At 73.3% G+C, this 55853-nt stretch carries 50 protein-coding genes (2 of these 50 running past the window's edge); 25 read left to right on the forward strand and 25 right to left on the reverse strand.

What is annotated here, in order from left to right; translation table 11 throughout:
• Positions 1–435: the final stretch of a DMT family transporter gene (locus ACZ51I_RS08175; protein ID WP_468872562.1), read on the forward strand. The gene continues 555 nt to the left of window position 1, outside the view; the window shows 435 of its 990 coding nt (coding positions 556–990); the start codon falls outside the window, past its left edge; its stop codon occupies positions 433–435.
• Here ACZ51I_RS08175 and ACZ51I_RS08180 read toward each other — a convergent pair.
• Together ACZ51I_RS08180 and panD are read right to left on the reverse strand one after the other, a co-directional pair.
• Complete coding sequence (locus ACZ51I_RS08180) at positions 316–1695, reverse strand: transglycosylase family protein (RefSeq protein WP_468872565.1); 1380 nt, start codon at positions 1693–1695, stop codon at positions 316–318. The two genes, ACZ51I_RS08175 and ACZ51I_RS08180, sit on opposite strands and share 120 nt — an antisense overlap.
• A gap of 404 nt (positions 1696–2099) precedes the next feature.
• On the reverse strand, positions 2100–2525 hold the full coding sequence (gene panD, locus ACZ51I_RS08185; protein ID WP_468872568.1) for an aspartate 1-decarboxylase: 426 nt from the start codon (positions 2523–2525) through the stop codon (positions 2100–2102).
• A gap of 552 nt (positions 2526–3077) precedes the next feature.
• On the opposite strand from panD, the gene ACZ51I_RS08190 reads away from it, so the two are divergent.
• Positions 3078–4451 carry a hypothetical protein gene (locus ACZ51I_RS08190; RefSeq protein ID WP_468872571.1) on the forward strand — a complete coding sequence of 458 codons (1374 nt, stop codon included), beginning with the start codon at positions 3078–3080 and terminating at the stop codon, positions 4449–4451.
• 70 nt (positions 4452–4521) lie between these two features.
• On the opposite strand, the gene ACZ51I_RS08195 is transcribed toward ACZ51I_RS08190, so the two are convergent.
• Together ACZ51I_RS08195 and ACZ51I_RS08200 are read right to left on the reverse strand one after the other, a co-directional pair.
• The gene (locus ACZ51I_RS08195) at positions 4522–4959 is read right to left on the reverse strand and encodes an NUDIX hydrolase (protein WP_468872573.1); all 438 of its coding nucleotides are present in this window, start codon (positions 4957–4959) and stop codon (positions 4522–4524) included.
• Positions 4956–5258, reverse strand: coding sequence for an SDR family oxidoreductase (locus ACZ51I_RS08200; RefSeq protein WP_468872576.1), 303 nt, complete (start codon positions 5256–5258; stop codon positions 4956–4958). Before ACZ51I_RS08200 ends, ACZ51I_RS08195 begins: the two co-directional genes overlap by 4 nt.
• A gap of 443 nt (positions 5259–5701) precedes the next feature.
• On the opposite strand from ACZ51I_RS08200, the gene ACZ51I_RS08205 reads away from it, so the two are divergent.
• Entirely contained in the window at positions 5702–6247 is a 546-nt protein-coding gene (locus tag ACZ51I_RS08205; RefSeq protein ID WP_468872578.1) for a hypothetical protein, read from the forward strand.
• 520 nt (positions 6248–6767) lie between these two features.
• Here ACZ51I_RS08205 and ACZ51I_RS08210 read toward each other — a convergent pair.
• Positions 6768–7010 (reverse strand): DUF5302 domain-containing protein, encoded by a 243-nt coding sequence (locus ACZ51I_RS08210; protein WP_468872580.1) that lies wholly within the window; start codon positions 7008–7010, stop codon positions 6768–6770.
• Between the two features lie 424 nt (positions 7011–7434).
• Between ACZ51I_RS08210 and bdeA the strand changes: the two genes are divergently transcribed.
• The 3 genes from bdeA to ACZ51I_RS08225 all read left to right on the forward strand — a co-directional run bounded on the left by bdeA (position 7435) and on the right by ACZ51I_RS08225 (position 12243).
• Positions 7435–8310 carry a bis(hydroxyethyl) terephthalate hydrolase gene (gene bdeA / locus ACZ51I_RS08215; protein ID WP_468872583.1) on the forward strand — a complete coding sequence of 292 codons (876 nt, stop codon included), beginning with the start codon at positions 7435–7437 and terminating at the stop codon, positions 8308–8310.
• Positions 8311–8409: 99 nt separating this feature from the next.
• Complete coding sequence (locus ACZ51I_RS08220) at positions 8410–11100, forward strand: LuxR C-terminal-related transcriptional regulator (protein WP_468872585.1); 2691 nt, start codon at positions 8410–8412, stop codon at positions 11098–11100.
• A gap of 165 nt (positions 11101–11265) precedes the next feature.
• A complete protein-coding gene (locus tag ACZ51I_RS08225; RefSeq protein WP_468872588.1) occupies positions 11266–12243 on the forward strand; it encodes an acetylxylan esterase in 978 nt (325 codons plus the stop codon).
• 123 nt (positions 12244–12366) lie between these two features.
• Here the strand turns inward: ACZ51I_RS08225 and ACZ51I_RS08230 are convergent, their stop codons facing one another.
• Positions 12367–13557 carry a cytochrome P450 gene (locus tag ACZ51I_RS08230; protein ID WP_468872591.1) on the reverse strand — a complete coding sequence of 397 codons (1191 nt, stop codon included), beginning with the start codon at positions 13555–13557 and terminating at the stop codon, positions 12367–12369.
• 378 nt (positions 13558–13935) lie between these two features.
• On the opposite strand from ACZ51I_RS08230, the gene ACZ51I_RS08235 reads away from it, so the two are divergent.
• Both ACZ51I_RS08235 and ACZ51I_RS08240 read left to right on the forward strand, forming a co-directional pair.
• Positions 13936–15021, forward strand: a complete 1086-nt coding sequence (locus tag ACZ51I_RS08235; protein WP_468872593.1) for a cytochrome P450 family protein — start codon at positions 13936–13938, stop codon at positions 15019–15021.
• The gene (locus ACZ51I_RS08240) at positions 15018–15788 is read left to right on the forward strand and encodes a class I SAM-dependent methyltransferase (protein ID WP_468872596.1); all 771 of its coding nucleotides are present in this window, start codon (positions 15018–15020) and stop codon (positions 15786–15788) included. The genes ACZ51I_RS08235 and ACZ51I_RS08240 overlap by 4 nt, the downstream gene beginning before the upstream one ends.
• A 70-nt stretch (positions 15789–15858) precedes the next feature.
• On the opposite strand, the gene opcA is transcribed toward ACZ51I_RS08240, so the two are convergent.
• Positions 15859–16770: a glucose-6-phosphate dehydrogenase assembly protein OpcA gene (gene opcA / locus ACZ51I_RS08245; protein ID WP_468872599.1), complete on the reverse strand. Its 912-nt coding sequence runs from the start codon at positions 16768–16770 to the stop codon at positions 15859–15861.
• Between the two features lie 79 nt (positions 16771–16849).
• A complete protein-coding gene (locus tag ACZ51I_RS08250) occupies positions 16850–17395 on the reverse strand; it encodes a DoxX family protein (RefSeq protein WP_468872602.1) in 546 nt (181 codons plus the stop codon).
• 194 nt (positions 17396–17589) lie between these two features.
• On the opposite strand from ACZ51I_RS08250, the gene ACZ51I_RS08255 reads away from it, so the two are divergent.
• Together ACZ51I_RS08255 and ACZ51I_RS08260 are read left to right on the forward strand one after the other, a co-directional pair.
• Positions 17590–18204 (forward strand): HdeD family acid-resistance protein, encoded by a 615-nt coding sequence (locus tag ACZ51I_RS08255; RefSeq protein WP_468872604.1) that lies wholly within the window; start codon positions 17590–17592, stop codon positions 18202–18204.
• Positions 18205–18284: 80 nt separating this feature from the next.
• Positions 18285–18707: a DUF350 domain-containing protein gene (locus ACZ51I_RS08260; RefSeq protein ID WP_468872606.1), complete on the forward strand. Its 423-nt coding sequence runs from the start codon at positions 18285–18287 to the stop codon at positions 18705–18707.
• A gap of 10 nt (positions 18708–18717) precedes the next feature.
• Here ACZ51I_RS08260 and ACZ51I_RS08265 read toward each other — a convergent pair whose 3' ends face one another.
• From ACZ51I_RS08265 to ACZ51I_RS08275, 3 genes are all read right to left on the reverse strand, one after another.
• A complete protein-coding gene (locus ACZ51I_RS08265) occupies positions 18718–19170 on the reverse strand; it encodes a hypothetical protein (protein WP_468872607.1) in 453 nt (150 codons plus the stop codon).
• A 26-nt stretch (positions 19171–19196) separates the two neighbouring features.
• Positions 19197–20633 carry a WGR domain-containing protein gene (locus ACZ51I_RS08270; protein WP_468872610.1) on the reverse strand — a complete coding sequence of 479 codons (1437 nt, stop codon included), beginning with the start codon at positions 20631–20633 and terminating at the stop codon, positions 19197–19199.
• 224 nt (positions 20634–20857) lie between these two features.
• A complete protein-coding gene (locus tag ACZ51I_RS08275) occupies positions 20858–23533 on the reverse strand; it encodes an FAD/NAD(P)-binding protein (protein ID WP_468873807.1) in 2676 nt (891 codons plus the stop codon).
• 224 nt (positions 23534–23757) lie between these two features.
• On the opposite strand from ACZ51I_RS08275, the gene ACZ51I_RS08280 reads away from it, so the two are divergent.
• Positions 23758–24219 carry an RrF2 family transcriptional regulator gene (locus tag ACZ51I_RS08280; protein WP_468872612.1) on the forward strand — a complete coding sequence of 154 codons (462 nt, stop codon included), beginning with the start codon at positions 23758–23760 and terminating at the stop codon, positions 24217–24219.
• Positions 24220–24279: 60 nt separating this feature from the next.
• Here ACZ51I_RS08280 and ACZ51I_RS08285 read toward each other — a convergent pair whose 3' ends face one another.
• Positions 24280–25491, reverse strand: coding sequence for an ROK family protein (locus ACZ51I_RS08285; protein WP_468872614.1), 1212 nt, complete (start codon positions 25489–25491; stop codon positions 24280–24282).
• Between the two features lie 80 nt (positions 25492–25571).
• Between ACZ51I_RS08285 and ACZ51I_RS08290 the strand changes: the two genes are divergently transcribed.
• The 3 genes from ACZ51I_RS08290 (at position 25572) to ACZ51I_RS08300 (ending at position 27669) form a co-directional block, all read left to right on the forward strand.
• Complete coding sequence (locus ACZ51I_RS08290; protein WP_468872615.1) at positions 25572–26138, forward strand: winged helix-turn-helix transcriptional regulator; 567 nt, start codon at positions 25572–25574, stop codon at positions 26136–26138.
• Positions 26138–27070, forward strand: coding sequence for a ketopantoate reductase family protein (locus tag ACZ51I_RS08295; protein ID WP_468872616.1), 933 nt, complete (start codon positions 26138–26140; stop codon positions 27068–27070). The genes ACZ51I_RS08290 and ACZ51I_RS08295 overlap by 1 nt, the downstream gene beginning before the upstream one ends.
• Before the next feature lie 89 nt (positions 27071–27159).
• A complete protein-coding gene (locus ACZ51I_RS08300) occupies positions 27160–27669 on the forward strand; it encodes a hypothetical protein (RefSeq protein WP_468872618.1) in 510 nt (169 codons plus the stop codon).
• 46 nt (positions 27670–27715) lie between these two features.
• Here ACZ51I_RS08300 and ACZ51I_RS08305 read toward each other — a convergent pair whose 3' ends face one another.
• Positions 27716–27943, reverse strand: coding sequence for a hypothetical protein (locus tag ACZ51I_RS08305; protein WP_468872621.1), 228 nt, complete (start codon positions 27941–27943; stop codon positions 27716–27718).
• A gap of 80 nt (positions 27944–28023) precedes the next feature.
• Positions 28024–29508, reverse strand: coding sequence for a xylulokinase (gene xylB, locus ACZ51I_RS08310; RefSeq protein ID WP_468872623.1), 1485 nt, complete (start codon positions 29506–29508; stop codon positions 28024–28026).
• Positions 29509–29629: 121 nt separating this feature from the next.
• On the opposite strand from xylB, the gene xylA reads away from it, so the two are divergent.
• Positions 29630–30796 carry a xylose isomerase gene (xylA, locus tag ACZ51I_RS08315; protein WP_468872626.1) on the forward strand — a complete coding sequence of 389 codons (1167 nt, stop codon included), beginning with the start codon at positions 29630–29632 and terminating at the stop codon, positions 30794–30796.
• A gap of 9 nt (positions 30797–30805) precedes the next feature.
• Here xylA and ACZ51I_RS08320 read toward each other — a convergent pair whose 3' ends face one another.
• Entirely contained in the window at positions 30806–31882 is a 1077-nt protein-coding gene (locus ACZ51I_RS08320) for a LacI family DNA-binding transcriptional regulator (protein WP_468872628.1), read from the reverse strand.
• Between the two features lie 95 nt (positions 31883–31977).
• On the reverse strand, positions 31978–32313 hold the full coding sequence (locus tag ACZ51I_RS08325; RefSeq protein WP_468872630.1) for an L-rhamnose mutarotase: 336 nt from the start codon (positions 32311–32313) through the stop codon (positions 31978–31980).
• Between the two features lie 147 nt (positions 32314–32460).
• Here ACZ51I_RS08325 and rhaI point away from each other — a divergent pair, with 147 nt between their 5' ends.
• The 6 genes from rhaI (at position 32461) to ACZ51I_RS08355 (ending at position 40045) form a co-directional block, all read left to right on the forward strand.
• Positions 32461–33627: an L-rhamnose isomerase gene (rhaI, locus tag ACZ51I_RS08330; RefSeq protein ID WP_468872633.1), complete on the forward strand. Its 1167-nt coding sequence runs from the start codon at positions 32461–32463 to the stop codon at positions 33625–33627.
• Positions 33628–33670: 43 nt separating this feature from the next.
• Positions 33671–35710, forward strand: coding sequence for a bifunctional aldolase/short-chain dehydrogenase (locus ACZ51I_RS08335; protein ID WP_468872635.1), 2040 nt, complete (start codon positions 33671–33673; stop codon positions 35708–35710).
• Complete coding sequence (locus ACZ51I_RS08340; RefSeq protein ID WP_468872637.1) at positions 35707–37188, forward strand: rhamnulokinase; 1482 nt, start codon at positions 35707–35709, stop codon at positions 37186–37188. The genes ACZ51I_RS08335 and ACZ51I_RS08340 overlap by 4 nt, the downstream gene beginning before the upstream one ends.
• Positions 37188–37904 (forward strand): (Fe-S)-binding protein, encoded by a 717-nt coding sequence (locus ACZ51I_RS08345; protein ID WP_468872639.1) that lies wholly within the window; start codon positions 37188–37190, stop codon positions 37902–37904. Before ACZ51I_RS08340 ends, ACZ51I_RS08345 begins: the two co-directional genes overlap by 1 nt.
• Positions 37901–39325 carry a LutB/LldF family L-lactate oxidation iron-sulfur protein gene (locus ACZ51I_RS08350; RefSeq protein WP_468872642.1) on the forward strand — a complete coding sequence of 475 codons (1425 nt, stop codon included), beginning with the start codon at positions 37901–37903 and terminating at the stop codon, positions 39323–39325. Before ACZ51I_RS08345 ends, ACZ51I_RS08350 begins: the two co-directional genes overlap by 4 nt.
• A gap of 84 nt (positions 39326–39409) precedes the next feature.
• Positions 39410–40045: a LutC/YkgG family protein gene (locus ACZ51I_RS08355; protein ID WP_468872645.1), complete on the forward strand. Its 636-nt coding sequence runs from the start codon at positions 39410–39412 to the stop codon at positions 40043–40045.
• A 30-nt stretch (positions 40046–40075) separates the two neighbouring features.
• Here the strand turns inward: ACZ51I_RS08355 and ACZ51I_RS08360 are convergent, their stop codons facing one another.
• The 4 genes from ACZ51I_RS08360 to ACZ51I_RS08375 are packed head-to-tail and all read right to left on the reverse strand — an operon-like array spanning position 40076 to position 44287.
• Positions 40076–41101, reverse strand: a complete 1026-nt coding sequence (locus ACZ51I_RS08360; protein ID WP_468872647.1) for a LacI family DNA-binding transcriptional regulator — start codon at positions 41099–41101, stop codon at positions 40076–40078.
• A gap of 29 nt (positions 41102–41130) precedes the next feature.
• Positions 41131–42045, reverse strand: a complete 915-nt coding sequence (locus ACZ51I_RS08365; protein ID WP_468872650.1) for a carbohydrate ABC transporter permease — start codon at positions 42043–42045, stop codon at positions 41131–41133.
• Positions 42042–42974, reverse strand: a complete 933-nt coding sequence (locus ACZ51I_RS08370; RefSeq protein ID WP_468872652.1) for a carbohydrate ABC transporter permease — start codon at positions 42972–42974, stop codon at positions 42042–42044. The genes ACZ51I_RS08365 and ACZ51I_RS08370 overlap by 4 nt, the downstream gene beginning before the upstream one ends.
• A complete protein-coding gene (locus ACZ51I_RS08375; protein WP_468872654.1) occupies positions 42971–44287 on the reverse strand; it encodes an ABC transporter substrate-binding protein in 1317 nt (438 codons plus the stop codon). The genes ACZ51I_RS08370 and ACZ51I_RS08375 overlap by 4 nt, the downstream gene beginning before the upstream one ends.
• Before the next feature lie 209 nt (positions 44288–44496).
• Between ACZ51I_RS08375 and ACZ51I_RS08380 the strand changes: the two genes are divergently transcribed.
• Positions 44497–46530, forward strand: a complete 2034-nt coding sequence (locus ACZ51I_RS08380; protein ID WP_468872656.1) for a beta-galactosidase — start codon at positions 44497–44499, stop codon at positions 46528–46530.
• A 146-nt stretch (positions 46531–46676) separates the two neighbouring features.
• On the forward strand, positions 46677–48257 hold the full coding sequence (locus tag ACZ51I_RS08385) for a glycoside hydrolase family 53 protein (RefSeq protein ID WP_468872658.1): 1581 nt from the start codon (positions 46677–46679) through the stop codon (positions 48255–48257).
• Between the two features lie 215 nt (positions 48258–48472).
• Here ACZ51I_RS08385 and ACZ51I_RS08390 read toward each other — a convergent pair whose 3' ends face one another.
• Positions 48473–49435, reverse strand: a complete 963-nt coding sequence (locus tag ACZ51I_RS08390) for an SMP-30/gluconolactonase/LRE family protein (RefSeq protein WP_468872660.1) — start codon at positions 49433–49435, stop codon at positions 48473–48475.
• Between the two features lie 45 nt (positions 49436–49480).
• Here ACZ51I_RS08390 and ACZ51I_RS08395 point away from each other — a divergent pair, with 45 nt between their 5' ends.
• Positions 49481–49666 carry a hypothetical protein gene (locus ACZ51I_RS08395; RefSeq protein ID WP_468872663.1) on the forward strand — a complete coding sequence of 62 codons (186 nt, stop codon included), beginning with the start codon at positions 49481–49483 and terminating at the stop codon, positions 49664–49666.
• Between the two features lie 83 nt (positions 49667–49749).
• Here the strand turns inward: ACZ51I_RS08395 and ACZ51I_RS08400 are convergent, their stop codons facing one another.
• Positions 49750–50520, reverse strand: coding sequence for an IclR family transcriptional regulator (locus ACZ51I_RS08400; protein WP_468872666.1), 771 nt, complete (start codon positions 50518–50520; stop codon positions 49750–49752).
• 155 nt (positions 50521–50675) lie between these two features.
• Entirely contained in the window at positions 50676–50978 is a 303-nt protein-coding gene (locus tag ACZ51I_RS08405; protein ID WP_468872668.1) for a putative quinol monooxygenase, read from the reverse strand.
• Between the two features lie 271 nt (positions 50979–51249).
• Here ACZ51I_RS08405 and ACZ51I_RS08410 point away from each other — a divergent pair, with 271 nt between their 5' ends.
• Positions 51250–52278: a LacI family DNA-binding transcriptional regulator gene (locus ACZ51I_RS08410; protein ID WP_468872670.1), complete on the forward strand. Its 1029-nt coding sequence runs from the start codon at positions 51250–51252 to the stop codon at positions 52276–52278.
• On the opposite strand, the gene ACZ51I_RS08415 is transcribed toward ACZ51I_RS08410, so the two are convergent.
• Together ACZ51I_RS08415 and ACZ51I_RS08420 are read right to left on the reverse strand one after the other, a co-directional pair.
• On the reverse strand, positions 52268–54514 hold the full coding sequence (locus tag ACZ51I_RS08415; RefSeq protein WP_468873809.1) for a glycosyl hydrolase family 95 catalytic domain-containing protein: 2247 nt from the start codon (positions 54512–54514) through the stop codon (positions 52268–52270). The genes ACZ51I_RS08410 and ACZ51I_RS08415 overlap by 11 nt on opposite strands.
• A gap of 11 nt (positions 54515–54525) precedes the next feature.
• A protein-coding gene (locus tag ACZ51I_RS08420) for a beta-galactosidase (protein WP_468872673.1) crosses the window boundary here: on the reverse strand, positions 54526–55853 show its 3' portion. 664 nt of this gene lie beyond the right edge of the window; 1328 of the gene's 1992 nt are visible here — the last part of the coding sequence; its start codon lies beyond the right edge, outside the window; its stop codon occupies positions 54526–54528.

Here is a 55853-nt window from a genome sequence, read left to right on the forward strand (position 1 = left end):
GCCCCGCTCGCCGAGTGGACGGGGCTGCTCGTGCTCTCGGCCTTCGCGGTGACCGGCCTCCTGCTCTCGCAGGCCTCGTACCGGGGTGCGGGGCTGGCCGCCCCGCTGGCCACCGTCACCGTCGTGAACCCGGTGGTCGCCGCGGCGGTGGGCCTGACGCTGTTCGGCGAGAGCTTCCGCTACGGCACGGCGGGCACCGTCGCCGCGCTGATCTGCGGCGCGGTCGCCGCGGGCGGCCTGGTGCAGCTCACGCTCGACCGGATGACGTCCGCGCCGGAGTCGCCGTCGGCGTCATCGGCGGCGGACCCGCCCGCCTCAGACGGAGACTCCCCGCGCCCTGAGGTAGGCCAGGGGGTCGATGTCGGAGCCGTACCCGGGACCCGTCCGAACCTCGAAATGGAGGTGCGGTCCCGAACTGTTGCCGGTCGACCCTGAACGCGCGATGCGCTGCCCCGCGTGCACCCGCTGGCCCTCGCGGACGGTGAGGGCGGAGAGGTGGGCGTACTGGCTGTAGCGGCCGTCGTCGTGGCGCAGGACGATCTGGTAGCCGTACGCACCACCCCACCCGGCGGAGACGACCCGGCCACCGGCCACGGCCTTGACGGAGGTGCCGGTGGGGACGGGGAAGTCGACGCCGGTGTGGTAGCCACTGGACCAGGAGGAACCGCGGGTGCCGTAACGGGTGCCGATGCCGGCGGAGACGGGCGCGGAGTAACCGGCCTCGGCGGGCTTGGGGTGGGGTCTGGGGTGGGGCTTGGGCTTGTGCGGCTTGGGCGCGGGCTTGGGGTGGGGCTTGGACGTGTGCGGCTTGGGCGCGGGCTTGGGGTGCGGCTTGGGCGTGGACGTATGGCTCGGCTTGGGCTTGGACGTATGGCTCGGTTTGGCGGCCGCGGGGCTCGTGGGAGGCGCGGTCTTGACCGGCGGGACGGCCTTCGGGCGCGGGGCGGCCGTACGCGCGGTCTCGGTCTTCTCGGCCTTCCCGGCGGTCTCGGCCTTGCGGGGCGCGGTGATGCGCAGGGTGAGGCGCTGACCGGGGAGGATGAGGTCGGGGTCGTCGCCGACGACCGGCCGGTTGGTCTCGTACAGCCGCTGCCAGCCGCCCCTGACGTGCTCGTCGCGGGCGATCTTCGACAAGGAGTCGCCGGGTGTCACCGTGTACATCTCGCGGACGGTGGGCACGGTGGTCGGGCTCGCGCTCCGCGTCGGCTGCTCCGGTAAGAGGCGCTGCCCCGGCAGGGACGCGGTGCGGACGGCGTTCCCACCGCCGGTCGGCTCGGCCGCCGGGGCATGCCGGGGACTGACGTCCGGCGTCTCTCCGCCACGGGCGAGCCCGCCGACGGGGCCGCAGGACGGCCACGCTCCGGGGCCCTGGCCCTTCAGGACGCGTTCGGCGACGGCGATCTGCTGGTCCTTGGACGCGAGGTCCGCGCGCGGGGCGAAGTGGGTGCCGCCGTACCGCTCCCAGGTGGACTGGCTGAACTGAAGGCCGCCGAAGTAGCCGTTGCCCGTGTTGATGTGCCAGCTGGAGGAGGACTCGCAGGACGCGACCTTCTCCCAGACGTCGAGCGAGGCGGCGTGGGCGGCGCCCGCGCCGATCAGCGGCAGCGCCATGCCGGCGCCTCCCGCCGTGACGGTGAGCGAGGCACGGTTGATCCGGCTCGGCTGGTGGCGGCGGTGACGTCCGCGTACGGCCATGGGCCCCCCTTGAACACAGCAGCAGCCGCCCAAGTTAGGGGTGGCGCACGCTCCGTGACAAGGGCTGTGCGGAAAGCTCAATCCCCTTCTGTCACCTCCGCGTTGGCTCCGGCCACCCGCCGGCGGGTCCGGGCTCGGGCTGAGGCTCGGGTTCCGGTACGGGCCCGCCGGGCTGGGGCGCCGGGGGCGGACCGGGGTCCGGAGGGGCCGGCACCGGGTTGGGCGGGGGCACCGGAGGAGGCGAGGGCACGGGCGGCGGGATGGGCGACGGGGGCAGCGGGTCGGGGTACGGGTGGGTCATCACGGACCTCTCGTCGAGGGGCTCTCCCCTCCCAGGGTGACCCCGCCGCCCCGCCGACGCCCGCCGGACCCCGTCCTTCGGGTCACCTGGGGGGCGGACGCCCTCAGGCCTGTGCGGGCACGGCGTGCGGGGCGCGCACCGTGTCGCTGCCGGGAACGGGCGCCGAGGCGTCGCTGCCCAGCTCGACGATGCGGTTGTCGCCGTCGACGTGCACGACACTCGGCACGTACGTCCGCGCCTCCGCGTCCTCCATCTGCGCGTAGCTGATGAGGATCACGAGATCACCGGGGTGCACGAGGTGCGCGGCGGCACCGTTGATCCCGATGACACCGGAGCCACGCTCGCCCTCGATGACGTAGGTCTCCAGCCGAGCACCGTTGTCGATGTCGACGATGTGAACCAGCTCACCGGGCAGCAGGTCAGCCGCCTCCATCAACTCCGCGTCGACGGTGACGGAACCCACGTAGTGCAGGTCCGCCTGGGTCACGGTGGCGCGATGGATCTTGGACTTGAACAGAGTACGCAGCATGTTGGACTCCTGTATGACGGCTCCCTGCCTGCTTTGTGCAGGTCAAGGGCGGCCTCGACCTTACACCGACACCTCCGTCCGATGTTTGTGAGGAACATCGCTCCAGTCCGGCGAGACGGCTTCCCACCTGGGCTTTCGCACCGCCACCGGCGCCTGTTCAGGCAATCCTCCGGCAACGACAGGCGACTCACGCTGACCGAATGCCGACTCCCCTGATGGGCCGTCAACCGTACGGGAGACCCCTCAGCACACGGATGACGTGCGCCCACGCACCACCGACCTGTCGAGCACCGACATCGGTCTGGTTCATGGAACACGGCCCCTTCGGTCATCAGGCGGTCGACCACCCCGGAAGTCGGCTCGCTGCCTGCCGCCGGCCCGAGGCCCCTCGGCAGCGTGGAACTCGTGAGCAAGGCGGGGTCAAAGCGTCGACGCCGACCCGACCGAGCCGAGGGCCAGGTCACGCGCCCCTGCGCACTTGCGTGCGCCATTCCTCCCTTCCGACGGTCAGCGCGATGGTGAACCGCTCGCGCACACCGTGAAGGAGAGCTGTTGAAGCCGACCGAGGAAGTGCTCAAGGACCTGACCCAGCCGTCGAACATATCCGTCCGCTCCGACGACGCGCTCGTCGGCAAGACGAAGGCCGCCATCGCCGCGGACGACGAGAAGCGGAAGGAGAAGGAGGAGGAGCCGCTCCGCCGCAAGCCCTCCCTGGTCCCGGTCCGGCGCACGGAGCTGCCCAGGCAGTTCGGGGTGACCGTCTGGGACGTGCTCCACACGCTCGCCCGGGCCACGTCTCTGTCGTGGCGTGGTGCCGGCCGGGGGCTGGCGGAGCATTGGGGCGCGCTGAAGTACACCCAGGCCCTGGCCGGCGGCGGAGACTCCTTGCTCGGCCTCACCGACGAAGGTCACCGCATCGCGGACCACTACAAGTCGCTCCAGTCCGGTGAGCTCGGCGTCGGCTTCGCGCTCACCCTCGCCGAGCACATGCTGCGCCGCCGCTTCCCCGGCCACTCGGTGACGATCGTCCCCGCCGACGCGGCGTTACGCGCGGGCTGGGCCCTCACCAGCCGGGACAAGGGCGAGAAGGTGAAGTACCGCTATCGTCCCCAGTACTTCGCCGAGGTCTGGCGGCCGGGCGAGCCGTCCCTCGTCATCCCCCTCGCCTGCAAGGGCAACCACGGCAACGCCGCCACCTCCGCCGATCAGCTGGGTTCCGCCTCCGTCCACGCCGAAGCGGTCCACATCGGCGCGTGGAACGAGACCCCGGCCCTGCTGTTCAGCACGGAGATCCCGACGGACGGGGGCACGATGGCCGTCCACGCGCTTGAGGCACCGGGCAGCGGCGGTTGGCTGTCCCCGGCGGAGGGCCGGGAGCCGAACCTGAACGCAGCTCCGACGCAGGCGAACGTGATGCCGGACATCCACCCGCCGGCCAAGGGCCTGGTGGCTCTCGATCCGGTACGGGGCTGCCACGTACAGCCGAAGGACTACGCCTGGTTCCAGGAGTCCCTGGCCCACACCACCGCGGCGGGCCTCATGGCCTTCACGGGCTCCGGTCACGCCGCCGCCCGCCACCTGACCGAACGGCAGGGCCACAAACGCTTCACCGGCCTCGAGCACGCGGCCAGCACGAGCGTCCAGGACGCCGCCCCCACGCTCCTGGACACCGAGTACGTCGGCACCGACCACGTCTTCCGCCTGAACGGCCCCCGCGTCGAGGCGTTCTCCGGCGTGGACCAGGCACTCTTCCGCCTCCTCGCCCGGGGCGACGTCGAGGAGTACCGCGCCGTCGTCCACGCCGGCCGCGACACCCGCCCCCGTCTCACCTTCGACAAGAGCTGGGGAGGCCCCGTCTCCGTACACGCCGACGGCTCCGTCTTCGCCCTGCGGTTGCTGCCGGGGCAGGACGAGGAGCCCCGGTAGGACCGGGGATCACCGTCGGGGCCGGCTCGCCTCGGAGCCGGCCCCGCGGGATGTCGATCCGCTCGCAGGATCAGAGCGGTACCCCGGCTCCAAGGCTCCCGGCGTCGATGGCTCCCCTCAGCACGTGGGCGATCTCCTCGGGCTTGAGGTCGATGCCGTCGAGCCCCTCCAAGCTCAGCGGGACCTCCTCCAGCGCGTACTCGCCGCGGCCTTCGCCACTGAACTCGGGGCCGGTGCGGTCGTCGAAGGACCAGGTCGCGATGTGGGCGAGGTAGAAGAGCTGGCGCTCGTCGTCGGTCTCCATCGTGTGGAGGAGGCGGATGATGTCGGCCTTTCCCGCGATCTCCTCGTGGATCTCCCGGTGGAGGGCGGCCTCCCGGGACTCGTCGCCGGGTTCGACACCGCCGCCGGGCAGGACCCAGTACTCGGGGATGCCGGGCCGGGTGCGGCGGATGACCAGCATCGTGTCGTCGGCGGTGATGAGGACGGCGCGGACTCGTTCGTTCATTTCGGTTCGTCTCCTTGCTTGTTGACGGTCCCAGTGGAGCAGTCGGCCGCTGTCGACGTGCACCGACTGCCCGTGATGAACGAGGCGGAGGGGCCCACGAGGAACGCCACCAGGGTGGCGACGTCCTCGGGCCGGCCGCGGCGCGGGATGCACGGGCGCTTGATCTGGTCCTCCGGCCACGCACGGTGCCGGGCGGGGAGGGCGTTCTCGGCCTCAACCTGGATGACTCCGGGCAGGACCGTGTTGACGCAGATCCCGTACGGGCCCAGTTCCCGGGCAAGGGAGCGGGTCAGGGCCATTAGCCGGCCTTCGCAGTGCTGTACGCGGTCCGGACGAAGCCGTAACTTCACGCGGCGGCACGGCTGAGGGCAGGCCCACGCTGACCTTGCTGCGCACTCGGCGAAGTTGGGGCTACAGGGGCACTGGAGCACCGAGCGTCGGGTCATGTAGCGCTTTCCAGCGGGTCGGTGTTCGTCCTTGCAGGTTCGGCCGGCGTGATCGTGGCGGCCTTGCCGCGGGTGAGCTGCGGCCGGAGCGCCGGGTGTACCGGGGCGACGGGGTGCGGGAGGTGTACGAACCCTGGGATCGAGAACGCGCGCGGGGGCTCGGTGGCTCCTGGACGTCGGTGGTACGACAGCGGGCGCGGGGCCGGGGACGAACTCGGGAACCGTTCCCCTGGATCCTGCGTGAGGTCTTGATGGTGCAGTCGGCTGGTGGAGGGGATCTGATGAGAACGCGCACGATGGTGAACGCGGCGGTATCGGCCTGCGTCGTGCTGGCGGCGTGCGCGTGCGGGCCGGAGAAAGCGAAGGAGGAGGCGAAGCCTTCGCGGCCGTCCGCGTCCACCTCGGCGAACAAGCCGTCGCCCGCGCCCTCCACGTCCGCTCGCACCGAGAAGCCGTCGGCCGCTCCTACCGGCAGCCGGCCCGCGCCCATGACGAAGGAGCGCGCGATCCAACGGTACGAGTCGTACCTTCACGGCCTTGGGCGGGAGGACATCGACACGGTCTGCGAAGTGGCCGGGCCGGGCGCGAAGAAGGCAGAGGACCAGGGATTCGGTCCGTGCACGTCGACGTACGTCATGGTTTTCCAGATGATCTCACCCGAGCAGAAGAAGGCCCTCCGAACCGCCACGGTCGATCCCCGGCGCGTCGTCGTGCACACGCTCGACAAGATCGAGATGCCGCTCGAAGCGGTCCGGTCCTCCGCCACCTTCACCGAGAGCGACCTCGGCAGCTACACCCTGCAGTACCTCAAGAACGACTACTACATCGTCGACGGACAGTGACCTGCATACGGGAAGCCACCTGGCGGTCGTGTCAGCACGGTCACGGCGGTCGGTGTCGTGAGGAACTCCTGGACGGGCGCACGGTCCCCCTTGCTCCGCCACGCCCGCCTCGTCACCGTGAACCCCCTGCGCGCCCCGTGGGGATGGGAACAGCGGTGTCCGTACCACCGACGAGGCGTTCAGACCGTACGCACGCCAGAACGGCACGTCGTAGCAGGCGTGGGAGTTGATCACCGATGCCGCGGGCATCCGACGAGTCGGGCCGCCGGATGTCCTTCTCTGCCGGATGATCGACAGCATCGTCGGAACGCCCTAACCGGGTGACTCAGCCTCCGCACCCCTCGCCCTGCCGCACTGCCCGGCCTGACAGCCGGCAGGCGGGCAGGGCCCTCGGGGCGAGACCACAGGCCGCACGTCGCCCGTGACGAGCACACGGAGCCGCGCCCGTCGGGGGCCACGACAAGGGGTGCCCGCGGACGGCGTGCAGAGTGCCGCTCAAGCGGCCCCGGGCCTGATCGACTCAGCCGCCACTCTTACGCCTGAACGACCGCTGGCTCGCGGCCGGTCCGTGCGCCGCGCGGACCTTCGACGCGTCAGGGTTGGCGGCGACATCGGCCGCGTCCGCCTGCGCACCGCGCTTGCGCGCCAGCGCTTCACGGAACTTGCGCTTGAGGTCGTAGTTCCCGTCGCTGTCCGGCGCGAGAGAGGACGTCTCGGAGGCAGCCGGCTCCGAACCTTCCGTGGACGCGGGCTCTGCGGTCATGGGACCTCCTGGGTTCGGGGGTGGGCCGGCCCAGCTTGTCATGCCGGGCGCGGTACGGGGTACCGGCACCTCCTCCTGCCTTGGCACGGCCGAGGAGATCCGCATCGGAGCGGAGGGGCGGGGCCCCACCCACCGGCGAGCCGTCGAGCCCCGCACCGCGGGCGCTGCCGCGGGTGCGGGTCAGCGAGCCCCGCGTCCAGACGCCGTGCCGCTCGCGCCCTGGACGCGCGGGCGCGCGGTCCGGCGGGGGCCGGAGGGCCGAGGGCCGCCCGTGGCGGGCGTGAAGCCCTCGGCGAAGGCCGGTGATTCTGCCGATGCCCGTGTGTCGTGCCGCCCGGACAGTGGCCGGGCAAGTTCACGGCGTGGCCGCCGGCCGGATCCTTCGACCGGTGGCCGCTCCACGACACGAGAGGACGACTCCGTCGTGACACGAATCATCGGTGCGACCATGGCCGCCGCCTGCCTCACCCTGCTGCTCGCCCCCGGCGTCCAGGCCGCCGGGACCGCCACCGCGAGCAATCCCTACGAGCGCGGACCGGCGCCGACCGTGGCGAGCATCGAGGCGCCGCGCGGCTCGTACGCCGTCGCCGAGACCAGCGTCTCCTCGCTCGCCGTCAGCGGTTTCGGCGGCGGGACGATCTACTACCCGACGTCCACGAGCGACGGGACCTTCGGCGCGGTGGTGATCTCGCCTGGGTTCACCGCCTATCAGTCCTCCATCGCGTGGCTCGGACCGCGGCTCGCCTCGCAGGGCTTCGTCGTGTTCACCATCGACACCCTCACCACGGTCGACCAGCCCGACAGTCGCGGGCGGCAACTTCTGGCCGCGCTCGACTACCTGACCCAGCGGAGCGCGGTGCGCGGTCGCGTCGACGCCTCCCGGCTCGGGGTGATGGGGCACTCCATGGGCGGCGGCGGAACCCTCGAGGCGGCCAAGACCCGTCCGTCGCTCAAGGCCGCCGTCCCCCTGACGGCGTGGAACACGGACAAGACCTGGCCCGAGATCACCACGCCCACCCTCGTCATCGGCGCGGACGGTGACACGATCGCCCCCGTCGCCACCCACTCCGAGCCCTTCTACGAGACCCTGCCCGCCTCGCTCGACAAGGCGTACCTGGAGCTCAACGGTGCCACGCACTTCACCCCGAACTCGTCGAACACGACGATCGCGAAGTACAGCATCTCCTGGCTGAAGCGCTTCATCGACGACGACACCCGCTACGAGCAGTTCCTCTGCCCGCTGCCGCGGCCGAGTCTGACGATCGACGAGTACCGGGGCACCTGCCCGCTCGGTTCCTGACGCTCTGTGCACTGTCACAGAGCCCGGTTCCCGGTTCTGGGCGGCCGCCCAGAACCGGGAACCTTTCGCCACCCCTTACGGATCGGTAACCTGTCCGCCGTGAGCGGAGCCACGCAAGTCGCCGCCTCCGTCCCGCGGCTGTACGATCGCGCGGCCGAACTGGCCGCCGTGGCGCGTCTGTCGGCTCGTGCCGAGGCCGGTTCCGGCGGCGTCCTGTTCGTCACCGGAAGCCCCGGTGAGGGGCGTACCAGCCTCCTGGCCCGGGCCGCACACGACTTCCCCGGCATGGTGTACCAGGTCGCCGCGCCCGGACACCGGGGGCCGTGGAGCGCGGCCCGGGCGCTGTGCGAGGCTCTGGCGCCCGCCCCGGCCGCCGGACGCCGGGCGCTGCGGCTCGCGCGGGGCGAGGGCGGCCTCGGCCGGGCCGTGGCCGCCCTCGTCACGGCGGCCGAAGCCGCGGACCCGGCCAGGTCCAGGCACGTGCCCGGAAGCGGCGCCGACTCCGGCATCGGCCGGCGACGTTCCGTGCTGATCTGTGTGGACGACCTCCATCTGTGGGACGCGCATTCGCGGGCCGCGCTCGCGACGGCCTGGCAGGGGTCCGGCGGTCGGGAGCACGGCGCCACGGAACGCGTGGGCTGGCTCGTGTCGGCCGCGCGTCACCACCGGTTCCCCGACGTACCGGGAGCGGAGACGGTACGGCTCGGCCGGCTGACCACGGCCGGTGCGCGGGCGCTGCTGGGTGACCTGTGCCCGGCGGCCACCCCACCGCCACGGGTCGGGGAGGCGTTGCTCGACGAGGCGGACGGCCACCCCGGCGTCCTGGCCGCGATGGTACGGCGGCTGACCACGGCCCAACTGGCCGGGGACGCGCCCCTGCCGCGGCCGGTGGCCGACGACGCCGTCCTCGCCGAGGTGTACGGCGGGCTGCTCGACGGTCTGCCGGCGGACTCCCGCCGTCTGCTCGCCACGGTCGCCGTGGCGACTCTGGCGGGCCGCGTCGCCGGCGCGACCCCGGTGGTGCACGGGGCCGTCACCGCCGGGGTGCGAAGGACCCGTGCCGCCGCGGAACCGCTGGACGGCCTGGTGGCGGACGGCCTGCTCTGTCGCAGGGGTGGCGTGCTCCGCTTCGAGGACCCGTTCCTCGGGCGCGCCGCGCTCGCCTCGGCCCGGCCGTCCTGGCGCGAGGCGGCGACCGGAACGACCGGGCGGGCCGCCGCCGACAAACCGCCTATGGCCGGCCAGCCGGCGGCGGGTCACGCCGGTCGCGCGGCAGCGGCGCCACCGGCGGCGGGTCGCACCCTCGCGCGGGACGAGGGGCATCGCGCCGACCGGCTGGGGCCGCCCGCCGCCGTCCGCGCCCTCTCCCCCGTCGTGCGCGGCCGCTCCCAACTGGTCCATGGTCTGGCGGCCCTGGCGGGCGGACCCGTCATGGACGCGCACGAGGCGCTCCTCCAGGCGGCTGAACTGCTGCGCGGCCGAGCGCCGTTGGAGGCGTCCGACGCCCGGTTCCTGGCGATGGAAGCCGCCTGGGCGGGCGGTGACGCCGCCGCGTGCGTGGCCGCCCTCGGGGGCGGCGAGGACGCGCGGGGCACGGAGCGCGACTTCGCCGTCGGACTGAGGGCCGCCCTGACCGTACGGCTTGACGAGGCCCGCACGAGCCTGGAGCGGGTGGTCGCGCGAGACGGCGCCGCCGACGATCCGCGGTTGCTGCTCCGGGCCGGTTCGGCCGCGCTCGTCCTCGGCGACACCGCCGCGGCGGCCCGCGCGCATGCCCGTGCGCTGGCCCGGGCCCGCGCGGAGCACCGTACGGCCCTGCTGCCCCGTGCCCTCGAACAGCTCGCGTACTCCCAGCTCCGGGCCGGCCGGTACAGCCGGGCCGCGTGCACCGCCCGGGAGGGACTGCGGACGGCCGAGGCGACGGGTCAGCACAACGTCGCCGCCCACCAGCACGCCGTCCTGGCCCTGGTGGCGTCGGTGGCGGGCGACGGGCCCTCCGTGACGGAGCACGCCGGTCGAGCGCTCGCGACGGCGGGCCCGCACGGGCTGGTGCAGGCCGCGACCCTCGCCGAGTGGGCGCTCGCCCGTGCCGAACTGGGCCGGGGCCTGGCCGCCCAGGCGGCGGCACGTCTGCTTCCGATCGTCCGGCCCGGTCCCCGGGGCGGGCATTTCGCGCTGCGGATGCTGGCGGTCCCCTGTTTCGTGGAGGCAGCCGTCGCGGCCGGGCGGTACGACGAGGCCCAGGACGCCTCCGAGGAGTACGCGGCGTGGGCGGAGCTCGGCGTCGACGGTCCGGCCCACGCCCAACTGGCCCGCTGCCGGGCTCTGCTCGCGGAGGGCGAGGGGCCGGCGTATTGGTTCGGCGAGGCCGTGCGCCGCCACGACAGCTGCGGCAACGACTTCGAGCGCGCCCGCACCCTCCTCGCCTACGGCACGTGGCTGAGGCGCCGCCGACGACCGGGCGAGGCGCGCGGACCGCTGCGCGACGCCCTGGTGACGTTCGAGCGGGCGGCGGCCGGAGGCTGGGCCGAGCACGCCCGCTCCGAACTCCGCGCGACGGGCGGCGCGTCGGGCGGCCCCCCGCATCCGGCGGCGCTGCGGGAGCTGACCCCGCAGCAGCAGCGCATCGCCCGGCTCGTCGCACGCGGTGCCACCAACCAGGAGGTCGCCGACCACCTTTCCCTGAGCCCCCGAACCGTCGACCACCACCTGCGCAGCGTCTTCGCCCGGCTGGGCATCCGCTCCCGCGTCGAACTCCCGGGCGTGGTGGGCGGGTGGGACGGAGGGTAGGCGGGATGCCGAGGGCGGGCGGGTTTTCGCCGTGCCGGAGGTCCGATCGGGCAGCGGTCAGGGGATTCACGTATATGAATCGACGGGGGCTCGACCTAGGGTGGTGAGGGCCGGGTCCGACCGGTCGAGATATCGAACGAGACCCACACTCACCAGGCGGTTCGCATGACCCAGTTCGACCTGCCCGTCGACCAGCTCCGCACCTACCGGAGCGCGTCCGTGGAGCCCGAGGACTTCGACGCGTTCTGGACGAAGACCCTCGAAGAGGCGCGTGCGCACGGGCTGGACGCACGCTTCGAGCCCGTGGTGACCGGGCTCGCCACGGTGGAGGTCTTCGACGTGACCTTCGCCGGGTTCGGCGGCCAGCCCGTCAAGGGGTGGTTCGTCCTGCCGGCCGGCACGGTCGAACCGCTGCCGGGCGTGGTGGAGTTCCTCGGGTACGGCGGCGGGCGCGGCCTTCCGCATACGCATCTGCTCTGGGCCTCGGCCGGGTTCGCGCACTTCGTGATGGACACGCGGGGGCAGGGCAGCGGCTGGGCCACCGGTGACACTCCGGACCCGGCGGGCAGCGCGCCCTCGGTCCCGGGCTTCATGACGCGCGGCGTCGAGGATCCGTACACCTACTACTACCGGCGGCTCTTCACCGACGCGGTGCGCGCCGTGGAGGCGGCCCGCTCGCATCCGCTGGTGGACGCGGGCCGTACGGCGGTGACGGGCGGGAGCCAGGGCGGCGGCATCACGCTGGCCGTGGCGGGGCTCGTACGGAACCTGGTGGCGGTGGCACCGGACGTGCCGTTCCTGTGCGACTTCCCGCGCGCGACGACGATCACGGACCGCACGCCGTACCGCGAGATCGGCAACTACCTCAAGGCGCACCGCGGTCGGGTGGAGCGGGTCCGGGAGACGCTGGCCTACTTCGACGGGGTCCACTTCGCGGCCCGCGCGACGGCCCCGGCGCTGTTCTCGACGGCCCTGGAGGACCTGACCTGCCCGCCGTCGACGGTGTTCGCGGCCTTCAACGCGTACGCCGCGGAGGAGAAGGCGATCGAGGTGTACGACTTCAACGACCACGAGGGCGGCGGCACGTTCCAGCAGGCCGCGCAGCTCCGGTGGCTGCCCGGGAAGCTGCGACAGGGCTCCTGAGAAGGGCCGGAGCCCGAGCCGCGCAGCGGGCTCGGGCTCCGGCGGGGTGCACATGAGGCGTGCACCGGCGTGCCGCCCGCCTCCCGGACGGGCGTCACGCTCACGGGTTTCAGTGCCAGTACTTCATGGTCGAACCTCCTCCCCCGCTCGTGGACGCAGTGTGACCTCGAAGCGGTCGAGACCGCGGAGGGTCAGATTGCGCCGGTGCTCCGGTTCCGCGACGGCCCGTGCGTCCGGGTAGTCCCTGGCCAGGGCCCCGAGGACCGATCCGGCGAGCCGGATCGCCATGGACGCGCCCAGACAGGCATGGGCCCCGCGCCCGAACCCGAGGTGCGGGTTCGGGGCGCGGTCGAGTCGCAGCTCTGCGGGGTGGTCGAACCGCAGCGGGTCGTGGTTGGCCGCGCCCAGGAAGAGCGTGACCGGATCACCCGCCTTGACGGTGACGCCACCCAGTTCGGTGTCGGTGACGCAGACCCGGGCGTCCGCCTGGACGGGTGCGTCGTACCGGATGAGTTCGTCCACGGCCGCTGCCGGGCCCGCGCGGAAGGCGTCGAGCGCGCCGGGGGTGGTGAGCAGGGCGGCCGCGGCGTTGCCGAGGAGTCGTGAGGCGGATTCGTAGCCGGCGTGGAGGACGGCGCGCAGACTGTTCCGCAGAACCGTTTCTGCCACGCCGCTGTCCGGCGCGTGTTCGGCGACGTACGCGATCAGCCCTTCCTTGGGCGGGTCCGCGAGCCAGCCGCCGGCGTACTCGGCGAGCCGCGCCCGGGCCGCGACGGCGGGCTCGTGCTTCTCGGGCCAGAGCCCGGCGTCCATGCCGTCGACGACGGTACGGGACATGGGCACGAACCAGTCGAGCTCGGGCGCGGGGACGCCGAGGAAGGCGGTGACGAAGCGGAGGGCGACCGGTTCGGCGAGCTCTCCCACGAAGTCGAAGGAGGGGCGCCCCGCCAGTTCGGCGAGCAGGTCCGCGATCCCGTGCTCCAGGCCGTCGTGCAGGGCCTGGCGGTCCTGGGCGCGGAAACCGTCGAGCAGGAGGTGCCGGATGGCGGTGTGCTCCGGCGGGTCGAGGGTCTGGACGCTCAGCAGCGGTGCGGGGATGTCCTCGCCGGCGCGGCGCCAGTCGGAGGCGAAGCGGTTGCTGTCGGTGAGCACCGCGAGGCAGTCGGCGTGGCGGGTCAGGACCCAGGAACCGAGCAGTTCGTGCCAGAAGACCGGCGTGCTCTCCCGCAGGCGGGCATAGGCCGGGTAGGGGTTCCGCAGGTTCGACGGGCTGGCCAGATCCAGGATCGGGTCCACGGCTGCCGCTTGCTCCACGAAACGTCTCCCCCTGTGCATCGGGCCTGGTTGAGGCCTTGGCTGCCTACGAGTCGAGCGGTACGAGACGCCGCTTCACCGGTGGGTGGAACGCCTCGCTGGTGCGTCACCGGCGGTTCGCCGGTCCTTCCCTGTACATCATCCGAGCCGAGCGCCGGTGACGCTACCACGCAACTGGGGTGGCTGGTATGACTACTTGCCAGAGATCTTTCACAAAGCTGCGGGGAGTTACGGAAGATGACCGGCCAAGACCAGACAATCGTTCACGATGTCCCGGTAAACGTTGCTCAACAGCCCAACCCCTACCCGCTCTTCGAGCGGATCCGTGAGCACGGAGTCGTCCAGCGCGTCAGGCTGAATCCCACCCTTGAAGTCTGGATGGTCACCGGCTATGACGAGGCCGTGGCCGCGCTCACCGACCCCCGCCTCAGCAGCAGCCCCGTCGGGGTCAACGGCCTCGAGGAGGAGATGGCCCACCAGGAGCGCACCAACGTCCTGATGGCCAGCATGCTCGTGGCCAACGGGGAGGACCACACGAGGCTGCGCAACCTCGTCTCGAAGGCCTTCACCTTCCGCCGCGTGGAGGCGCTCGCGCCGCGCGTCCAGGCGCACACCGACGCCTTCCTCGACGCGATCGCGAAGCGCGGATCCGCCGATCTGGTCTCCGAGTTCGCCCTCCCGCTGCCGATGGCCGTGCTGAGCGAACTCATCGGCATCCCGGCCGAGGGCCAGCCGGACTTCGCCCGGCTCGCGGTCGGCCTCATCATGCCGCCCAACACCCCGGAGCGGCTCGCCAAGGGAGCACGGGCGCGTGCCGAACTCACCGAGTTCTTCGAGCCGTTGATCGCCGCGCGCAAGGCGGAGCCGAAGGACGACCTGCTGAGCGCGCTCTGCGCCGCGCAGGCCGAGGAGAAGATCAGCGACCGCGAGCTGACGGCCATGGCCATCCTGCTCACGCTCGCCGGTCACGAGACGACGGCCAGCCTGATCGCGAACGGCGTCCACGCCCTCCTGCGCCACCCGGAGCAGTTCGCCGCACTGCGCGACGACCCCTCGCTGCTGCCCGGGGCGATCGAGGAACTCCTGCGTTACGAGGGCCCGGTGAGCCGGGGCGTGGCGCGCTTCACGGTCGACGCGTACGAGATCGGCGGGGTCACCGTCCCGCCCGGCGAGATGATCATCATCGGGCTCGCCGCGGCCAACCGCGACCCGGCGCGGTACGACCGTCCCGACATCCTCGACGTGGCGCGCCGCGAGGTGCCGCAACAGCTCGCTTTCGGCCATGGTGTGCACTTCTGCCTGGGCGCTCCGCTGGCTCGCGCGGAGGCCAGGATCGCCATCGGCACCCTGCTGCGGCGCTTCCCCGACCTCCGGCTCGCCGACCCGGACGCGGACCTGAGCCGGCGCGAGGGCATCCTGCGTGGCATGGCGACACTGCCCGTGACCTTCACCCCGCAGGCGTGAAGGGGCAGGGCCGCCCGGCGGCGGAGTTCGACGAGATCGCCCCGGGGTACGACGAGTCGCGCGGCGGTACGGCGCGTGCCGCCGGTTTCGCCGAGCAACTCGCGCCGCTCCTCGACCCGGCACGCCCGGTGCTCGACATCGGCGTCGGGACGGGCATCGTGGCGGCCGAGCTGACGGCGCGGGGGCACACCGTGCACGGCGTCGACCTCTCGCCCGGGATGCTCGCCCGGGCGAAGGCCCGGCTCGGCGCGCGGGTGGCGGTGGGCGACGCCTGCCGCCTGCCCGTACGGAGCGGGTCGGTGGACCAGGCGGTCTCGACCTGGCTGCTGCACGCGGGCCCGGACAACCGGGCCGTCCTCGCCGAGGTCGCCCGGGTGCTGCGGCCGGGTGGGCGCTATCTGGTGATCCCGGCGGGCGGGACGCGTCCGACGGACGACATCGGTTTGCTCGTCGGGGAGTTGGAGGACCGCCTCGACCCGGAGGGCGGTCGGCGCGACGGCCCGGAGTGGCTGGCCCCGATCGCCGCGTCCCACGGCCTCGCCTACGAGGGGACGGCGTCGGAGCGCCCCACGTCCTTCCGGGTGTCACCACGAGCGATGGCCGAGTCCCTGACACGCGGCCTGTTCACCGGCGCCTGGGCGGCGGGCGGGGAGGCGACCCGTCTGGTCGACGAGACCAGATCCCGCCTGCTCGCCCTGCCCGACCCGGATGTCCCGCGGGTCAGGGAGGGGGCGGACGTGGTCCTGGTCTTCAGCCGGCGGACCTGAGGGCGGAGAGCGGGCCGAGCCGCCGCCGTGCCGGCCTTCCGCCGGCCACCGGCACGGGCGGGCGGCGGGGTCAGTCGCGGCCGCGCAGCGCCGCCTCGTAGGCCTCGTCCGGGTCCAGGCGGCGGAGTTCCTCGGCGATCAGTTCCGCGGTGGTCCGGACCTTGAGGGCGAGGACCCTGCTGGGCTGGCCCGGGACGGAGAGGCGCGCGACCGGGCCCTCGGGGCGGTCGATGCGGATCTCTCCGTCGGCGGTGCCCATGCGGACGGCCGTGATGACCGGGCCGTCGGTGACGACCCGGTCGACGGGCACACCGAGCCGGACCTCGAACCAGCGGGCCAGGAGTTCGGCGCTCGGGTTCTCCGCCTCGCTCTCGACGGCCGCCGAGGTGACGGTGAGCGGTGCCTGGTCCAGGGCGGCGGCCAGCATCGAGCGCCAGGGGGTGAGCCGGGTCCAGGCGAGGTCGGTGTCGCCGGGGGCGTACGAGGCGGCGCGCTTCTCCAGGGCGGTGAGGGGGTCCTCGACCGCGTACATGTCGGTGATGCGGCGCTGCGCCAGCGAGCCCAGCGGGTCCTTCGAGGGCACCTCCGGCGCGTCCACGGGCCACCAGACGACGACGGGCGCGTCCGGCAGGAGCAGCGGCAGGACCACGGAGTCGGCGCGGTCGCCGACTTCGCCGTACAGCCGGAGCATGACGGTCTCGCCCGAGCCCGCGTCCGAGCCGAGCCGGACCTCGGCGTCGAGCCGGGTCTCGTACCGCTCGCGTGGGGTGCGGGCGTGGCGCTTGATGACGACGAGGGTGCGGGAAGGGTGTTCCCGTGAGGCGTCGTTGGCCGCCTTGACGGAGTCGTAGGCGTTCTCCTCGTCGGTGACGACGACGAGGGTGAGCACCGCTCCGACGGCGGGGGTGCCGACGGCCCTGCGGCCCTGCAGGATCGCCTTGTTGATCTTGCTGGAGTCGGTGTCCGTCAGATCGATCTTCATGTGCGGCGCCCGTCCCTTCCTCTCCGGCGAGCCTAACCCTCCCGCGCGGCGGATGCGTGCGGGTCCCCTGCGGGTGCCTCTACGCCGGTTCCGGTGCCGTGTCGCTCTCCTGCTCGGACGAGGCCTGTTCCTGGGCGCGGCGGCCTACGACGGCCGCGGCGGCGATCGCCGCGCCGAGGAAGGCGGTGGCCACCACCCAGGGACGATCCACCACATGCCCCGTGGCGTGGTCCAGGGAGTAGCGTCCGGCGCCGGTGATGCCGATCGCGGCGGCCGTGAAGCCGAGGAAGGCCGGGTACTCGTAGCCCCCGCCCTGGGCGAAGAAGCCGGCCGGGGCGTGGACGGCGACCGCTCCCGCCATGGCACCGGCGGCCGCGGCGCCGGCGGCCGGGGTGGCCAGACCGAGGGCGAGGAGGACTCCGCCGCCCGCCTCTCCGAGACCGGCGGCGATCGCGCTCTCGCGGCCCGGGTTGAAGCCCATGGCCTCCATCGCCTTGGTGGTGCCGTCGATGCCGCCGCCCCCGAACCAGCCGAGGAGCTTCTGCGTTCCGTGCGCGGCGAGCACGGCGCCGGTGCCGACCCTCAGTACGAGCAGTCCGAGATCGCGTCGGTTGGGGTGGGCCATGGGTTCTCCAAGGTGGGGAGGCGGACGCGTACACCGTCCACTGTCGTCCCACTCGCCCCCGCCCGCCCCCGGAACCCACTCCCGATAGGCCACTTGAGTCATGTTTTGCGGCTTTTACAGGGTGTTGCTTGACTGGGTGGGCTTTGCCCCTGAGAGGGCGTCCCCGCCCGCGACGAAAGGACCGGTTCCGTCCCATGACACAGACTCACGGCCGCCCCCACGACGGTTCGTCGCAGCGGGATGTGCCCCAGGGCCCGCTGGGGATGCTGGCGGGCGCCGCCTGGCAGGCCCTGCTCGTCGCCGGGTCGGCCGCGGTGGTCCTCGGCGTCCTGGTCCTCGTCTGGCCTGGTGCCTCCCTCCTCGCGGCGGGGGTGCTCTTCGGCCTGTATCTGCTGTTCAGCGGCGTGATGCAGTTGATCGCAGCCTTCGGGACCCACGCCACCGCGGCGCTGCGCGTCATGGCCTTCATCAGCGGCGCGCTGTCGATCCTGCTCGGACTGTTCTGTTTCCGGGGCGCGATGCAGTCGATCCTGCTGCTCGCGCTCTGGATCGGGATCGGGTGGCTCTTCCGCGGCATCACCCAGACCGTGGCGGCGGCTTCCGACCCGGCGATGCCGGCACGCGGCTGGCAGGTCTTCCTGGGTGTCGTCAGCGCGCTCGCCGGGATCGTGCTGATCGTGTCTCCGCTGGAATCGGCGGCGGTGCTCACGCTCCTGGGCGGCATCTGGCTCATCGCCGTCGGCGCGGTCGAGGTCGTCACGGCCTTCCAGGTGCGCTCCCGGGCCAAGGACCTCCCGCCGGGGGTCTGAGCCCGCGCACCCGTGCGCTACATTTTGCCGGTCCTTGACCTCCGATCCTCCGCGATCGCTACCTTTCGGAGCCGGCACTCATGAGCGACATCGTCAACGGTCTCGGCCGGGCCGGTGCCTACGGCGCCCTCGGCGTGGTCCTGCTGATCCTCGGCATCGGGCTCGTGGACCTGCTGACCCCGGGCAAGCTGGGGCGTCAGATCTGGGAGGACCGCAACCGCAACGCCGCGATCCTGCTGACCTCGGCGCTCCTCGGCATCGGCGGCATCGTCTTCACCTCGATCTGGACGACGTACGACGACTTCGGCAAGGGGCTGGTCTCGACGGCGGCGTTCGGCCTCCTCGGTCTGGTGATGATGGCGGTGGCCTTCCTCGTCGTCGACCTGGTCACGCCGGGGAAGCTCGGCGCCACGCTCGTCGACCCCGAGCCGCACCCGGCGGTCTGGGTGACCGCCTCCTGCAACATCGCGGTCTCCGCGATCGTCTCCGCCTCGATCGCCTGACGAGCGCCCCTCACCGGGACAAGGGCTCGACCTCCAGGAAGCGGCGGCCGCGTGGCCCCTTGTAGAGGAGCGCCTCCCAGCCCAGCCGCGCCAGGGCCGGCACGCACGCGCCCAGGGCCGCCGCCTCCTCCTGGGCGGCGCCCGAGCCCGGCGGGCCGAGCCACTCCACGACGGCCGTGGCCGGCCGCTCCCCCTCCCTGACCCGGTAGCCGGTGGAGAGCCGCACCCCGGAGGCATCCACCGACGAGGGCGTGATCCCGCCCGACTCCAGGGCGAGGGCCACCGCGCGGACCGGTCGACGCCGCTCCCAGTCCGCGGGCGCGGTTCTGGGGTCGCCGCCCTGGCGCAGGGTCAGCCGCCTGATCTGGAGCAGCCCGTCGACCGCGGCGCGGATCTCGCGCGACCGCTGCTCGGCCTCCGCCCGGGGCAGCGGCGGCCCGTCTCCCGTGGCCGCCTCGAACACACCCGAGCCGCCTCCCGCCGCGGTGGTCACAGCAGCCGCCGGATGTCGCCGCGCACCCGGTAGAACCCGCCCGCAGCCGGGTGCAGGGCGTCCACCACGTACCGCGCGCCGGGCTCCCGGATCGCCCGCGGGAACTGCACGTTCCACGCGGAGTCGTACCCCTGTGAGAGGACCCGCACCCGGGTGCGGCCCGCTTCGGTCACGCACTCCACGACCACCGAGCCGGCCGGGGCGTCGCTGACGGCGGTCACGGCGGTGACGGTCGTGGCCGGCTCGTACACCGGCAGGGCGGCGGCGAGTTTGACGTCCCGCGCGACCGGGACCGTGCCCTGCTGCGCGGCCGCGATCGCCGCCTCGCTCGCGTCGACGCAGACCAGTGACCCGTCGGTGGTCACCAGGTAGAGCCGCTCGTCCCGGTACTGCATGGAGAGCGCCGAGCCGCCGCCCGTGCCGAGCTTCCACAGCCGGGTGCCGTCCTCGGCGAAGCAGTAGACGGAGGAGGCCGAGTCGGCCGCGAAGACGAAACGGCCGCCGGGCGATGTGGCGCAGGAGTACACCGGGCTGTCGCAGGAGTACACCGCCTCCACGCGCCCGTCCTTCTTCGCGAGCCGCTGCACCTTCCTGCGGGACGTCCCCGCGTAGACCGCGGTGTCCTCCTGCCAGCCGAAGAGGACCCCGCCCTCGGTGGCCGTGTGCCACAGTTCGCCGCCACCGTCCGGCGCGTGGGCGGCGACGCCCCGCGTGTCGCCGTAGTAGACGGCGTCCCCGTCGGCGCGGACCATCCAGGCGTGCTCCCCGGCGCCGGCGCGTGCCCACTGGTGCTCGTCCTCGTGGTCGATGACGGTGAGCCGCCCCGAGCGGTCGGCGACGTGCAGGATTCCCTCGTGGATGTCGAGCCAGAAGATGTCGACGTCGGTGGCGATGTCGTACGCGGCGAAGGGGAGCTTGGACGAGAGGTCGTACACCTTGCCGTCGTCGCAGCCCGCGTAGATCCAGAAGTCGTCGGCGACCAGGCACTTGACTCCGTCGGGCAGGCTGAACCGGGCCTGTACCTCGCCGCCGCGGTCGAGTGTGAAGACGTCGCCCGCCTGGTTGCCCACCCAGCAGTGCTCCTCGTCGACGTGGATGCCGAAGGCCGCCGAGCCGGTGCGGAAGCGCCAGAGGACAGGGGCTACGGCCCGTGCCGTGGAGGGCGCGGAGGTGACCTCACGGCGCGTCACGGGGCGCGCGGCACGCTGCCCCGGGACCGCGGGGGCGTACCCCTTGCGGACCTTCTCGCCGATCTTCTTGGCCGCCGCGGCCTGGGCCTTCGCCGCCGTCGGGAAGGTGGACCGCTGGGTCTGCCCGTCCGAGCCGATCCGGCCGTAACGGACCGACACCGCGAGGTCCTCGACGGTCACTTCGTAGAACTTGTGGGCACCGCCGCCGTCCTGCGACAGCTCCAGATAGGTCGTCGTCGTCATGGTGAAAACGGTAGGGGCCACCACTGACAACGGCCCTCGGCGAACGACCTCTCTCTCCCGGTCGGATCCCGCCCGGCCCGTCCTCGCTCCGCTCCCACCGCGCGTCCCGCGCGGCCGGCCGGGCCCGCGGGGTCCTCCGGGTCTCCGCTCCGCGCCCGTCGGTTCACGGCGTGAACCCCGGCTGGGGGGCGGAGCGGCGTGCGGCGTCCCCTTCCCTGCCCCCGTCAGACGCTCAGTCCGGCCAGCCTGCGCCGGTCGAGCGGGGACGCACGGCGATCGAGGCGCTGTTCGAGGAGGTGGCGGGCGGTGTCGCTGTGTCCCGCCTCCACCAGCGCGTACAGCAGGGTCTCCTCGACGACCTCCCGCTGTGCCGCGCTGCCTCCCACGCGTCGCAGCGAGGGCAGCAGTCCGCGCAGTTCCCGGACCGCCGTGGCCCACTCCTCCTCCAAGACCGCTTCCAGCGCGCTGCACAACGGGACGACGACGTCCCGCTGCACCCGGTCCGCGCCGGCCGCGTGCGCGCGCAGGCGGCGGAGTGCGGGGAGGTCGCCGGCGGCGGCGAGGGCGACGGCGCCGTGCAGGGCCGTGAACGCGGTCGAGGGACGTTCGACCAGATCGCGGGCGACCGCGTCGAGGACGCCGTCGACGGGTACCCGGCCGGTCCAGTTGCGGGACATGCGGGCACGCCACAGCAGGGAGCCGGAATCGACGAGGGCCCGCACCCCGTTGACCCGGCCCGGCGCGAGCTGGGCGAACCAGCGGCGGCGTACGGCCGCGGAGTCGTCGAGGGCCAGTTCGTGGAGGGCCACGTGCCAGGAGAAGTGCGCCCGGTGCACGGCGCCCCGGCCCTGGGCGCCGATCCAGCCGTCGAGCCAGTCCCGGCCGGTGCGGTGCTCACCGGACTCGTAGTGGACGTGGGCGAGGGCGTGCACGGCGTGCCCGGAGGCGGGTTGCGCGGCGAGTGCTGTCCGCGCGAGCTCGCCGGCCTCCTCGATCCTTCCTTGCTCCTGCCGGACGAAGGAGAGGAGCGAGGTGTGGAACCAGTGCCCCGCGTAGGCGGACGCGGTCCGCTCCACCAGGTCGAGGGCCAGTGTGCCGTCGAGATCCGCGACGCCGGAGAAGGCGATGGTGGGGACGGCGATGCCGAGCGCGAACGCGTCTCCGGGGAACCGGCCGAGGTGGTCGACGAGCGCCGTGTCTCCCTCGCCCGGGGCGCCTGCGCCGGCTTCGTGCTCCCTGACGCGGCGCGTGACGACGTCGACGAACGACCGCTCCCGCTCGTCGCCGCGTTCCCGCACGCTGCGCTGGGCGTCCGCCAGCTCCCGGGCGACGTCGACGTCCGCTCCGCACTCGTGACCCAGCAGGGCGAGTGCGGCGTGCCCCAGTGCGAACCCCGGGTCAAGTTCGGTGGCTCGCGTGAACGACTCGGCCGCCTTCGCCCGTACGGTGATCACCCGGGCGAGTCCGCAGCGGAAGGCCGCCGCGGCCGCGGCATGGGTGGACAACGGCAGCCCGAACTGGTCGGTGGGCCGACGGCGCACCGACCGGGGGGCGCTGGTGAGCGGGGCGAGTACGGCCTCGGCGATCTCCTTGGCCTGGGTGCGGATCTCGGGGATCGCCGTCGTCTCCCACAACTCGCCCCGGCGGGGCGCGCCCAGCGTGAACAGCGGCCGCTCCAGGCGCCTTTGGGCGTCGAGGAGCCTGCCGCCCTCGGTGGCCACACCGATGCCCAGCGGACCGGGTGCGGCGAGGCCGTCGGACAGCAACCCGCTCCACAACGGGTCGCCGCCGGCATCGGCTCGCAGCCCCGGCCCCGTACAGTCCACCACCCAGGCCACGCGCAGCTCACGGCCGTCGGCGAGGGAGACGGTCAGTCCGCCGTCCTCGTACGGTGCCGCGGAGGCGACCCGGCCGGCGTGGACGCGGAGCCTGCGGGCGGCTCGAGCCCGGGCGACGGTCTCGGCGGTGGAGGGTGCCATGCGATGGCGGTGCACGTTCCACAGGGTGGCGTCACGGCCGAGGAACTCCGCCCGCTCGTCGTCGGAGAGGCCCTGCCAGAGCCGTACGATCGCCGGCCGCAGCCCGTCGAGGGCGGGCCGCCAGTCGCCGTGGGCGCGACGCGTGGCGGCGAAGTGCCGCATCAACTCCCTGCGGAGGCGGTGCAACGGGAGAGCGGCAAGCCCCGGCGGTGGCGGCACGGGGGGCAGCGGGGTGACCGCGTGCGGCTGGGGAAGCAGCCCGCCGCGGGACACGGCGTGCACCGTGCGGCCGGGGCGGTCGAGGACGAGCGCGAGATCGACGGCGGTGAGACCGGTGCCGACGAGGAGGACGTCGTCCGACTCGCCGACGGCGTCGAGCGCGCCCGGTGCCCAGGGGCGGGGGACGAACCGGTCGGAGGCGACCAGCTCGGGCGGAGCCCAGCCGGCCCGCCCCGCCGCGGGCCCGGTGGCGAGGACGACGCTGTCCGCCGTGACCGTGCCGCCGTCGGCGAGCCGGAGTTCCAGACGTCCCCCGGCCGCGTCGGCGCACCCCGTCGCCCTGGTGCGCAGTCGTCGTACGGAGACCGTGCCGTGCGCCCTGATGACGGCCCGGCCGAGCGTGTCGGCGAGATACGAGCCGTAGCGGTACCGGGAGGCGAAGTCCGCCGCGGTGACGGTGGATTCACCGTGCCGGCTGAGCCAGCGCCGGAAGTGCCCCGGGTCGTCCGGGTAGCAGCTCATACCGCCGACGGGCACGTTGAGCCGGTGTTCGGGCACCTTGGTGGCGTATGCGGTGCCCCGGCCGGCCTCCGGCGCGGGGTCGACAAGGACCAGATCGAGCGGGATACGGCGTCGGCCCGCCGCTTCGCACAGCTGGACGGCGACGAGCGCGCCGGCCGCGCCCGCGCCGACGACCGCCACGGTCGGTCGAGGACGGACGGACTCGGCGGACGGCGGGGACACGACAGGTACCACGGAGACCTCCGGAGCGGGGGTGGGCACTGCGGGACAATGTTCACTATGTCGATGAACAAAGTGGAGTGGCAACGCCGCTTCCGGACAACAACGCCGCTTCCGGGTGCTGTTGACGACCCCGCGAATGCCGTCGCGGGTCTGGTTCCCGCCACTCGTGAGACATTGAGTCGGTGAGGATCTCAGCACGAACGGACTACGCCGTCCGGGCCATGGCCGAGTTGGCCTGCTCGCCGGACCGGCCCCTCAAGGCCGAGGACATCGCCGGACGCCAGGACATCCCCGTCCGCTTCCTCTTCGTCGTGCTCAGCGACTTGCGGCAGGCGCGTCTGGTGCGCAGCGTGCGCGGCCCGGACGGTGGCTACTCCCTCACCCGGCCGCCCTCGGAGATCACCCTCGCCGACGTCATCCGCGCGATGGACGGACCGCTCGTCAGTGTGCGGGACCTCAAGCTGACGGGCCTCGAGTACCAGGGTGCGGCGGCTCCCATGCCGGATGTCTGGCGTGCGGTGCGGACGAGTCTGCGCCAGGTCCTGGAGTGCACAACCCTCGCGGACCTGGCGACGGGCACTCTGCCGGAGCTCGTACGGGACCGGGCCCGCGACTACAACGACGACGTACGCACGTACCCGTAGGGCCCCCACCACGACCCACGGCCTCGGGGACCTCGCGACCGGAGCGGCCGGCGCCGTCGGTCAGTTCCCCGGCGCCGGCGCGTACGCCAGCGGGTCCGCCAGGACGTCGTGGAGTACGAGGGCGGCCGCGCCGCGCGACGCGTCGGTGGCGGCGGACGCCGGGCGCAGACGCTTCGCGTCCGGGGTCCAGAGGCCGGAGACCACGCGGGCGGCGAGCTCCTCCGCGACGGCGGGCGCCAGCCAGGGCATCAGGCACGGGTAGATGCCGCCCAGGACGACGGCCTCGGGGTCGAGGAGGTTCACGGCGCCCGACAGGGCGCGCCCGAGCATCCGGCCCGCCTCGGCGAGGGTCCCGAGGGCGCGCGGCTCCCCGGACTCCGCGCGGCGAACGAGGTCGGGGACGTCGGTGGCCATCGCCGACGCGAGGAGGGCGGCCTGTCCCGCGTACTGCTCGAGACAGCCGCGCGAGCCGCAGCGGCAGCGCGGTCCCTCGGCGTCGACGACGAGGTGTCCGATCTCGCCGGCGAAGCCGTGGGCGCCGCGCAGGAGTTCGCCGTGGACGACGATCGCGCCGCCGACGCCGATCTCCCCCGTGAGGTGGAGGAAGGTGCGGCAGTCGCCGAGGGTGCCGAACCACATCTCGGCGAGGGCCGCCATGTTGGCCTCGTTGTCGGAGACGACGGGGACGCCGGCGGTGGCGGGACGCAGGGCGGTGAGGGCCTCGACGAAGAGGACTTCGGCGGGGACCTCGTTCCAGCCGAGGTTGGGGGCCTGCCGGACGGTCCCGCCGGAGACGAGTCCGGGCAGGGCGAGGCCGGCCCCGGCGGGGGCCAGGTGCCGTTCGGCCGCGGTGTCCAGGGCGTCCGCGGCGATGCGGGCGGCGCGGGCGAGGACGTCGGCGGCTTCGGCCTCCCGGTTGTCGAGGCGCTCGGTGCGGCGGACGCGGTCGGTGCCGGTCAGGTCGACGACGCAGACCGTGACGTAGTCGACGTTGATCTCGACGCCGAGGCCGGCGGGGCCGGTGCCCGCCGGTTTGAGCACGGTGCCCGGCCGTCCCGCCTGCCCGCTGAACGTCTTGCCCGATTCGACGAGGAAGCCGAGGTCGAGGAGTTGCTCGACGAGAGAGGAGACGGCGGGCCGGGTGAGCCCGACGCGGGCCGCGACCGCCGCCCGGGTCGTCTCGCCGGCCTCGTGGACGGTCCGCAGGACGAGGCTCAGGTTGTGGCGGCGCACTCCCGTCTTGTCGGCCTTGGGTTCCGAGGGCTGGTTCATCGTGAGCGAGAGCCTAGTCGCCCCTTACCGGGTCGGAAAAACAGTTCGGTGACCGAACTTTTCTGCGCTAGGCTCCGGCCATGACGCTTCCGCGCGACTACCGCGGTCAGACCTGCGCCCTCGCCCGCTCCATGGAGGTCGTCGGCGAGCGCTGGACGCTGCTGATCCTGCGCGACGCCTTCTACGGGGTCCGCAGGTTCGGCGAGTTCGCCGCGCATCTGGGGATCCCCCGGGCGGTGCTCACCGACCGGCTCGCCACCCTCACCGAGGCGGGCGTCCTGACGCGCCGCCCCGAGGCGGGCACCGGCCGGCGCGAGGTCTACGGGCTCACGCCCAAGGGGGTCGCCCTCTGGCCGGCCGTCCGCGCGCTCACCGCGTGGGGCGAGGAGTTCTACGCGGCGGAGGGCGGGCCGCGCCGCGTCTTCCTTCACGCGGAGGACGAGGCCCCGCTCACACGGGACGGCTGCTGCACCGGCTGCGGCGCGACCGTCCCCGTCCAGGACGTCCTGGTCGCCCCCGGCCCGGGGCTCGTCCCGTCGGGTCCGGACGACGACCCGGTGACGGCCGCGCTCACCCGGCCGCACCGGCTGCTCACCCCTCTGCCCACCGCCGCGCCCCCGGGGCGCTCCACGAAGGGTTCACCTTGATGAAGATCCTGGTCGTCGGCGCCGGTGCCACCGGTGGCTACTTCGGCGCCTTCCTCGCCCGTGCCGGCGAGGACGTCACGTTCCTGGTCCGTCCGGCCCGGGCGGCGGCGCTGCGCGCGCGGGGCCTGCGGGTCGTGGGCCGGGACGAGGAGTGGAGGGTGGAGCCACGCCTCGTCACGGCCGGCGAGCTGCGCGAGCCGTACGACCTCGTGCTGCTGTCGGTGAAGTCCACCGGCCTCGATGGGGCGATGGAGGACGTCGCGCCGGCCGTCGGACCGGACACGGCCGTCATCCCGCTCCTCAACGGTCTCGCCCACATCGACGCCCTCAACGCCCGTTTCGGCGCACCGGCCGTCCTCGGGGGCGTGGCCAAGGTGGTGACCACCCTCGACGACTCGGGTGACATCCGGCGGCTCGCCCCGTTGGCCCAGCTGGCCTTCGGTGAGCAGGACGGGACGGTCTCCGCGCGCGTGGAGCGGATCCGCAAGGTCCTCGACGGGGCGGGGATCGACGCGCCGGTTCCGGCCGACATCCTCACGGCGATGTGGCACAAGTGGGTGTTCATCACGACGTTCGGCGCGGTGACGAGCCTGATGCGCGGCTCCGTCGGCGACGTGTACGACACGCCGGGCGGCCCGGCCCTCGGCCCGGCGGTGCTCGACGAGGCCGCCGCGGTCGCCGCCGCGGCCGGGCACCCCGTACCGGAGGAGGAGCGGGCGGCGGCGCTGGCCGTGGTGTCCGCGTCGGGTTCGCCGATGGTGCCGTCCCTCTACCGCGACCTGACGGCGGGCCGCCCCACCGAGGTGGAACACCTCTTCGGTGATCTCATCGGCCGGGCCCGCGCCCTCGGCGTCCCGACCCCGCTCCTCGACCTGGCGACCCTGCACCTGCGGGTCCACCAGCGCAGGGTCACCGCCGCGGCCGGGGCCTGACGGAAGGATGCCGTCTCCCCCGTGCGAGGGAGACGGCCCGGCTTCTGGGGCGACGCCCGGCCCCCGGTCCGCTCGGCAGGCTGGGCGGCATGATGCAGCTCAAGGCCCTTCCTGACGTCCCCCGTTGGGCCGTTCTCGCCGCCCACGCCGTCCCCCTGCTCGTCCTGCCGTCCGGGCTCTGGCGAGTCGCCCTGACGTTCGGTGCGCCGGTGGCCCGGGTCGACGACCCCGGCCTCGGTCTGGCCGTCTTCCAGCTCGGCCTGACCGTACTCGCCGAACTCCTCGCCTTCCTGACGCTCGGTCTGGTCCGCGACTGGGGAGAGGTGTTCCCCCGCCGGCTGCCGTTCCTCGGCGGACGCCCGGTCGGCGCCCGGGGAGCGACGATCGCCGCGTTGGCGGGGGCGTTCGGACTGGCCGCCCTCACGTGGTGGTTCGCGTACGTGGTGTACGCGGGCATCGGCCAGGACTCCCCCCGCACCCACACCGAAGGCACGCTCCAGGAGACCCTGTTCCTCGTCTGCTATCTGCCCCTCGTGGCCTGGGCCCCGCTCCTCACCGCGGTGGCGGTCGCCTACCACCGCCGACGCGCGGCCCGCTGACGAGCGCGCCAACCGGCCTCAAGGGGACACCCGGCGGAAGGTCCCGTCAGGGTCGGCCGTTCCGGCGGATGTAGCCGTCGCCGGCGGTCGGCGGGGAGTTGTGGGCGCCGAGGCCGAAGGAGACCTTGTCGGCCCCAGCCCGGCGCACGGCCTCCTGCTCCTGGGGCAGGCCGTCCACCGAGTCCGTGCGGCGGCCGCCCCGGCGGAGCAGGGTGGCGGTCAACAGCGCCCCGACTCCGCCGAGTACGCCGAAGAGAATCAGAAGTGATGTCATGTCTCCCCCGTCGTTTTCCGCAGGGTAACCCGGAGCTCGCGGTCGGCACAGGGCCCTCGCGGGCCCGATGCCGGGACGCGTCACCGCAGCAGCGTCGGTGTCGCGGCGGCGAGTACCGTCGCGATCCGGTCCCAGGTCGCCTGGTCGCGGGGTACGGCGGGCAGGAGCGGGCCCGCGCCCGTGCCCCAGGCGGTGGCCAGGGCCACCGGGTCGGCGCCGGTGACGGCGCCTGCGGCGAGGGCGGCCGCGCCGAGGGCGACGAGTTCCTCGGAGGCCGGGACGACCAGGGGACGCCCCGAGAGCCTGCGGACGGTCTCGGTCCAGGCCCGGCCGCGCGCGCCGCCCCCGATCAGGCGCAGGGGCCGGTCCCGTACGGCGGGCGCCGCCGGGTCGAGGCCGCAGGCGGCGAGGAGTTCGTCGAGGGCGCGCAGCACGGTGAAGGCCGCGCCCTCGTAGGCGGCGCCGAGGACGGCCCGCGGGTCGGTGCCGTGCCGGAGGCCGGTGACGAGTCCGGCGGCGTGGGGGAGGTCGGGGGTGCGTTCGCCGTCGAGGTAGGGCAGGACGACGATTCCGCCGTCGCCGCCGCGTGCGGCGTCCTCCCGGTCGAGACCGAGGAGGGTGGCGAACCGGTCCACGGCGAGCGTGCAGTTGAGGGTGCAGCCGAGCGGGAGGTACGCGCCGTCGGTGGCGGCGAATCCGGCGAGGCCGGGGGCGGCGGGCCGGGCGCGGGTCGCGGCGAAGACGGTGCCGGAGGTGCCCAGGCTCACGACGGGGTGGTCGAGCAGTCCCGCGCCGCCGAGTCCGAGCCCGACGGCGGCGGCCATGTTGTCGCCGGTCCCGGCGGCGACGGCGACCGTGCCGGGGAGGCCGAGGGCGTCGGCGGCGGCCGGGGTGAGGGTGCCGACGCGGGTGGCGCCGGAGGGGGCGACGGCCGGCAGCAGGGCCGGGTCCAGGCCGATGACATCGAGGACGTCCGGGTCGTAGGCGCCCGTGGCCGTGCCGTACCAGCAGGTGCCGGAGGCGTCCCCGGGGTCGGTGACGGCGGTTCCGGAGAGGCGTTCGGTGAGGTGGTCGTGCGGGAGGCGGATCCCGCGCGCGGCCGCGGCGGTCTCCGGCTCGTGCTCGCGCAGCCACTGCCACTTGGCGGCGGTCATGGACGCGACGGGGACGGAACCGGTCCGCTCCAGCCAGGACGGGGGGCCGCCGAGGCGGGTGGCGAGGGCGGCCGCCTGGGGCGCGGAGCGGGTGTCGTTCCAGAGCAGCGCGGGCCGCAGGGGCCGGCCGTCGGCCCCGAGGGTGACGAGGCCGTGCTGCTGGCCGGCGACGGCGATGCCGGTGACGGAGGCCGCCGGGACGCCCGCCTCCCGCACCGCCGCGCGGACGGCCGCGGCCAGGGCGGTCCACCACTCCTCGGGGTCGCTCTCGCGTGCCCCGGCGGTGCCGGTGACGGTGTGCGGGGCGCGGCCGAGGGCGAGGAGCTCGCCGGTGTCGGCGTCGACGGCTGCGGCTTTGGTGGACTGCGTGGAGCTGTCCACGCCGATCACGACGGAGCGGCTCACGGCCATGCCCCCTCCTCTTCCCTCGGTCTTCGGGCTCGACTGCTCGCGGGGTCTGGCGCCGGACCGGCTCCGTCCCGTATTAGTTATCTCAGAAAACAAATCCGGCTGCCAGTAGCAGGGAGACGCCATGACCGACTTCTCACCCACCCCCGAGGACCGCTTCACCTTCGGCCTGTGGACCGTCGGGTGGCAGGGCCGCGACCCCTTCGGCGAGGCCACCCGCCCCGCCCTCGATCCCGTGGAGGCGGTCGAGCGGCTGGCCGCCCTCGGCGCGTACGGCATCACCTTCCACGACGACGACCTGATCCCCTTCGGGTCCGCGGACGCCGAGCGGGACGCGATCGTCAAGCGCTTCCGGGCCGCCCTGGACCGCACCGGGCTCGCGGTGCCCATGGCGACCACGAACCTCTTCGCCCACCCCGTCTTCAAGGACGGCGCCTTCACCGCCAACGACCGGGACGTGCGCCGCTTCGCCCTGCGCAAGACCCTCCGCAACATCGATCTGGCCGTCGAGCTCGGCGCCACCACCTACGTCGCCTGGGGCGGCCGGGAGGGCGCGGAGTCCGGCGCCGCGAAGGACGTCGGGGTGGCGCTGGACCGGATGAAGGAGGCCTTCGACCTGCTCGGCCAGTACGCCACCGAGCAGGGGTATGACCTGCGCTTCGCGATCGAGCCCAAGCCGAACGAGCCGCGCGGCGACATCCTGCTGCCCACGATCGGGCACGCGCTCGCCTTCATCGAGCGCCTGGAGCGCCCCGAGCTCGTCGGCGTGAACCCGGAGACGGGCCACGAGCAGATGGCGGGGCTCAACTTCCCGCACGGCATCGCGCAGGCGCTGTGGGCCGGCAAGCTGTTCCACATCGACCTGAACGGCCAGTCGGGCATCAAGTACGACCAGGACCTCCGCTTCGGGGCGGGCGACCTGCGCCAGGCGTTCTGGCTGGTGGACCTGCTGGAGACGGCCGGTTACGCGGGGCCGCGCCACTTCGACTTCAAGCCGGTGCGCACCGACGGTTTCGACGGCGTCTGGGAGTCCGCGAAGAACTGCATGCGGAACTACCTGATGCTCAAGGAGCGGGCGGCGGCCTTCCGCGCCGACCCGGACGTCGTCGCGGCGCTCGGCGCCTCCCGGCTGCCCGAACTCGCCGTCCCCACGGCCGCCGACGGTCTCGCGGGGCTGCTCGCCGACCCCACGGCGTACGAGACGTTCGACCCGGACGCGGCGGCGGCGCGCTCGATGGCCTTCGAGCGCCTGGACCAGCTGGCCCTGGAGCACCTGCTCGGCGTGCGCTGACCCCCGGGCTCAGCGGCCGGCCAGGGTCGAGCGGCGGACGACCAGTTCCGGCTGGAGCACCACGTGTTCGTGCCGGTGGCCGGCCGCCTGCTCCCCGGTCTCCTCGAGGAGCAGCTCGGCCGCCTTCGCTCCGAGGGTGAACGCCGGCTGCCGTACGGAGGTCAGGGGTACGGTCGCGGCCGCGGCGAACTCGATGTCGTCGTAGCCGACGATCGCCATGTCCTCCGGGACCCGCACCCCCGCCGCGTACAGCGCCTGGAGCACGCCGAGGGCGAGCAGGTCATTGGCGCAGAAGACGGCCGTCGGACGGTCGGCGAGGCCGAGCAGGCGCGCCCCGGCGTCCCGCCCCGAGGCCACGTCGAGGCGCTCGGCCGGGAGTTCACGCAGCGCCGAGGCGGGCAGTCCGGCCTCGGCGAGCGCGAGCAGGGCGCCCTCGCGCCGGTCGCGGATCTGCTGGAGGTGGGCGGGACCGCTGACGTACGCGAAGGAGCGGTGGCCGGTCGCGACGAGGTGCCGGATCGCGAGGGAGCCGCCGGCGACGTCGTCGACGGAGACCGAGCAGCCGGCGTCGTCGCCCGCCACCCGGTCGACGAGCACGGACGGGATGCCGTGGCGGCGGAACGCCCGCAGGTTGGCCCCGCTGGGGTCGGCGGGGGTGACCAGGACGCCCCGGACGCGCTGTTCGGCGAAGAGGGAGAGGTAGTCGGCCTCGTCGGCCGGGTTCTGGTCGCTGTTGCAGACCATGACGCCCAGTCCGGCCGCCCGGGCGGTGCGCTCGGCGCCCCTGGCGATGTCGACGAAGAAGGGGTTGCCCATGTCGAGGACGAGGAGCGCCATGATGCGGCTGCGGCCCGCCCTGAGCTGGCGGGCGGACTCGCTGCGCACATAGCCGAGGCGCGCGATGACCGCCCGGACGTGCCGGCGCGTCGCGGGTGAGACGCGGTCGGGCTGGTTGATCACGTTGGAGACGGTGCCGACGGAGACACCCGCCTCACGCGCCACGTCCTTGATGCCGACGCTCCCGGCACCGCCGACGGCCCCTGGACCGCTGTCGCCGCTCCCGCTCGTCCGTGCGGTGTCCGTCATCCGTCCCACCTGGTCCGTCCTGCCCCTGCCGTCCCGTCCGTACGGGGTCCCGCCCGGCGTTTCATCCTAAGCGGCCGCATGGATCGGCCGGCCCGTCACGCGAGGTGGAAGACCTCGGTCAGCGGCCGCATGGCGGCGTCGGGCGCCCGGCCTTCGAGTTCCTCGAAGAACTCCGCCATCTCGGCCTGCCACCGGGCGTTGACCTCCGCCGCCTCCATCGCGGCGCGGGCCCGGTCGAAGTCGGGGGTCTCCAGGTACCCGACGAGCAGCCCGTCCTCGCGGAGGAAGAGCGAGTAGTTGTGCCAGCCGGCGGCGGAGAGCGCCGCGAGCATGTCGGCCCAGACGTGCCGGTGGCGCGCCCGGTACTCCTCGACGCGCTCGGTCCGCACCTTCAGCAGGAAGCAGACCCGCTGGGTGTCCGTCGTCGGCATCCGACCCCCTGACTGAAATGTTTCATTACGCCTTGCCCGGACGCTAGGACGTCAGCGTCCAGCGGGTCAAGAGCCTTGACGACGCCCCGCGCGATGGCTAGCTTCCCCGGTGACTGAATCGATTCATTACAAGGCTCCGAGGTGGACATGCCCGACATCGCTGCCGTGAAGGCCGCACTCGCCGCCCAGCGGATCGAGACGCCCTCCTGGGGTTACGGGAACTCCGGGACCCGCTTCAAGGTGTTCGCGCAGCCGGGCGTGCCCCGGAACCCGTACGAGAAGCTCGACGACGCGGCGCAGGTCCACGCCCACACCGGCATCGCGCCGAAGGTGTCGCTGCACATCCCGTGGGACCGGGTCGACGACTACGCCGCTCTCGCCGCGTACGCCAAGGAGCGCGGCCTCGAACTGGGCGCCGTCAACTCCAACACCTTCCAGGACGACGCGTACCGGCTGGGGAGCGTCTGCCACCCCGACCCCGCCGTGCGCCGCCGGGCCGTGGACCACCTGCTCGACTGCGTGGACATCATGGACGCGACCGGCTCGGCGGATCTGAAGCTCTGGTTCGCCGACGGCACCAACTACCCCGGGCAGGACGACGTCACCGCCCGGCAGGAGCGGCTCGCCGAGTGCCTGGCCGAGGTGTACGAGCGGCTCGGCGAGGGGCAGCGGATGCTCCTGGAGTACAAGCTCTTCGAGCCCGCCTTCTACGCGACCGACGTACCGGACTGGGGCACCGCCTACGCGCACTGCCTCAGGCTCGGCCCGAAGGCGCGGGTCGTGGTGGACACCGGCCACCACGCGCCGGGCACCAACATCGAGTTCATCGTCGCCCTGCTCCTCCGGGAGGGCAGGCTCGGCGGCTTCGACTTCAACTCCCGCTTCTACGCGGACGACGACCTGATGGCCGGCGCCGCCGACCCCTTCCAGCTCTTCCGGATCATGCACGAGGTCGTCCGGAACGGCGGTCTGGAACCCGCCGCCGGCATCGCCTTCATGCTCGACCAGTGCCACAACGTCGAGGCCAAGGTCCCGGCCGTGATCCGCTCGGTGATGAACGTCCAGGAGGCCACCGCCAAGGCGCTCCTCGTCGACGCCGACGCGCTCGCCGCCGCCCAGCGGGCGGGCGACGTGCTCGCCGCCCACGCCGTCCTCATGGACGCCTACGACACCGACGTACGCCCCCTGCTGCGCACGCTGCGCGAGGAGCAGGGCCTCGACCCCGACCCGGTCGCCGCCTACCTCCGCTCCGGCCGGCAGGAGCGGATCGCCGTCGAACGCGTCGGCGGCGAGCAGGCCGGCTGGGGCGCGTAGCCCCGCCCCGATCCCCCGACGTCCTCCCCCCCTAAGGAACCCCATGGCGACCCCACCCGAAGTCACCGCCCTCATGGACAGGGCGCACCGGCTCGGCTCCGATCCCCGCACCACCAACTACGCGGGCGGCAACGCCTCCGCGAAGGGCACCGTCACCGACCCCGTGACCGGGAGCGAGACCACCCTCCTGTGGGTCAAGGGCTCCGGCGGCGACCTGGGCACCCTCACCGAGGACGGCCTCGCCGTGCTCCGTCTCGACCGGCTGCGCGCGCTCGCCGAGGTCTACCCGGGGGTCGAGCGCGAGGACGAGATGGTCGCGGCCTTCGACCACTGTCTGTACGGCAGGGGCGGCGCGGCCCCGTCCATCGACACCGCCATGCACGGTCTGGTGGACGCGCCCCACGTCGACCATCTGCACCCGGACGCGGGGATAGCGCTCGCCTGTGCCGCCGACGGCGAGAAGCTGACGGCGGACTGCTTCGGCGACGCGGTGGTGTGGGTGCCGTGGCGCCGGCCCGGTTTCCAGCTGGGTCTGGACATCGCCGCCGTGCGGAAGGCCCGTCCCGAGGCGATCGGCTGCGTGCTCGGCGGCCACGGCATCACCGCCTGGGGCGCCACCTCGGAGGAGTGCGAGCGCAACGCGCTGCACATCATCCGCACCGCCGAGTCCTTCCTCGCCGAGCGGGGCGGACCCGAGCCGTTCGGGCCCGTGGTCGAGGGGTACGGCCCCCTGCCCGAGGCCGAGCGCCGGGAGCGGGCGGCCGCGCTCGCCCCGTACGTCCGCGCCCTCGCCTCCCAGGATCAGCCCCAGGTCGGGCACTTCACGGACTCCGCGCCGGTGCTCGACTTCCTCGCCCGCGCCGAACACCCCCGGCTCGCCGCCCTCGGGACCTCCTGCCCCGACCACTTCCTGCGGACCAAGGTCCGGCCGCTGGTCCTGGACCTGCCCGCCGACGCGCCCCTCGACCGGGCGGTCGACCGGCTGCGGGAGCTGCACGCCGCGTACCGCGAGGAGTACGCCGCCTATTACGCCCGCCACGCGACCGAGGACTCCCCCACGATGCGCGGCGCCGATCCGGCGATCGTGCTCGTGCCCGGGGTCGGCATGTTCTCCTTCGGCCGGGACAAGCAGACCGCGCGGGTGGCGGGTGAGTTCTACGTCAACGCGATCCATGTGATGCGGGGCGCGGAGGCGGTCTCCTCGTACGCGCCGATCGAGGAGTCCGAGAAGTTCCGCATCGAGTACTGGGAGCTGGAGGAGGCCAAGCTGCGGCGGCTGCCGAAGCCACGGCCGCTGGCGACCCGGGTGGCGCTCGTGACGGGGGCGGGCAGCGGTATCGGCCGGGCGATCGCGCACCGGCTCGCCGCCGAGGGAGCCTGCGTGGTGGTCGCCGACCTGAACGGGGCGGCCGCCGCGAAGGTGGCGGAGGAACTGGGCGGACCCGACGCGGCGGTGGCCGTCACCGTGGACGTCACGTCGGAGGAGGAGATCGGGGCGGCGTTCCGGGCGGCCGCGCTCGCCTTCGGCGGAGTGGACCTGGTCGTCAACAACGCCGGCATCTCCATCTCCAAGCCGCTTCTGGACACCACGGCCCAGGACTGGGACGTCCAGCACGCGATCATGGCGCGGGGTTCGTTCCTGGTCTCCCGGGAGGCCGCGCGGGTCATGACCGCGCAGGGGCTCGGCGGGGACATCGTGTACATCGCCTCCAAGAACGCGGTCTTCGCGGGCCCGAACAACATCGCCTACTCCGCCACCAAGGCTGACCAGGCGCACCAAGTGCGCCTACTGGCAGCCGAGTTGGGTGAGCACGGCATCCGGGTCAACGGCGTCAACCCGGACGGCGTGGTGCGCGGCTCGGGCATCTTCTCCGGCGGCTGGGGTGCCCAGCGGGCGGCCACGTACGGCATCGAGGAGGACCAGCTGGGCGCGTACTACGCGGGGCGCACGCTGCTCAGGCGGGAGGTGTTGCCGGAGCACGTGGCCAACGCGGTGTTCGCGCTGACCGGCGGCGATCTCAGCCACACGACCGGGTTGCACGTGCCGGTGGACGCGGGCGTCGCCGCGGCCTTCCTGCGGTGAGCCGGCCCCACGGGGCGTTCGCCGCCGCGGACCTCGGCGCCACCAGCGGGCGGGTGATGCTCGGCCGGGTCGGCCGCGACCTGCTCGACCTCACCGAGCTCCACCGCTTCCCCAACACGCCGGTCCCGCTGCCCGACGGCCTGCGCTGGGACGCCCTCGCCCTCTTCCAGGGCATCCTGGACGGCCTGCGCGCGGCCGCCCGCGCCGGCCGCGTCGACTCCGTGGGGGTGGACACCTGGGCGGTGGACTACGGGCTCCTCGACGCCGACGACACGCTGCTCGGCGCGCCGTACCACTACCGGGACCGGCGTACGGAGGGGGTCGCGGAGGCGGTACGGGAGAAGGTCGGCCCGGCCGAGCTGTACCGGATCACCGGCCTCCAGCACCTCCCGTTCAACACGGTCTTCCAGCTGGCCTCGGCCGCCGGAACGGCTCAACTCCGCGCGGCGCGGACTCTGTTGCTCATGCCGGACCTCATGGTCCACTGGCTGACCGGGACGGTCGGCGCCGAGGAGACGAACGCCTCCACGACCGGTCTCTTCGACGTCCGCGCCGGCACGTGGTCCGTGGACCTGCTCGAACGCCTCGCGATCGATCCCGGGCTGCTTCCCCCGCTGCGTGCGCCCGGCGACCCGGCGGGCCGACTTCTGCCCGGCGTCGCCGAGTTCACCGGACTTGACACCGAGACGCCGGTGACCACCGTCGCCTCGCACGACACCGCCTCGGCCGTGGCCGCCGTCCCCGCCACCGCCCCCGACTTCGCGTACATCTCCTGCGGCACCTGGTCGCTCGCGGGTCTGGAGCTGGAGGCCCCGGTCCTCACCGAGGAGTCCCGGGAGGCGAACTTCACGAACGAGCGCGGAATCGACGGCACCGTCCGCTTCCTGCGGAACATCATGGGCCTGTGGCTCCTGGAGGAGTGCCGCCGGACCTGGGAGCGCCAGGGTCTGTCCGTCGGTCTCGACGGACTGCTCGCGGACGCGGCGCGCGCGGAGCCGTTCGCGGCGGTCGTCGACCCGGACGCGCCGGAGTTCCTCACCCCCGGAGACCTGCCGGAACGGATCCGCGCGTACTGCCGGCGCACCGGGCAACCCGCGCCCGGGGCCCCGGGAGCGGTGGTCCGCTGTGTCCTGGAGAGTCTGGCCCTGGCCCATCGGCGCACCGTGCGGCGGGCCGCCGAGCTGGCCGGGCGGGAGGTGGCACGGATCCATCTGGTGGGCGGCGGAGCCCGTAACGCGCTGCTCTGCCAGTGGACGGCGGACGCAACCGGGCTGACCGTCGTCGCGGGGCCCGTGGAGGCCACCGCCCTCGGCAACGTCCTCGTCCAGGCGCGCGCGACCGGTCTCGTGGGCGGCCTCGGTTCGATGCGCCGGCTCGTCGCGCGGACACGGCCCCTGCGACACTACGTACCGCAGGGCGACGGCGCCGCCTGGGACAGGGCCGCCGCCCGGGTCGAGCCGTCCCCGAGGAAGCCGTGATGCGTGTCGCCCTCTTCGTCACCTGCGTCAACGACGCCGTCTTCCCCTCGACGGGCGTGGCCACGGTCCGGCTCCTCGAACGGCTCGGTGTGGAGGTCGACTTCCCGGCGGCGCAGTCCTGCTGCGGTCAGCCGCAGTTCAACACGGGCTACCGCGCGGAGACCGGGCCGCTCGTACGGCGCACGGTCCGGGCCTTCGAGGGGTACGACCACGTCGTCACCCCGTCCGGTTCGTGCGCGGCGATGGTCCGCCACCACTACCCGTCGTTCGGTACGGAGGCCGGGGCGCTGGCCCCGCGCGTGTACGAGCTGACGGAGTTCCTGGTGGACGTGCTCGGCGTGACGGACGTGGGCGCGTACTTCCCGCACCGGGTGACGTACCACCCGTCCTGTCACGGCCTGCGGCTCCTCGGGCTCGGGGCGCGGCCGCGGCGGCTCCTGGAGGCGGTGAAGGGGCTTGAGCTCGTGGAGCTGCCGGGCGCGGAGGAGTGCTGCGGCTTCGGCGGGACGTTCGCGGTGAAGAACCCGGACGTGTCGGCGGCGATGGGCACCGACAAGATCGCGAACGCGCTGTCCACCGGCGCGGAGGTGCTGTGCGGCGCGGACAACTCCTGTCTGCTGCACGTGGGCGGCATGCTGAGACGACGGGAGGCGCCGCTGCGGGCGCTGCACCTGGCGGAGATCCTGGCGAGCACGGAAGAGGAGCCCTGGGCATGAGCGGGACGTTCGTGGGGATGCCAGCGTTCCCGGAGGCGGCGCGGGAGGCCGTTCGCGACGAGCGGCTGCGCGCCAATCTGCGGCACGCCACTCACACCATCCGGGACAAGCGGGCGCGGGCGGTGGCCGAGCTGGACGACTGGGCGGCGCTGCGCGAGGCGGGCAGGCGGATCAAGGACGAGACCCTCCGTCACCTCGACACGCACCTCCTGCGGCTGGAGGAGGCGGTGACGGCGGCGGGCGGCACCGTGCACTGGGCGGCCGACGCGGCGGAGGCGAACCGGATCGTCACCGCGCTCGTGAGGGCGACGGGCGAGACCGAGGTCGTCAAGGTCAAGTCGATGGCCACCCAGGAGATCGGGCTCAACGAGCACCTGGAGGCCGAGGGGATCCGGGCCTACGAGACCGACCTCGCCGAGCTGATCGTGCAGCTCGGCGAGGACCGCCCCTCGCACATCCTGGTCCCGGCGATCCACCGCAACCGGGGCGAGATCCGCGACATCTTCCGCGAGAAGATGGGTAGTTGGGGTCGTCCGGCACCGGAGGGGCTGAGCGACACGCCCGCCGACCTCGCGGAGGCGGCCCGGCTGCACCTCCGGGAGAAGTTCCTGCGGGCCAAGGTCGGGATCTCCGGGGCCAACTTCATGGTCGCCGAGACCGGCACCCTCGTCGTCGTCGAGTCCGAGGGCAACGGCCGCATGTGCCTGACCCTGCCCGAGACCCTCATCTCGGTCGTCGGCATCGAGAAGGTGGTGCCCACCTGGCGGGACCTGGAGGTCTTCCTCCAGACACTGCCCCGCTCCTCGACGGCCGAGCGGATGAACCCGTACACGAGCATGTGGACCGGCACCACCGACTCCGACGGTCCGAGCGCCTTCCACCTGGTCCTCCTCGACAACGGCCGCACCGACGCGCTCGCCGACGAGGTGGGACGGCAGGCACTGCGCTGCATCCGCTGCTCGGCCTGTCTCAACGTCTGCCCGGTGTACGAGCGGGCCGGAGGCCACGCGTACGGCTCGGTCTACCCCGGGCCGATCGGCGCGATCCTCACCCCGCAGCTGCGGGGCACGGCGAGCGAGGTCGACGCCTCGCTGCCGTACGCCTCCTCGCTGTGCGGCGCCTGCTACGAGGTGTGCCCGGTCGCCATCGACATCCCCGAAGTGCTCGTACACCTGCGGGAGAAGGTGGCCGGGGAGGGCGGGAAGGGACATCGCCTGGAGAAGGCCGCGATCAAGGCGTCCACCTGGGTCCTGAACCACCCCGGCGTACTCGCCGCCGGCGAGCGCATCGCGTCGAAGACCCGCGCACTGCACCCGAAGCGCCTGCCCGGCCCCGGAGCCGGCCAGTGGACGGAGAGCCGCGACCTGCCCGAGATGCCCGCCGAACCGTTCCGCGACTGGTGGAAGAAGAACCGCACGTGACCGACTGCCGCCGACGGATCCTCGCGAGGAAGAACCGCGCATGACCGACCCCCGCCCACGGATCCTCGCGAGGAGGCACCGCCCATGACGGACTCCCGTGCCCGGGTCCTCGACCGGATCCGTACCGCCGTCGCGGGCGCGCCCGAGGCCGCGCCCGTCACCCGCGACTACCTGACCAGCCACACCCCCGACGCCCCGGACGTTCTCCTCGACCTCCTCCACGAGAACCTCGCCGACTACCGGGCCCACGTCCACCGCACCGCGCCGGACGGGCTCGCCGGGCTCGTCGCGCGGCTCCTCGCGGAACGCGACGCGCGCAGTGTCGCCGTCCCGCCGGGGCTGCCCGAGGGGTGGCTCGCCGCGACCGAGGCCGTCCGGCGGTTCGACGAGCCGCGGCTGACCCCGTACGAGCTGGACGGCACGGACGCCGTGCTGACGGGGTGCGCGGTGGCGATCGCCGAGACCGGCACGATCGTCCTGGACGGTGGTCCGGGCCAGGGCCGCCGGGCGCTCACGCTCGTCCCCGATCTCCACCTCTGCGTGGTGCGGGCCCCGGAGCAGGTGGTGGCCTCCGTACCGCTCGCGCTCCCCCGGCTCGACCCGGTGCGTCCGCTGACCTGGATCTCCGGGCCGTCCGCGACGAGCGACATCGAACTGGACCGGGTGGAGGGCGTCCACGGGCCGCGGACCCTGGAGGTGATCCTGGTGACGGGACCGTGAAGACGGCCGGGCCGGCCGGCGGGACAGGTACTACGCCGACTCGCGGCGGACGAGCTCCGTCGGCAGGATGACCGTCGCCGGGTCCTCGCCCGCTATCCGCGCCAGGAGCGTGCGGACCATCTCGGTGCTGATCCGGTCCCAGGGCTGGCGGATGGTGGTGAGCGACGGCCGGGAGGAGAGGGCCGCCGGTGAGTCGTCGAAGCCGCCCACGGCGATGTCCTCGGGGACCCGCCTGCCCGCGCGGGCGAAGGCGTCGAGGACGCCCTGCGCCATCAGGTCGGAGGCGACGAAGACGGCGTCGATGTCCGGAGCGCGCTCCAGGAGGGCCCGGGCGGCGTCCTCGCCGCTGGCCCGGCTGTAGTCGCCGGTGGCGATCAGCGTCTCGTCGACGGGCAGGCCGCACTCGGCGAGCGTCTCGCGGTAGCCGGCGAGGCGCTCCACCCCGCCGGGGGTGTCGAGGGGGCCGGTGACGGTGGCGATCCGGCGCCTGCCGGTCGTGTACAGGTGGCGCACCATGTCGCGGGCGCCGTCGCGGTCGTCGGCGGCGACGTAGCCGATCTTGGTGGTCTGGCCGAGGGGCTTGCCGCAGGCGACGACGGGGACGCCGGCCTCGTGCAGCCGGGCCACCACGGGGTCGCCGGAGTGGCTGGAGACGAGGAGGACTCCGTCGACGTGGCCGGCCTCGATGTAGCGGAGGTTGCGGCGGCGTTCGTCCTCGGTGCCCGCGATCATCAGGAGGAGCGGGATGTCCTGGGCGGCGAGGGCCTGGGTGCAGGCCCTCAGCAGGACGTTGAAGTTGGGGTCCTCGAAGAAGCGCTCCTGCGGTTCGGTCAGGAGGAAGGCGACGGAGTCGGACTTGCCGGTGATCAGCGAGCGGGCGTGCCGGTTGACGACGTATCCCGTTCTCCGGATCGCGGCGTCGACGGCCGCCTTCGCCGTCGGGCTGACGTAGTGGCCGCCGTTGAGGACACGGGAGACGGTGCCGCGCGAGACTCCGGCCTCGCGGGCCACGTCATGGATGGTCGCCGGGCGGCGCCTGCTCGCTGCTGTGCTCATGCTGTGTGTTTCCCCTCGATCCCCTGTGGTCAGGACTTTACGGCGCCGGAGAGCAGGTCGAGGCTCCAGAAGCGCTGGATGACCAGGAACAGGGCGATGAGCGGGCCGATGGCGAGGAGGGCTCCGGTGATGACGAGGGTGTAGAGCGAGGGCTGGCTCGCGCCCTGCTTGAGGAGGGTGAACAGGCCGACCGTCATGGGGAACTTCTCGTCGTCGCCGAGCATGATGAAGGGCAGCAGGAAGTTGTTCCAGATGGCGACGAACTGGAAGAGGAAGATCGTCACCAGGCCCGGGGACATCATGGGGACGGCGATCCGCAGGAAGATCCGCCACTCGCCGGCGCCGTCCATGCGGCCGGCCTCGACCAGTTCCATGGGGATGGCGGCCTCGGCGTAGACGCGGCCGAGGTAGACGCCGTACGGGGAGAGGATCAGCGGCAGCAGCACCGAGGCGTACGTGTCCGTCAGATCGGCCTCGGCCATGAGGAGGTACTGCGGGATGGCGAGGATGACCGGGGGCATGAGGACGCCGGTGAGGATCAGGTTGAAGAAGGCCTCGCGGCCGCGGAAGCGGTAGACCGCGAAGGCGTATCCGGCGAACGCGGAGACCACGGTGGACAGGACGGCGCCGAGGCCCGCGTAGAAGACGGAATTGCCCATCCAGCGCCAGTAGATGCCCTCGCGGTACGCGTCGAGGTCGGCGAGGTTGTCGCCGAACCCGTCGCCGGGCAGGAACGTGAAGGTGGAGAAGAGGTCCTGGCCCGACTTGGTGGCGGCGACCACGACCCAGGCGACGGGGAGCAGGCAGTAGAGCGCGCCGAGGACGAGGGCGGCGGTGGGGAGCAGGGCCGTGCGGCGGGGACGGGGAGGGCCCTGGGAGGTGCCGGGGGTGGTGCCCGCCGCCGGGGCGGAGGCGCGGAGCGGCGGGGAGGCGAGCCCGGTCATCGGCTTGCTCCTTGTGTGGTGCGGCGGTTGGAGATCCTCAGGAGGGCGAAGGAGAGCGCGAAGGTCGCGAGGGCGAGCACCACGGCGGTGGCCGAGGCGGCGTGGATGTTCCCGCCGGTGAAGGCGTCGTTGTAGACCTTCATGAGGGGGCTCCAGGTGGAGGGGATGCCGTTGGTGAGCGGCCGGAGCGTGGTGGGCTCGTTGAAGACCTGGAGGGTGGCGATGATCGAGAAGAAGAAGGTGAGCACCAGGGAGGGCGCCACCATGGGGACCTTGACGCGGAGCGCGATCTGCAGTTCGGAGCAGCCGTCGAGCTTGGCCGCCTCGTACACCTCGGCGGGCAGGGAACGCAGGGCGGTGTAGATGACGATCATGTTGAAGCCGGTGCCGCCCCAGACCGCGATGTTCGACATCGCGAGGTAGAGCGGGCCGCCGTCCATGAGGTCGGGCTGCGGGAGGCCGAAGGCGTCGAGGAGGTAGAAGAAGGGGCTGACGTCGGGAAGGTAGAGGAAGCCCCAGAGGAGCGCCGCGATGACGCCGGGGACGGCGTACGGCAGGAAGATCGCGAGGCGGGCGAAGGAGCGGGCGCGGACGCGCTCGGAATCGAGCAGGAGCGCGAAGAAGAGGGCGAGGCCGAGCATGACGGGGACGACGATCGCGCCGTAGCCGAGGACGCGCAGGGCGCTGTGGAGGAACTCGGGGTCGGTGAGGGCGGAGGTGTAGTTCTCCAGGCCCGCCCAGACCTCGCTCCTGGCTCCCTTTCCGAGGCCGAGGCCCTTGATCTCGACCTTGTGGAAGCTGAGCCAGAGGGCGTAGCCGATGGGCAGCGCGAAGAAGAGGGCGAAGAGGACGGCGGCGGGGAGGAGGAAGCCGTACGGGGCCGCCTTGACCCCGTACGACCGGCGCACGCCCTGGCGGGGCTGCGTCACTTGGCGACCCCGAAGCCCTGCTTCTTCAGGTCCGCGACGGTGGTGTCCCGCACGGCCGTCAGGGCGGTGCCGAAGCCGGACCTGGCCTTGGCGGCCTTGCCGAACTCGTCCTTGAAGGAGGTGTAGGCGACGTTCACGTTGGGGCCCCAGGCAGCCGGCGCGGTGGTCTTCGCGATCTCGGCGGCGCGGGTGTAGAAGTCGGGCTGGTTGGCGAAGTAGTCGGGGGCCTCGGCGAGGGCGCCGCTGGTCTGGGCGGCGGTGGCGGCGGGGTAGATGCCGCTCTCCTTGACGAGGGCGGCGAGGGCCTTCGGGTCGGTGTTCAGCCAGACGGCGAACTTCGCGGCGGCTTCCTTGTGCTGCGAACCGGAGGTGACGGCGGTGGAGGAGCCGCCCCAGCTGCCGGTGGACTTGCCGCCCTTGGTCCACTGCGGGAGGGGAGCCATGGCCCATTTGCCCCTGCCGTCGGGGGCGGCGGTGGTGAGGGTGCCGGGGGCCCAGACGGCGCTGACCCAGGCGAGCTGCTCGCCGGTGTTCATGGCCTTGTTCCAGGCGGGGGTGTACATCGGCTGGTTGTCGATGGCGCCCTCGGCGACCAGGCCGCCCCAGAAGTCGGTGACCTTGCGGGTGGCGGCGTCGTCGATGCCGACCTTCCAGTTCTCGCCCTCGAAGGTCCACCACTTGGCGCCGGCCTGCTGGGAGAGGCCGGCGAAGAGACCGGCGTCGTTGGCGGAGAAGGTGGTGAGGGACTTGCCCGGGGCCTTCTTCTTCAGGGTGCGGGCGGTGGAGGCGAACTCGTCCCAGGTGGTCGGGACGGAGAGGCCGTACTGCTTGAAGAGGTCCTCGCGGTAGAAGAACATCAGTGGCCCGGAGTCCTGCGGCAGGGCGTAGACGGCCTCGCCGCCGAAGGTGGTCTGCTGCCAGACGCCGGGGGCGAAGGCCTTCTTGGCGGCTTCCGGGATCTGGGTGGCTATGTCGGCCAGGGAGTCGTTGCTGACGAGGGTCGGGAGAGCCTGGTACTCGGCCTGGACGAGGTCGGGGCCCTTGTGCGCCTTGGTCGCGGTGATGATCTTGGTGACGAGGTCGTCCCCGGAGGCCTGCTTCTGCACGGTGACCTTGATGTCGGGGTGCTCGGCGTTCCACAGGGCGGCGACCTTGTCCATGCCGGGCGCCCAGGACCAGTAGGTGAGCGATACGGGGCCGGACTCGCCGCCCGCCTCGTCGCCGGAGTCGGAGGAGCCACAGGCGGAGAGCGCGGTGGCGCCGAGGAGGACGGCGGTGGCGGCGGCGAGTCCGCGGCGCGTGATGTGAGGCATGGGGTACTTCTCCCTGACCGAAAAAGGGGCCTCTCCCTGGAGCGGGATGGCCGGTCATGCATCTGTGAGCGTTCACAGTAGAGAAACGCTCCGGACACTTGTCAATGGTTGTTCGTGTGCGGTTATGTTGCGTTGCCACATCGAGATCGACTGTGTGCACGTTCCCAGGGAACCGATGCTTCCCTCTTCCGAGCCTTCAGGAGAGACTCATGCCGCAGACCACTCCCAAGGGCCTGCACCGGCTCGCGTTCGGCGGGGACTACAACCCCGAGCAGTGGCCGGAAAGCGTCTGGCAGGAGGACGTCCGGCTGATGCGGGAGGCCGGCGTCACCATGGTGAGCGTCGGGATCTTCTCCTGGGCCCTGCTCGAACCCGAGCCGGGCCGCTACGACTTCGGCTGGCTCGACCGGCTCCTCGACCTGCTGCACGAGAACGGCGTCCGCGTCGACCTCGGCACCCCCACCGTCGCGCCGCCCGCGTGGTTCTACCGCGCCCACCCCGAGGCCCTGCCCGTCACCGCCGAGGGCGTCCGCCACTCGTACGGCTCACGCGGGGCCATCTGCCACAGCTCGGCCGCCTACCGCACGGCCGCCGCGGGGATCACCACCGCACTGGCCCGCCGCTACGGAAGCCACCCGGCGCTCGCCCTCTGGCACGTCCACAACGAGTACGGCGTCCCCGTCAGCGCCTGCTACTGCGACAGCTGCGCCGCCCACTTCCGCCGCTGGCTCGACGAGACGTACGGCTCCGTCGACGCCGTCAACGAGGCCTGGGGCACCGCCTTCTGGGGCCAGCGCTACGGCTCGTACGAGGAGATCGACCCGCCCCGCGTCACCCCCACCGTCGGCAACCCGGCGCAGCAGCTCGACTACCGCCGCTTCGCCGACGCCACCATCCGGGAGAACTTCCGCGCCGAGCGGGACATCCTCCACGAGCTGGCCCCGGGGATCCCCGTCACCACCAACTTCATGACCGCGCTCAGCCAGTGCGACTCGATCGACTACTGGGCCTGGGGCCGCGAGGTCGACCTCGTCACCAACGACCACTACCTCATCACCGACGGCCGGCGCACCCACGTCAACCTCGCCATGGCCGCAGACCTCACCCGATCCGTCGCCGGCGGCGCGCCCTGGCTGCTCCTGGAGCACTCCACCTCCGGCGTCAACTGGCAGGCCCGCAACCCGGCCAAGCGCCCCGGCGAGATGGCCCGCAACTCCCTCGCCCACGTCGCCCGCGGCTCGGAGGGCGCCATGTTCTTCCAGTGGCGCCAGTCCCGGCGGGGCGCCGAGAAGTTCCACTCCGCGATGGTCCCGCACGGCGGCACCGACACACGGATCTGGCGCGAGGTGGTCGCCCTCGGCGCGGGCCTGGAGGCCCTGGGGGAGGTGCGCGGGAGCCGGACCGTCCCGGACGTCGCCATGGTCTGGGACTGGCACTCCTGGTGGGCGCAGAACCTGGAGTGGCGGCCGAACGAGGCGCACGAGGCCCGCGAGCGCGCCGACAGCTTCTACGAGACCCTCTACGACCGGCACCTCACCGTCGACTTCGCCCACCCCGAGTCCGACCTCTCGGCCTATCCGCTGGTCGTCGTCCCCGCCCTCTACCTCACCACCGAGGCCGCCGGACAGAACCTCCGCGAGTACGTCGAGAACGGTGGCACCCTCGTCGTCTCGTACTTCTCCGGCATCGTCGACGAGCACGACGCGGTGCACCCCGGCGCCCATCCGGGCGCCCTGCGCGAGGTCCTCGGCCTCACCGTGGACGAGTGGTCCCCGCTCCTGGACGACCAGCGCGTGACGATCACGGGACCGGACGGCGCCACGCTCACCGGCGACGTCTGGACCGAGTTCGTCCGGCCGCGCGGGGCGGAGACCGTGTGGACGTACGCCGACGGCCCGGCCGCCGGCGGCCCCGCCGTCACCCGGCACCGGCTCGGCCGGGGCACCGCCTGGTACGTCTCCACCCGGCTCGACGCCTCGTCGCTGGACGCGATCGTCGCCGCCGCCTGCGAGGACGCCGGGGTCGACCCGCGCACCGCGCTCCCCCACGACGTGGAGGTCGTGCACCGCGCCGGGGACGACGGGCAGCGGTACGTCTTCGCGCTGAACCACTCCCCCGAGGACGCCGAGCTGCCGCTGGACGGCTCCGGCACGGAGCTCCTCGGCGCCTCGTGCGGCGAGCCGGTCCACGGAAAGCTCGCCGTCCCGGCCGGCGCCGTCAGGGTCGTACGCCTCGACGCCTGAGCCCACCCCCTGAACTCCCCGGGGGCCGCCCGCACCCGCTGCGCCGCCCCCGGGTGAGCCGTACCACCCGCTCCACAGCCGCAAGCAGACGCACCACCCGTAAGGGCACGCACCCCCTCACATCCGTCCGTCGAAGGGACTCGACGATGCACCCCTTCCGCAGCCGCATCCGCCTGCGCGCCACGGCCCTCGCCGCCGCGCTCGGCGCCCTCCTCCTGGCCCCGCTGCCGACCGCACAGCGGGCCGAAGCGGCCTCCACCCTCACCAACGCGGGTTTCGAGGCCGACGGCACCGGGACCGCCACCCCCTCGGGCTGGTCCACCTACTCCGCCGCCGGGCAGAACGCCGCCTCCTTCACCGAGGCCGGGGGCCACAGCGGCGGCTACCGCCTCACCCACTGGTCCTCCGCCGCGTACAAGGTGGAGACGTACCAGTACCTCTCGGGTCTCGCGGACGGCAGCTACACGCTCAGCGCCTGGGTCCGCTCCGGCGGCGGGCAGAACTCCGCCTACCTCGCCCTGCGCAACTGCGGCTCCGCCGAGCAGCGCACCGACCTCCCGGTGACGTCGAGCGGCTGGATACGGATCGTCACCCCGGTCAAGGTCGTCGGCGGGTCCTGCACGATCAGCGTCAACTCCGACGCGAAGGCGGGCAACTGGCTCAACGTCGACGATCTCACCTTCACCTCCGGCACGACCGGACTCACGGTGAAGGGCGTGGACCTCTCCTCGCTGAAGAAGAGCGAGGACCTCGGCGGCGTGTACAAGTCGGGCTCGGGGGCCGCCGGTGACCCGGTGGCCCTCCTCAGGAACGCGGGCGCCACCTACGGCCGTCTCAAGGTGTGGGTGAACCCGGCGGACGGCTACAACAACAAGGCCCGCGTCCTCGCCACCGCGAAGCGGATCAAGGCGCAGGGCATGAAACTCCTGGTCGACTTCCACTACTCCGACATCTGGGCCGACCCGGGCGCCCAGACCAAGCCCGCCGCCTGGGCCGGCCACTCGTACACCCAGCTGAAGACCGATGTGTACGACCACACGTACGACGTCCTGAACGCCCTCAAGGCGCAGGGGACGACGGCCGACATGGTGCAGATCGGCAACGAGATCAACACCGGGATGCTCTGGCCGGAGGGTTCCACGAGCAACTGGTCCCAGCTCGCCGGCCTGCTCAAGTCCGGTGTCTCCGCCGCCAAGGCGGTCTCATCGAGCACCCAGGTCGCGCTGCACCTCGCCAACGGCGGGGACAACGCGCTCTACCGCACCTGGTTCGACAACGCAAAGGCGCAGGGCGTGAGTTACGACGTGATCGCGCTGTCCTTCTACGGCTACTGGCACGGCGCGCTGTCCTCGCTCCAGGCCAACCTGGACGACATCTCGGCGCGGTACGGCAAGAAGGTGATGGTCGCGGAGACCGCGTACCCGTTCCGCCTGGACAGCGAGGACGCCCACGAGAACATCATCGACCTCTCCTCCGAGCTGGTCGCCGGCTACCCGGCGAGCGGCGCCGGCCAGACGGCCTGGCTGCGGGACGTGATGAACGTCGTCGAGGCGGTGCCGAACGGCCGCGGTCTCGGCGTCGTCTACTGGGAGCCGACCTGGACGGCCGTCGCGGGCAACGGCTGGGACCCGGCCGATCCGGCCTCGGGCAACGGCTGGGAGAACCAGGCCCTGTTCGACTACGACAGCAGGCTGCTGCCGGCGGCGGGCATGCTCGCCCACCGCTGACGTATCGTCAAGGAGCCGGTCTCGTAAGGGAGTCCGGCTCCTTCTGCATGCCGCTTCCAGCACTCGGCCGGCGAGCCGTCGCCCCGGCACCAGCCGGGTTGCGCCGGCGGTGGCCCACCTCGGCGGCCCGGACGCCTGCCGCCCGCGGGCCGTCGTAAGGGTGGTCGTGCTCCGGTGCTGCTTCCTTTGAGACCGAGAGGGCCGGGAGGCAGGCCCTAGAGGTCCGCGTACGGCGGGGTGGGGAGGCCCGTCGCGCCGGGGCGGCAGACGAAGAGGCGGCCAGCGTCGGGTTCGGCGCGGAGGCGCTCCTCGTCCAGGCCCACGGACGCCGTGGTGATGACCAGGACGTCGAGGCCGGGTCCCGCGAAGGCGCAGCTCGTCACGTGAGAGGCGGGCACCTCCACGCGCGCGTGGAGGCTGCCGTCGGCGTCGTAGGCGAGGACTTCGCCGCCTCCCCAGACGGCGACCCAGACGCGGCCGTCGCCGTCGACGGTGAGCCCGTCGGGCATGCCCCGGTCGAGGACGGCGAAGGGGCGGCGGTCGCCGAGGACGCCGGTCTGCTGGTCGTAGGCGAAGACGTCGACGCGGCCGGTGGGGCTGTCGGCGTAGTAGAGGAGGGTGCCGTCGGGACTCCAGCCGAGGCCGTTCGAGATGGTGACGGAGTCGAGCAGGGTGACGAGACCGTCGCGGTCGAGGCGGTAGAGGGCACCGGCGCCGGGGCTCTCGTCGTACGCCATGGTTCCGGCGAGGAGCCGGCCGGCGGGATCGACGGCGGCGTCGTTCATGCGGCGCGGGAGGCCGTCGTCGGGGAGGACGGGCGCGGCGAGCTCGACGGCCTCGGCGACGGGCTTGCCGTCCGGCAGGTGCAGGAACGACGTGCCGGCGGCGGCGAGGAGGGCGCCGGAGGCGCAGGGCAGGACGGCGCCGACGGGCCGGTCGAACCGGAGGGTGCCGAGGACGGCGAGGTCGGGCAGGCCCTCGCCCCCGGTGGGCGCGAGGTCCGGAAGCTCCCCGCGCCCCGGGAGCGCACGGCCGTGATCGGGCGTCAGGGCGGCCCGGTGCACGAGCCCCTCGGGGATGTCCACCCAGAGGAGTTCCCCGCGCCGGGCGTCCCAGACGGGTCCTTCCGTCAGGCGTCCTGGCAGGGGGGAGCAGGGTACGGCGCTGAGGTGGAGCATCTGGCCTCCTCGGTCGGCTGGTGCGGCGGAAGGAAAGCTACGCATGTGCTGCCGCTGCCACGGCGGGCGGCGACCCTGCGGCGGAGCGCGGTGCCGCGCAACGCGGTCACGCGCGGCGCGGCCGCCTTCGCCCTGGAGGGCTTTCTCGACGACCGGGAGGCCTTCGGCCCTGTCAGCCGGCCGCGCGACCGCCGGGACGCGGGACGTCCGGCCGCCGACGCGGGTACGTGACGGGCGCCGGGCCCCGCCGGGGACGGAGCGCGTGCCGCGGGCGGGGGCCGGGCCCGGCCGGAGACGCGGCGATTGCCGCGAGGTCAGCGCACCGGCCGGTGTCCGAGGCGGACCGAGAGCTCATCGGCGCCCTTGACGGTGAGGGCGGTGAGCTCGTTCTCGCGGTCCTCGCTCCAGCGGTGCACCGGCACGGAGACGGACAGCGCCGCGACGACCCGGCCGGAGCGGTCCCGTACGGGCGCGGCGACACAGCTGACATCGGGGTTGGACTCCTGCTGCTCGACGGCGACGCCGAGAATCCGGATCTCCGCGAGCGCGGCCCGCAGCGCGTCCGGGTCGGTGAGGCTCCGGGGTGTCATGGCGAGGAGGTCTCGCCCTTCGAGGCGCTCGTCGAGCTCGCCCTCGGGGAGGGTGGCGAGCAGCATCTTGCCGACGGCGGTGCAGTGGGCGGGGAGCCGCCGGCCGGCCGCCGAGACCATCCGTACGGCGTGGGTGGAGTCGACCTTGGCGATGTAGATGACGTCCATGTCCTCCAGTACCGCGACATGGACGGTCTCACCGCAGGTGTCGGCCACCTCGCGGGCGACCTGCCGGCCCTCGGCCGCGAGGTCGAGCTGCTCCGCGTACCGGCTGCCGAGCTGGTACGTACGGACGCCGAGCCGGTAGCGGCCGGGCTGTTCCGGCACCGGGACGAGGTAGTTGCGGGCGGTCAGTGTGGTGACCAGCTCGTGGGTGGTGGTGCGCGGCAGCTGGAGCCTGCGGGTGATCTCGGGGGCGGACAGCGTCTCGTCGCCCTGGAGGAAGAGCTCCAGTATGTCGAATGCCCTGGTCACCGCGGGTACGAGTCGTCCCATGGCCCCCACCTCACCCTCGCCCTGTTCGATATTCCGGATCACGACCGAAATCGCGGACAGAGAGTAGCGCGGGGTGTGCTCCCGTGGACACCCCCCGGGAGCCGCGGTCCTGCGCTCGGCGGCCGGCTCCCGCCCGTGGCGGGTGACGGACAGCCTCAGTCGGTGTCGGGCTCGGCGAGCAGGTCGTCGACGAGGGTCAGGCGCGTCTCGGGGAAGTACTCCGCGATCGCCTCGCGCATCATCGCCTCACCCTCCGGATCGGGCGTCCCGCACGCCTCCCGGCTCTCCCGGTCGGGCCAGCGCGCGTACGCCACCCAGGTTCCGTCGTCCGCACGGTGGAGCCGGGAGCCGTAGCTTCCGCATTCCTGATGCACCGCCAGGGTCACCCGGCGCCAGCCGTCGGCGAGCAGCTGCTCCTTGCCCGGACGCACCCGCCACCGGTACACCACCGCGAACATCTCTCCGGCCTCCCTCACCCCGGCGGGAGGCCCGCGCCTCCCGCCGGGAAGGACTGAACTACACCGACCAGTTCACCGTCAAGACTGAACAGTTCGGTCGAACCGGGGTCCCTTCCCAGATCGAAGCGCTTCGACACATCGTCGTCCCCGGTCTGGACAGGTCAACTCCCCCACGTTACGGTCGGCTTGGATCGCCGCAGCGATCACTCGACGGGCCGCGTCGAAGCGATTCACCACGGACGCACCACCGTCCTGGCCGGGGGGAGAACGGATGGTCACCCTTGCCGAGGTTGCCCGGCACGCCGGAGTGTCGGCGAGCACGGTGAGCTATGTCCTCAGCGGCAAGCGGCCCATCTCCGACCCCACCCGGCAGCGGGTCCGGGCGAGCATCGAACAGCTCGGCTACCAGCCCCACGCGGGCGCCCGCGCACTGGCCAGCAGCCGCTCCCGGATCATCGCGCTCATGGTGCCGCTGCGCACCGACATGTACGTGCCGGTGATGCTGGAGATCGCCGTCGCCGTCGCCACCACGGCCCGCGCCCACGGCTACGACGTCCTGCTCCTCACCGGCGAGGAAGGACCGTCGGCGCTGCGCCGCGTCACCGGCAGCGGTCTCGCCGAGGCGGTGATCCTGATGGACGTCCAGCTCGACGACGAGCGGCTGCCCCTGCTGCGGGCGGCGGGACCGCCGTCCGTCCTGGTCGGACTGCCCGCCGATCCCGCCGGGTTGAACTGTGTCGATCTCGACTTCGCCGCCGCCGGGGCGCTGTGCGTCGAGCACCTGGCGGGCCTCGGACACCGGGAGGTCGCGGTCATCGGCGAGTCCCCCGGGGTGTACGCACGGCACACGGGCTTCGCCGAGCGGACCCTGCGCGGGCTGCGGGATCGAGCGGCCGAGCTGGGCGTCAGGCTGCTGCACCGGCCGTGCGAGGGCGGCCACGACGCGGTGGCGGGGGTGCTCGCGCGGATCCTCGACGAGCGGCCCGGGGTCAGCGCCTTCGTCGTGCAGAACGAGACGGCCGTCGAGCCGCTCCTCGCGCTGCTGCGCCGTACGGGCCGCGCCGTCCCCGAGGACGTGTCGGTCATCGCGGTCTGCGCCGGCCAGATCGCCGCCCAGGCGTCGGTGGCGCTCAGCTCGGTGGCGATCCCGGCCCAGGAGCTGGGCCGCAGGGCGGTGGAGCGGCTGATCGGCCGCCTCTCCCGGCCCGACGCCGAGGAGGCCACCGGGGTCGAACTCCTCACCCCGGCCCTGACCGTACGGAACAGCTCGGGGCCGCCTCCCCCGGGGCTCAGGACCTGACGGTCCGCTCCTCCCCCGCCCGCAGGACCAGCCGCTCCGCGCCCCCCGCCGGACTCCGGAGCTCGATCACGGCGTCTCGGTCGGGGCGGAGGACCGCGCGGTACTCCCCCGGCGACCAGGTGAGGTCGACGCGCGCGCCGAACCGGGTCCGCACCCCGGCGAGCCGCCCCTCCGGACAGCGGGCGGGCGGGGCCGGCAGCAGGACGAGCCGGCCCGGCGTGGACTGCACGAGCGCCTCGATGAGGAGGGCGGGCAGGGTGTGCGCGGCATCGGCGTTGTAGACGTCGCGGCCCGGATAGTGCGCGCTCATGAGGGAGTCGTGGAAGTAGTCGCCCGCGAGGAGCCGGCCGAGGGCGTCCTCGGTGCGGTCCGCGTCCCGGAGCCGCGCGGCGACCAGGCCGTGATGGAGGTGCCCGTGGGCCGAGTCGTTCTCGCTGCCCCGGAGTTCGAGGGCGCGGCGGGCGGCCCGGGCGAGGTCGGGGGTGTCGTACGGGTTGATCTCGTCGAGCGGCCAGACGGGGTAGAGGTGGCTGAGGTGGCGGTGGTCGTAGCGGTCGCCGAGGCCGGGCGCCGCCCATTCGGCGAGCGCTCCCTCCTCGTTGACCCGGTACGGCGGGAGGCGGTCGGCGAGCGCCCGCAGGCGCGTGGCGGCGGGCGCGGGCGCCCGGTCGGCGGCGGCGCGCAGCGCGTGCCGGGCGGCGGCGATGTCCATGGTGGCGTCGACCGCGCCCCAGCTCCCGCCGCGCGGCCGGTTCTCCGGCGAGTACGAGGGGACGATCGTGATCCGGCCGTCGGGTCCGGTGCGGGTGAGGAAGTCCTCGTAGAAGAGGGCGAGTTCGGCGAGGGCGGCGGAGGTCGCCGGGTCTCGCCGACCGGTCGCCTCCTCGTGGTCGAGGAGCGGCTTCAGGAGCCAGTCGGCGCCCGCGGTCCACAGGTGGAGGGGGTACTCGCGGCTGAAGTGGTACGTGTGCCCCGATGCGCCGTCCGTGTGGGAGGGGGCGACGATGCCCCGGGCACCGAAGATCTCCCGCGCGTTGTCCCGCCAGTCCGGCAACTGCGCGGTGACCAGAGCCGCGTGGGCCTCCGTCACCTCGGGCAGGTCGGCGGCGACGGCGGACGAGGTCTGGAGGTTGAGGTTGGCGTTGGTGGTGTACGCGCCGGACCAGGCGGTGTTCCAGTCGCCGGTCCACAGGCCGGTGAGACGGGGCGGGCGGGTGCCGGAGGAGGAGAGCAGGTGGTAGCGGCCCGCGGCGAACAGCCGCTCCAGGAGGGCGGGGCTGTCGGGTCGCCGGAGGAGGGCGGAGCCGGGGAGGTCCCGCTCGGCCGGGTCCGCGCCGAGGTCGAGGGTGACGCGACGGTAGGCGGCACCGTGGCGGGCGGTGTGCCGGGCGAGGAGCCGGGCGTGGTGCGCGGCGAGGTCCGTGGTCCCGGCTCCGAGGAGGGACCGCAGCTCCTCCGCCTCCCCCGCCGCGTCGAACTCGCCCTCGTGACGCCGTACGCGGGTGAGGAGCAGCAGCTGCCGGGCACCTTCGACGCGGACGCCGGAGGAGGTGACCGTGGTGTGGCCGGTGTCGGCGAGCAGGAGGGTGAGGCCGGTGTAGCCGAGCGGGCTTTCGGGGTAGCGGGCCCGCAGGGTCAGGACGGACTCCCGGCGGGCGGTGGCGACGCCCCGGCCGGTCAGGAGGCCCACGGGGACGCCGGGCAGCCGGTGGTCGAGGTCGATCTCGACGGCGGGGCCGGGCCGCGTGACGTACTGGACGAGGACGTCGTCGGCCCGGGAGACGAAGACCTCGCCGCGCCGCTCCCCGCTCAGGCCGGTGACGACCCCGGTGGCGAAGTCCACGGACCGGCGGACGGGGAGGACCGGTCCGCCGGGCACGCGCCGGACGCGGGTCAGGAATGCGGGGTGGAAGGGGCGGACCCAGCGCAGCGGCCGCCCGTCCGTGAACCGTTCGGCCGCCGTCGCGTCCCCGGCGAGCAGGGCGTCCTGGAGGGCGGGGAGCGCGGCGGCGAGCCGGGGCGGCCTGGTGTCGGCGGGCGGGTTGTTGGGCCGTACGAGGGTGTGGTGGGTGACGATCACCCGGTCGTCCTCCGGGTCGCCGAGGACCAGGGCGCCGTGCCGGCCGTTCCCGGCGAGGAAGGCGTCCTCCCAGCGGGCGGCGGGCGCGGCCTCCCAGGTGCCGTGGACGGGGCCGGGGAGGGTGGCGGGGTCGTGGTGTACGGCGTCGCGGCTCACCGGGCCGTGTCTCACGGCGTCTCCTCCAGGACGGCGACGCCGAACCGCTCCAGCTTCAGGGCGCCCTCCACCGCCGCGCCCGTGAGCAGGTCGCGGTGGCGGCCGGGCAGCGGCATCGTGACCGGGTCGCGGCCGTGGTGGAGGAGGAAGAGGAGCTCGCCGCGCCGGACGGCCTCGACGCCCTCGGGCAGGCCGCCGAGGACGGGTCGCGCCCCGGCCTCGTGGGCGATACCGGCGAGGAGCGCGCGGAGGGCCTCGGGTTCGGGGAGGGTGGAGACGTACCAGGCGCGGCCGTTGCGCAGGACGGTGGGCAGTCCGTCGAGTTCGCCGCCCCGGTAGGCGGTGACGGTCTCCGCGCCCGCCGCGGGGGTGAGCTCCTCGGACCACAGGGTGCCGTGGAAGGTGCCGCAGTCCACGCGTTCGTCCTCGTCGAGCGGCCACCACTCCTGGAGCACGTCGATGCCGAGGAGCGCGCGGAGGCGGGCGTCCATGCCGCCGGGGCGGATCCGGTCGTCCTGGTCGGCGATCCCGGTGAGGAAGCCGCAGACGAGGGTGCCTCCGCCGCGCACGTACGCCGTGAGGTTGTCGATCGCGGTGTCGTCGAGCAGGTACAGGTGGGGGACGAGGACGAGCCGGTGGCCGGTGAGGTCGTGGTGGGGGTGGGCGAAGGAGACGGGGAGGTGGGCGTCGAAGAGTGCGCGGTGCCAGGCGCGGACGATCTCGGCGTGGTCGACGCGGCGGGAGAGCGCTCCGTCCTGGCCGTCGGCCCACCAGGAGTCCCAGTCGTGCAGGACGGCGATGTCGGTGGTGACGCGGCTGCCCGCGACCCGGGGACCGAGCCGCGCGAGGTCCTCCCCGACGCGGACGGTCTCCTGGAAGACGCGGCCCCGCTCCCCCGCGTGGCCGAGCATGCCGGAGTGGAACTTCTCCGCTCCCTGGCGGGACTGGCGCCACTGGAAGTAGCAGACGGCGTCCGCGCCGTGGGCGACGGCCTGGAGCGCCCAGAGGCGGTTGAGACCGGGGGCCTTGGGGTGGTTGACGCCCCGCCAGTTGACCGCTCCGGCTGCCTGTTCCATCACCATCCAGGGCCGGCCGGCGGCCTGGGAGCGGGTCAGGTCGCCGATCATCGCGTTGTACTGGCCACCCGCCTGGTCCCGGGGGTCGGGGTAGACGTCGACGGAGACGAGGTCCTCCTCCGCGGCCCAGGCCCAGCCGTCCTGGCCGGACCAGAAGGGCATGAAGTTGGTGGTCACGGGGAGGTGCGGGGTGTGGCGGCGGACGATGTCGCGTTCGGCGCGGTAGCACTCCAGGAGCAGGTCGGAGGTGTAGCGCCGGAAGT

This window comes from Streptomyces sp. NPDC034084 (assembly GCF_055575535.1).

Excerpts from the sequence above, each read along its gene's own strand:
- ACZ51I_RS08360 (WP_468872647.1), bottom strand. The coding sequence starts at position 41,101 with ATGAGCACAGCAGCGAGCAGGCGCCGCCCGGCGACCATCCATGACGTG.
- ACZ51I_RS08305 (WP_468872621.1), bottom strand. The coding sequence starts at position 27,943 with ATGACATCACTTCTGATTCTCTTCGGCGTACTCGGCGGAGTCGGGGCG.
- panD (WP_468872568.1), bottom strand. The coding sequence starts at position 2,525 with ATGCTGCGTACTCTGTTCAAGTCCAAGATCCATCGCGCCACCGTGACC.
- ACZ51I_RS08350 (WP_468872642.1), top strand. The coding sequence starts at position 37,901 with ATGAGCGGGACGTTCGTGGGGATGCCAGCGTTCCCGGAGGCGGCGCGG.
- opcA (WP_468872599.1), bottom strand. The coding sequence starts at position 16,770 with ATGAAGATCGATCTGACGGACACCGACTCCAGCAAGATCAACAAGGCG.
- ACZ51I_RS08295 (WP_468872616.1), top strand. The coding sequence starts at position 26,138 with ATGAAGATCCTGGTCGTCGGCGCCGGTGCCACCGGTGGCTACTTCGGC.
- ACZ51I_RS08380 (WP_468872656.1), top strand. The coding sequence starts at position 44,497 with ATGCCGCAGACCACTCCCAAGGGCCTGCACCGGCTCGCGTTCGGCGGG.
- ACZ51I_RS08290 (WP_468872615.1), top strand. The coding sequence starts at position 25,572 with ATGACGCTTCCGCGCGACTACCGCGGTCAGACCTGCGCCCTCGCCCGC.
- ACZ51I_RS08225 (WP_468872588.1), top strand. The coding sequence starts at position 11,266 with ATGACCCAGTTCGACCTGCCCGTCGACCAGCTCCGCACCTACCGGAGC.
- ACZ51I_RS08390 (WP_468872660.1), bottom strand. The coding sequence starts at position 49,435 with ATGCTCCACCTCAGCGCCGTACCCTGCTCCCCCCTGCCAGGACGCCTG.
- ACZ51I_RS08235 (WP_468872593.1), top strand. The coding sequence starts at position 13,936 with ATGGTCACCGGCTATGACGAGGCCGTGGCCGCGCTCACCGACCCCCGC.
- ACZ51I_RS08210 (WP_468872580.1), bottom strand. The coding sequence starts at position 7,010 with ATGACCGCAGAGCCCGCGTCCACGGAAGGTTCGGAGCCGGCTGCCTCC.
- ACZ51I_RS08410 (WP_468872670.1), top strand. The coding sequence starts at position 51,250 with ATGGTCACCCTTGCCGAGGTTGCCCGGCACGCCGGAGTGTCGGCGAGC.
- rhaI (WP_468872633.1), top strand. The coding sequence starts at position 32,461 with ATGCCCGACATCGCTGCCGTGAAGGCCGCACTCGCCGCCCAGCGGATC.
- ACZ51I_RS08335 (WP_468872635.1), top strand. The coding sequence starts at position 33,671 with ATGGCGACCCCACCCGAAGTCACCGCCCTCATGGACAGGGCGCACCGG.
- ACZ51I_RS08365 (WP_468872650.1), bottom strand. The coding sequence starts at position 42,045 with ATGACCGGGCTCGCCTCCCCGCCGCTCCGCGCCTCCGCCCCGGCGGCG.
- ACZ51I_RS08260 (WP_468872606.1), top strand. The coding sequence starts at position 18,285 with ATGAGCGACATCGTCAACGGTCTCGGCCGGGCCGGTGCCTACGGCGCC.
- ACZ51I_RS08195 (WP_468872573.1), bottom strand. The coding sequence starts at position 4,959 with ATGAACGAACGAGTCCGCGCCGTCCTCATCACCGCCGACGACACGATG.
- ACZ51I_RS08375 (WP_468872654.1), bottom strand. The coding sequence starts at position 44,287 with ATGCCTCACATCACGCGCCGCGGACTCGCCGCCGCCACCGCCGTCCTC.
- xylB (WP_468872623.1), bottom strand. The coding sequence starts at position 29,508 with ATGGCCGTGAGCCGCTCCGTCGTGATCGGCGTGGACAGCTCCACGCAG.
- ACZ51I_RS08385 (WP_468872658.1), top strand. The coding sequence starts at position 46,677 with ATGCACCCCTTCCGCAGCCGCATCCGCCTGCGCGCCACGGCCCTCGCC.
- ACZ51I_RS08400 (WP_468872666.1), bottom strand. The coding sequence starts at position 50,520 with ATGGGACGACTCGTACCCGCGGTGACCAGGGCATTCGACATACTGGAG.
- ACZ51I_RS08200 (WP_468872576.1), bottom strand. The coding sequence starts at position 5,258 with ATGGCCCTGACCCGCTCCCTTGCCCGGGAACTGGGCCCGTACGGGATC.
- ACZ51I_RS08180 (WP_468872565.1), bottom strand. The coding sequence starts at position 1,695 with ATGGCCGTACGCGGACGTCACCGCCGCCACCAGCCGAGCCGGATCAAC.
- ACZ51I_RS08300 (WP_468872618.1), top strand. The coding sequence starts at position 27,160 with ATGATGCAGCTCAAGGCCCTTCCTGACGTCCCCCGTTGGGCCGTTCTC.
- xylA (WP_468872626.1), top strand. The coding sequence starts at position 29,630 with ATGACCGACTTCTCACCCACCCCCGAGGACCGCTTCACCTTCGGCCTG.
- ACZ51I_RS08255 (WP_468872604.1), top strand. The coding sequence starts at position 17,590 with ATGACACAGACTCACGGCCGCCCCCACGACGGTTCGTCGCAGCGGGAT.
- ACZ51I_RS08345 (WP_468872639.1), top strand. The coding sequence starts at position 37,188 with ATGCGTGTCGCCCTCTTCGTCACCTGCGTCAACGACGCCGTCTTCCCC.
- ACZ51I_RS08270 (WP_468872610.1), bottom strand. The coding sequence starts at position 20,633 with ATGACGACGACGACCTATCTGGAGCTGTCGCAGGACGGCGGCGGTGCC.
- ACZ51I_RS08325 (WP_468872630.1), bottom strand. The coding sequence starts at position 32,313 with ATGCCGACGACGGACACCCAGCGGGTCTGCTTCCTGCTGAAGGTGCGG.
- ACZ51I_RS08285 (WP_468872614.1), bottom strand. The coding sequence starts at position 25,491 with ATGAACCAGCCCTCGGAACCCAAGGCCGACAAGACGGGAGTGCGCCGC.
- ACZ51I_RS08355 (WP_468872645.1), top strand. The coding sequence starts at position 39,410 with ATGACGGACTCCCGTGCCCGGGTCCTCGACCGGATCCGTACCGCCGTC.
- ACZ51I_RS08250 (WP_468872602.1), bottom strand. The coding sequence starts at position 17,395 with ATGGCCCACCCCAACCGACGCGATCTCGGACTGCTCGTACTGAGGGTC.
- ACZ51I_RS08320 (WP_468872628.1), bottom strand. The coding sequence starts at position 31,882 with ATGACGGACACCGCACGGACGAGCGGGAGCGGCGACAGCGGTCCAGGG.
- ACZ51I_RS08205 (WP_468872578.1), top strand. The coding sequence starts at position 5,702 with ATGGTGAACGCGGCGGTATCGGCCTGCGTCGTGCTGGCGGCGTGCGCG.
- ACZ51I_RS08405 (WP_468872668.1), bottom strand. The coding sequence starts at position 50,978 with ATGTTCGCGGTGGTGTACCGGTGGCGGGTGCGTCCGGGCAAGGAGCAG.